At 69.5% G+C, this 55,986-nt stretch carries 51 protein-coding genes and 5 pseudogenes (1 of these 56 only partly in view); 18 read left to right on the top strand and 38 right to left on the bottom strand.

Translation table 11 applies throughout. The annotated features are described in order from the left end of the window. Positions 1-1,229, bottom strand: the 5' portion of a protein-coding gene (locus ACGFZQ_RS10095) for an LCP family protein (protein WP_351730158.1). Its footprint begins 475 nt before the window's first position; the window shows 1,229 of its 1,704 coding nt (coding positions 1-1,229); its start codon is at positions 1,227-1,229; its stop codon lies off the left edge, out of view. Between the two features lie 237 nt (positions 1,230-1,466). Further along, the gene (locus ACGFZQ_RS10090; RefSeq protein WP_393839927.1) at positions 1,467-1,829 is read right to left on the bottom strand and encodes an ArsR/SmtB family transcription factor; all 363 of its coding nucleotides are present in this window, start codon (positions 1,827-1,829) and stop codon (positions 1,467-1,469) included. A gap of 236 nt (positions 1,830-2,065) precedes the next feature. On the opposite strand from ACGFZQ_RS10090, the gene ACGFZQ_RS10085 reads away from it, so the two are divergent. Next, positions 2,066-2,344 carry a GlsB/YeaQ/YmgE family stress response membrane protein gene (locus tag ACGFZQ_RS10085; protein WP_351730154.1) on the top strand — a complete coding sequence of 93 codons (279 nt, stop codon included), beginning with the start codon at positions 2,066-2,068 and terminating at the stop codon, positions 2,342-2,344. 237 nt (positions 2,345-2,581) lie between these two features. Next, positions 2,582-3,262, top strand: coding sequence for a hypothetical protein (locus tag ACGFZQ_RS10080; RefSeq protein WP_393839926.1), 681 nt, complete (start codon positions 2,582-2,584; stop codon positions 3,260-3,262). Between the two features lie 22 nt (positions 3,263-3,284). On the opposite strand, the gene ACGFZQ_RS10075 is transcribed toward ACGFZQ_RS10080, so the two are convergent. The 9 genes from ACGFZQ_RS10075 to ACGFZQ_RS10035 form a co-directional block, all read right to left on the bottom strand. After that, positions 3,285-4,811 (bottom strand): NCS1 family nucleobase:cation symporter-1, encoded by a 1,527-nt coding sequence (locus tag ACGFZQ_RS10075; protein WP_393839925.1) that lies wholly within the window; start codon positions 4,809-4,811, stop codon positions 3,285-3,287. A gap of 133 nt (positions 4,812-4,944) precedes the next feature. After that, positions 4,945-5,964, bottom strand: coding sequence for a TIGR03842 family LLM class F420-dependent oxidoreductase (locus ACGFZQ_RS10070; protein WP_393839924.1), 1,020 nt, complete (start codon positions 5,962-5,964; stop codon positions 4,945-4,947). A gap of 10 nt (positions 5,965-5,974) precedes the next feature. After that, complete coding sequence (gene hydA, locus ACGFZQ_RS10065) at positions 5,975-7,378, bottom strand: dihydropyrimidinase (protein ID WP_393839923.1); 1,404 nt, start codon at positions 7,376-7,378, stop codon at positions 5,975-5,977. A gap of 106 nt (positions 7,379-7,484) precedes the next feature. Then, positions 7,485-8,327, bottom strand: a complete 843-nt coding sequence (locus ACGFZQ_RS10060; RefSeq protein ID WP_351730141.1) for a nitrilase-related carbon-nitrogen hydrolase — start codon at positions 8,325-8,327, stop codon at positions 7,485-7,487. A 170-nt stretch (positions 8,328-8,497) separates the two neighbouring features. After that, positions 8,498-10,081 (bottom strand): PucR family transcriptional regulator, encoded by a 1,584-nt coding sequence (locus ACGFZQ_RS10055; protein WP_393839922.1) that lies wholly within the window; start codon positions 10,079-10,081, stop codon positions 8,498-8,500. A 159-nt stretch (positions 10,082-10,240) separates the two neighbouring features. After that, on the bottom strand, positions 10,241-11,527 hold the full coding sequence (locus ACGFZQ_RS10050) for an aspartate aminotransferase family protein (protein WP_351730136.1): 1,287 nt from the start codon (positions 11,525-11,527) through the stop codon (positions 10,241-10,243). Next, positions 11,524-12,366 (bottom strand): nitrilase-related carbon-nitrogen hydrolase, encoded by an 843-nt coding sequence (locus ACGFZQ_RS10045; RefSeq protein ID WP_382545007.1) that lies wholly within the window; start codon positions 12,364-12,366, stop codon positions 11,524-11,526. The genes ACGFZQ_RS10050 and ACGFZQ_RS10045 overlap by 4 nt, the downstream gene beginning before the upstream one ends. A gap of 137 nt (positions 12,367-12,503) precedes the next feature. After that, entirely contained in the window at positions 12,504-13,919 is a 1,416-nt protein-coding gene (locus ACGFZQ_RS10040) for a hypothetical protein (protein WP_393839921.1), read from the bottom strand. 126 nt (positions 13,920-14,045) lie between these two features. Then, positions 14,046-14,297: a helix-turn-helix transcriptional regulator gene (locus ACGFZQ_RS10035; RefSeq protein WP_351730127.1), complete on the bottom strand. Its 252-nt coding sequence runs from the start codon at positions 14,295-14,297 to the stop codon at positions 14,046-14,048. Positions 14,298-14,354: 57 nt separating this feature from the next. Between ACGFZQ_RS10035 and map the strand changes: the two genes are divergently transcribed. Further along, positions 14,355-15,134: a type I methionyl aminopeptidase gene (map, locus tag ACGFZQ_RS10030; RefSeq protein ID WP_351730124.1), complete on the top strand. Its 780-nt coding sequence runs from the start codon at positions 14,355-14,357 to the stop codon at positions 15,132-15,134. A gap of 643 nt (positions 15,135-15,777) precedes the next feature. Continuing rightward, positions 15,778-18,324, top strand: coding sequence for an ATP-dependent Clp protease ATP-binding subunit (locus ACGFZQ_RS10025; protein WP_393839920.1), 2,547 nt, complete (start codon positions 15,778-15,780; stop codon positions 18,322-18,324). A gap of 75 nt (positions 18,325-18,399) precedes the next feature. Here the strand turns inward: ACGFZQ_RS10025 and ggt are convergent, their stop codons facing one another. Next, positions 18,400-20,193, bottom strand: a complete 1,794-nt coding sequence (gene ggt / locus ACGFZQ_RS10020; RefSeq protein WP_393839919.1) for a gamma-glutamyltransferase — start codon at positions 20,191-20,193, stop codon at positions 18,400-18,402. A 143-nt stretch (positions 20,194-20,336) separates the two neighbouring features. Between ggt and ACGFZQ_RS10015 the strand changes: the two genes are divergently transcribed. Then, positions 20,337-21,101: a hypothetical protein gene (locus ACGFZQ_RS10015; RefSeq protein WP_382546680.1), complete on the top strand. Its 765-nt coding sequence runs from the start codon at positions 20,337-20,339 to the stop codon at positions 21,099-21,101. A gap of 116 nt (positions 21,102-21,217) precedes the next feature. Beyond that, positions 21,218-22,822 (top strand): CocE/NonD family hydrolase, encoded by a 1,605-nt coding sequence (locus ACGFZQ_RS10010; protein ID WP_393839918.1) that lies wholly within the window; start codon positions 21,218-21,220, stop codon positions 22,820-22,822. 43 nt (positions 22,823-22,865) lie between these two features. Here ACGFZQ_RS10010 and ACGFZQ_RS10005 read toward each other — a convergent pair whose 3' ends face one another. The 9 genes from ACGFZQ_RS10005 to ACGFZQ_RS09965 form a co-directional block, all read right to left on the bottom strand. After that, positions 22,866-23,714 (bottom strand): amino acid ABC transporter permease, encoded by an 849-nt coding sequence (locus tag ACGFZQ_RS10005; RefSeq protein ID WP_351730109.1) that lies wholly within the window; start codon positions 23,712-23,714, stop codon positions 22,866-22,868. Continuing rightward, positions 23,711-24,355, bottom strand: a complete 645-nt coding sequence (locus tag ACGFZQ_RS10000; protein ID WP_393839917.1) for an amino acid ABC transporter permease — start codon at positions 24,353-24,355, stop codon at positions 23,711-23,713. The genes ACGFZQ_RS10005 and ACGFZQ_RS10000 overlap by 4 nt, the downstream gene beginning before the upstream one ends. Before the next feature lie 11 nt (positions 24,356-24,366). Beyond that, complete coding sequence (locus ACGFZQ_RS09995; protein WP_393839916.1) at positions 24,367-25,284, bottom strand: glutamate ABC transporter substrate-binding protein; 918 nt, start codon at positions 25,282-25,284, stop codon at positions 24,367-24,369. A 16-nt stretch (positions 25,285-25,300) separates the two neighbouring features. Next, positions 25,301-26,044 carry an amino acid ABC transporter ATP-binding protein gene (locus tag ACGFZQ_RS09990; RefSeq protein ID WP_393839915.1) on the bottom strand — a complete coding sequence of 248 codons (744 nt, stop codon included), beginning with the start codon at positions 26,042-26,044 and terminating at the stop codon, positions 25,301-25,303. Between the two features lie 173 nt (positions 26,045-26,217). Beyond that, positions 26,218-26,625: a DUF6278 family protein gene (locus tag ACGFZQ_RS09985; RefSeq protein WP_351730098.1), complete on the bottom strand. Its 408-nt coding sequence runs from the start codon at positions 26,623-26,625 to the stop codon at positions 26,218-26,220. A gap of 16 nt (positions 26,626-26,641) precedes the next feature. Then, the gene (locus ACGFZQ_RS09980) at positions 26,642-27,421 is read right to left on the bottom strand and encodes an exodeoxyribonuclease III (protein WP_393839914.1); all 780 of its coding nucleotides are present in this window, start codon (positions 27,419-27,421) and stop codon (positions 26,642-26,644) included. Between the two features lie 36 nt (positions 27,422-27,457). Next, positions 27,458-28,093, bottom strand: a complete 636-nt coding sequence (locus tag ACGFZQ_RS09975; protein ID WP_393839913.1) for an MBL fold metallo-hydrolase — start codon at positions 28,091-28,093, stop codon at positions 27,458-27,460. A 28-nt stretch (positions 28,094-28,121) separates the two neighbouring features. Next, positions 28,122-29,441 carry a 4-carboxymuconolactone decarboxylase gene (gene pcaC, locus ACGFZQ_RS09970; protein WP_393839912.1) on the bottom strand — a complete coding sequence of 440 codons (1,320 nt, stop codon included), beginning with the start codon at positions 29,439-29,441 and terminating at the stop codon, positions 28,122-28,124. Between the two features lie 32 nt (positions 29,442-29,473). Further along, entirely contained in the window at positions 29,474-29,635 is a 162-nt protein-coding gene (locus ACGFZQ_RS09965; protein ID WP_393839911.1) for a hypothetical protein, read from the bottom strand. A gap of 89 nt (positions 29,636-29,724) precedes the next feature. Between ACGFZQ_RS09965 and ACGFZQ_RS09960 the strand changes: the two genes are divergently transcribed. Next, entirely contained in the window at positions 29,725-30,048 is a 324-nt protein-coding gene (locus ACGFZQ_RS09960; RefSeq protein ID WP_393839910.1) for an STAS domain-containing protein, read from the top strand. A 491-nt stretch (positions 30,049-30,539) separates the two neighbouring features. Here ACGFZQ_RS09960 and ACGFZQ_RS09955 read toward each other — a convergent pair. Next, positions 30,540-31,617, bottom strand: a pseudogene (locus ACGFZQ_RS09955) (YihY/virulence factor BrkB family protein). A 1,149-nt stretch (positions 31,618-32,766) separates the two neighbouring features. Between ACGFZQ_RS09955 and ACGFZQ_RS09950 the strand changes: the two are divergent. Continuing rightward, entirely contained in the window at positions 32,767-33,243 is a 477-nt protein-coding gene (locus tag ACGFZQ_RS09950; protein WP_393839909.1) for a hypothetical protein, read from the top strand. A 208-nt stretch (positions 33,244-33,451) separates the two neighbouring features. Here the strand turns inward: ACGFZQ_RS09950 and ACGFZQ_RS09945 are convergent, their stop codons facing one another. Together ACGFZQ_RS09945 and ACGFZQ_RS09940 are read right to left on the bottom strand one after the other, a co-directional pair. After that, complete coding sequence (locus tag ACGFZQ_RS09945) at positions 33,452-33,529, bottom strand: DUF6131 family protein (RefSeq protein WP_393840367.1); 78 nt, start codon at positions 33,527-33,529, stop codon at positions 33,452-33,454. Positions 33,530-33,851: 322 nt separating this feature from the next. Next, positions 33,852-34,238, bottom strand: a complete 387-nt coding sequence (locus tag ACGFZQ_RS09940) for an actin-binding ADF family protein (RefSeq protein WP_393839908.1) — start codon at positions 34,236-34,238, stop codon at positions 33,852-33,854. 235 nt (positions 34,239-34,473) lie between these two features. Here ACGFZQ_RS09940 and ACGFZQ_RS09935 point away from each other — a divergent pair, with 235 nt between their 5' ends. Continuing rightward, positions 34,474-34,956: a hypothetical protein gene (locus ACGFZQ_RS09935; RefSeq protein ID WP_393839907.1), complete on the top strand. Its 483-nt coding sequence runs from the start codon at positions 34,474-34,476 to the stop codon at positions 34,954-34,956. Positions 34,957-35,178: 222 nt separating this feature from the next. Here the strand turns inward: ACGFZQ_RS09935 and ACGFZQ_RS09930 are convergent, their stop codons facing one another. Next, on the bottom strand, positions 35,179-35,613 hold the full coding sequence (locus ACGFZQ_RS09930) for an SPW repeat protein (RefSeq protein WP_393839906.1): 435 nt from the start codon (positions 35,611-35,613) through the stop codon (positions 35,179-35,181). Between the two features lie 156 nt (positions 35,614-35,769). Beyond that, positions 35,770-36,323 (bottom strand): annotated as a pseudogene (locus ACGFZQ_RS09925) (transposase family protein); the annotation flags it as partial. A gap of 709 nt (positions 36,324-37,032) precedes the next feature. Here ACGFZQ_RS09925 and ACGFZQ_RS09920 point away from each other — a divergent pair. Next, a complete protein-coding gene (locus ACGFZQ_RS09920; RefSeq protein ID WP_351730008.1) occupies positions 37,033-37,314 on the top strand; it encodes a hypothetical protein in 282 nt (93 codons plus the stop codon). A 1,388-nt stretch (positions 37,315-38,702) separates the two neighbouring features. On the opposite strand, the gene ACGFZQ_RS09915 is transcribed toward ACGFZQ_RS09920, so the two are convergent. Beyond that, complete coding sequence (locus ACGFZQ_RS09915) at positions 38,703-39,353, bottom strand: type III effector protein (RefSeq protein ID WP_393839905.1); 651 nt, start codon at positions 39,351-39,353, stop codon at positions 38,703-38,705. Between the two features lie 126 nt (positions 39,354-39,479). Between ACGFZQ_RS09915 and ACGFZQ_RS09910 the strand changes: the two genes are divergently transcribed. From ACGFZQ_RS09910 to ACGFZQ_RS09900, 3 genes are all read left to right on the top strand, one after another. Beyond that, on the top strand, positions 39,480-39,914 hold the full coding sequence (locus tag ACGFZQ_RS09910; protein ID WP_393839904.1) for an Hsp20/alpha crystallin family protein: 435 nt from the start codon (positions 39,480-39,482) through the stop codon (positions 39,912-39,914). 113 nt (positions 39,915-40,027) lie between these two features. After that, complete coding sequence (locus ACGFZQ_RS09905; protein WP_393839903.1) at positions 40,028-40,417, top strand: DUF2267 domain-containing protein; 390 nt, start codon at positions 40,028-40,030, stop codon at positions 40,415-40,417. Between the two features lie 115 nt (positions 40,418-40,532). Then, positions 40,533-40,967, top strand: coding sequence for a DUF2267 domain-containing protein (locus tag ACGFZQ_RS09900; protein ID WP_393839902.1), 435 nt, complete (start codon positions 40,533-40,535; stop codon positions 40,965-40,967). Positions 40,968-41,194: 227 nt separating this feature from the next. On the opposite strand, the pseudogene ACGFZQ_RS09895 reads toward ACGFZQ_RS09900, so the two are convergent. After that, a pseudogene (locus ACGFZQ_RS09895) lies at positions 41,195-41,424 on the bottom strand (hypothetical protein); the annotation flags it as partial. Positions 41,425-41,437: 13 nt separating this feature from the next. Here ACGFZQ_RS09895 and ACGFZQ_RS09890 point away from each other — a divergent pair. Beyond that, positions 41,438-42,193: pseudogene (locus ACGFZQ_RS09890) on the top strand (IS701 family transposase); the annotation flags it as partial. 170 nt (positions 42,194-42,363) lie between these two features. On the opposite strand, the gene ACGFZQ_RS09885 reads toward ACGFZQ_RS09890, so the two are convergent. The 4 genes from ACGFZQ_RS09885 to ACGFZQ_RS09870 all read right to left on the bottom strand — a co-directional run bounded on the left by ACGFZQ_RS09885 (position 42,364) and on the right by ACGFZQ_RS09870 (position 44,590). Beyond that, entirely contained in the window at positions 42,364-42,732 is a 369-nt protein-coding gene (locus ACGFZQ_RS09885) for an ANTAR domain-containing protein (RefSeq protein WP_393839901.1), read from the bottom strand. Positions 42,733-42,810: 78 nt separating this feature from the next. Beyond that, positions 42,811-43,278: a DUF5133 domain-containing protein gene (locus ACGFZQ_RS09880; protein ID WP_393840366.1), complete on the bottom strand. Its 468-nt coding sequence runs from the start codon at positions 43,276-43,278 to the stop codon at positions 42,811-42,813. Between the two features lie 133 nt (positions 43,279-43,411). Next, positions 43,412-44,095 (bottom strand): DUF6766 family protein, encoded by a 684-nt coding sequence (locus ACGFZQ_RS09875; protein ID WP_393839900.1) that lies wholly within the window; start codon positions 44,093-44,095, stop codon positions 43,412-43,414. Between the two features lie 87 nt (positions 44,096-44,182). After that, positions 44,183-44,590 (bottom strand): hypothetical protein, encoded by a 408-nt coding sequence (locus tag ACGFZQ_RS09870; RefSeq protein WP_393839899.1) that lies wholly within the window; start codon positions 44,588-44,590, stop codon positions 44,183-44,185. Positions 44,591-45,867: 1,277 nt separating this feature from the next. Here ACGFZQ_RS09870 and ACGFZQ_RS09865 point away from each other — a divergent pair. Beyond that, positions 45,868-47,397, top strand: coding sequence for an FAD-binding oxidoreductase (locus ACGFZQ_RS09865; RefSeq protein ID WP_393839898.1), 1,530 nt, complete (start codon positions 45,868-45,870; stop codon positions 47,395-47,397). Positions 47,398-47,526: 129 nt separating this feature from the next. On the opposite strand, the gene ACGFZQ_RS09860 is transcribed toward ACGFZQ_RS09865, so the two are convergent. Beyond that, positions 47,527-50,142, bottom strand: coding sequence for a hypothetical protein (locus tag ACGFZQ_RS09860; RefSeq protein WP_393839897.1), 2,616 nt, complete (start codon positions 50,140-50,142; stop codon positions 47,527-47,529). A gap of 648 nt (positions 50,143-50,790) precedes the next feature. On the opposite strand from ACGFZQ_RS09860, the gene ACGFZQ_RS09855 reads away from it, so the two are divergent. Further along, complete coding sequence (locus ACGFZQ_RS09855) at positions 50,791-51,612, top strand: Mbeg1-like protein (protein ID WP_393839896.1); 822 nt, start codon at positions 50,791-50,793, stop codon at positions 51,610-51,612. A 322-nt stretch (positions 51,613-51,934) separates the two neighbouring features. Then, positions 51,935-52,375: a hypothetical protein gene (locus tag ACGFZQ_RS09850; protein ID WP_393839895.1), complete on the top strand. Its 441-nt coding sequence runs from the start codon at positions 51,935-51,937 to the stop codon at positions 52,373-52,375. 165 nt (positions 52,376-52,540) lie between these two features. On the opposite strand, the gene ACGFZQ_RS09845 is transcribed toward ACGFZQ_RS09850, so the two are convergent. From ACGFZQ_RS09845 to ACGFZQ_RS09825, 5 genes and pseudogenes are all read right to left on the bottom strand, one after another. Beyond that, positions 52,541-52,855 (bottom strand): hypothetical protein, encoded by a 315-nt coding sequence (locus ACGFZQ_RS09845; protein ID WP_393839894.1) that lies wholly within the window; start codon positions 52,853-52,855, stop codon positions 52,541-52,543. A 451-nt stretch (positions 52,856-53,306) separates the two neighbouring features. Next, positions 53,307-53,702, bottom strand: a complete 396-nt coding sequence (locus tag ACGFZQ_RS09840) for a DUF5134 domain-containing protein (protein WP_393840365.1) — start codon at positions 53,700-53,702, stop codon at positions 53,307-53,309. A 121-nt stretch (positions 53,703-53,823) separates the two neighbouring features. Then, positions 53,824-54,025: pseudogene (locus tag ACGFZQ_RS09835) on the bottom strand (hypothetical protein); the annotation flags it as partial. 173 nt (positions 54,026-54,198) lie between these two features. Beyond that, a complete protein-coding gene (locus ACGFZQ_RS09830) occupies positions 54,199-54,600 on the bottom strand; it encodes a hypothetical protein (protein ID WP_393839893.1) in 402 nt (133 codons plus the stop codon). A gap of 244 nt (positions 54,601-54,844) precedes the next feature. Then, positions 54,845-55,333 carry a MarR family transcriptional regulator gene (locus tag ACGFZQ_RS09825; RefSeq protein WP_393839892.1) on the bottom strand — a complete coding sequence of 163 codons (489 nt, stop codon included), beginning with the start codon at positions 55,331-55,333 and terminating at the stop codon, positions 54,845-54,847. A 96-nt stretch (positions 55,334-55,429) separates the two neighbouring features. On the opposite strand from ACGFZQ_RS09825, the gene ACGFZQ_RS09820 reads away from it, so the two are divergent. Further along, entirely contained in the window at positions 55,430-55,813 is a 384-nt protein-coding gene (locus ACGFZQ_RS09820) for a hypothetical protein (protein WP_351729890.1), read from the top strand. Positions 55,814-55,986: the final 173 nt, after the last annotated feature.

Raw genomic sequence — 55,986 nt, 5'->3', positions numbered from 1 at the left:
GTGGTGGCCTTCGGCTTCGCGGTGGCCGCGGCGGCCGACGACTTCTTGCCGGAACCGGTGGTCAGCGACTGGTCGTTGGCCATGGTGGCGAACAGGTCCTTGGCGCCGTCGCCCACCACCACGCGGTTGCTGTTGCTCGGGTCCGGGGCGGTCTGCATGGTGGTGAAGGTCATCCGCTTGGTGGGGACCTTGTTCACGTCGGCGGCGAGCGATATCAGCTTCTTGACGGTGCCGAGGCCGTCGTCCACGGTGAGCGCCTTGGTGGCGGCGTCGGCGAGCTTGTAGACCGCGGTGGGGTCGGTGAGGGTGCCCGCGCTCTTGAACTTGCGGATCATCGCGCTGAGGAAGATGTGCTGGGAGACGGTACGGCCGAGGTCGCTGCCGTCGCCGAAGCCGTGCCGGGAGCGGACGAACTCCAGCGCGGCCTCGCCCTTGAGGGTGTGGGTGCCCTTGGACAACTTGAGGTGCGAGTAGGTGTCGTACACGTTGGAGTTGACGCAGACGGAGACACCGCCGACCGCGTCGGACATCTTGACCACGCCCGAGAAGTCCAGCTTGACGAAGTGGTCGATGGTGATGCCGGTGAGCTGGTGGATGGTGTCGACCTGGCAGGCGGGCCCGTACTCGAGGGCGCTGTTGACCTGGCCGTAGTAGCCGGCCGTGGACTGACCGCTCGCGCTGTCCTTGCAGGCCGGCACGTTGACCATGGTGTCGCGGGGGATGCTCATGACCGTGGCGTTGGAGCGGTCCGCGGATATGTGGACGACCATCTCCACGTCCGCGTTGCCGTTGCCGGTCTGTACCCCGGTCTCCTTGCAGCCGCCGCCGAGCTTGCAGTCCTCGGAGCTGGTACGGCCGTCCGAGCCGATCACCAGGATGTTGATCGGGGTCCGGCCGAACGCGTCGGCCTTCTCGGTGCCGCCCTTGCCGTCGAGGGAGACGCTGTTGATGTTGCCGTTCAGGTGCTGGTAGAACCACCAGCCCGCGCCTGCCGTGACCAGGACCAGAACGGCGGTGACCAGGCCGACGATCTTCAGCGCCCGCCTGCCGCGACCCGCCGACTTGGCCCGTCGGGCCCCTCTGCCGCCGCGGGATCTGGCCGCCTGGCGGGCCGCGGCCCGGCCACCGGTCGAGCGCGTACCGTCAGGCAGGGCACCACGCTGTCCGGGCACCCGGTCGGTGCGGCTCCGCGTGGCCTGGCCCCCCGGGCCGTCCCACGGGTCGGTCATCTTCCACTCCCATGAACGGGTCGGGCCCGGGGACAGTACGGTCGTCCCGTACGCGGCGGTGTACGGGCAGGCGTGAGATGGGCCCACTTGGGTTGCGTGATTGCGCAATCTAACAAACCCACAGCCCGAGCAGCACGGACCCCGCTCGATTTCACAGGTGAGTGATCTCATGGAAACGCCCGGGCACCCCCATGGAACCCCAGGACTGCCCGTGCCGTCAGGTCCGCCCCGGCGCCCTCAGACCCCGGCCTCGCGCAACCGGCGCACCGGCGCCGGAACTTGGTGCGAGCGGGCGGTGAGCTGGCCGACGGTCACCCGCACCACGGTCACGATGTCCGGATCGTCCACATAGTAGATCTGCCGGCGTCCCTCCCGGCGGGACCGCACCAGACCGGCGAGCTTGAGCTTGGCCAGGTGCTGGCTGACCGCGGGCAGGGCGCCGCCGACGCGGTCGGCGAGGCAGGTCACATCGCTCTCGCCCTGGGACAGCGCCCACATGAGGTGCAGCCGGGCCGGCGAGGCGAGCAGCCCGAACACCGCGGCCGCCTCCGTCAGCACCCCGCCGGAGGGGTCCGTGAAGCCACCGATGTCCTCCCCCACAGCCCGCCCCCTCCCTCACAGTCGTCGCACAGAAGTGCACTCAGTGTAGGCGGGCGGTCACCGGCCCCCCTACGGCCTCCCCGGAATGTCCTGCACGTGTTCTCCGCATTGTCATGAGCGGGTGACAGATCATCGACGGCTCGGCGTCAGGCGCCGCCGAAGGGCACCACCGTTCATAAGCTTGCGCAACAAGGCAACTGAGCAAGGCACCACCCCGTACCGGGAGGACAACGAACGTGGGCATCGTCAGCTGGATCATCCTCGGCCTCCTCGCCGGAGCCATCGCCAAGGTCCTGCTGCCCGGCCGTGATCCGGGCGGCCTGATCGGCACCACCCTCATCGGCATCGCGGGCGCCTTCCTCGGCGGCTGGCTCTCGGCCCGCTTCCTCGACCGCCCGGTGGAGAAGCAGTTCTTCGACCTCTACACCTGGGGCGCCGCGATCGCCGGCTCCCTGGTCCTCCTCATCGGCTACCGGCTGCTGTTCGGCAACTCGCGCGACCGCGCACGGCGGTGACTCCGGTCACCTTCCGGAGCCGGATGCAGTCACGACATTCCGGAAGTACGGGGACCGCGGTCACACGACATTCCGGATGTACGGGGACGGGCCCGCGAGCCTTGTCAACAGGACGTAAGTGCCTGCCGCCTAGGCAAGACGCCGATTCCACTTCCACCCCACAGTGACTCGTGTGACACTGGCGTCCCGTCCGCAGTGTGGACACCTCGGCACACCGTCCCCCACGAGAAGTGCGACTTGCGTTCTCTACCACTGCCACTCGCCCTCACCGCGCGCCTGACGCCGGTCGCCGTGCTCGCCTGTGCGGGCTGGGCGATGGCGTCGGGTCCGGACAAGACGTCCACCAGCGCCTCCGGCGACACCTCGACCCAGCAGACGGCCGGCCAGTCGGCGAGCGACGGCCCGTCGTCGTCCACGACGTCGACGGCGGCCACCAAGACGTATGCCGCGGCGCCCGCGCCCTGCGGCAGCATTCCCGTGGCCACCATCAAGTCGCTGGTGCCGGGCGCGAAGACGGCCGGCAAGGAGATCCCCTCCACGGACACCAAGCTGCGCCGCACCTGCTCCTGGAACGCGCTCAAGGGGTACGACTACCGCTGGCTCGACGTCTCCTTCGAGATCATGGACACGGACGCGGCGGCGGCGAAGGAGTACAAGCAGCGGGTCGCGGAGAAGAGCGGCGGCGGCGCCGTGCCGGGGCTCGGCGACAACGGCTACTCGGTGGTCAACCTCACCACCGAGGACAAGCAGCAGACCCGTGAGGGCGTGGTGATGGCCCAGGTCTCCAACGCGCTGGTGGTCGTCACCTACAACGGCAGCGACTTCGAGAGCAAGAAGGCGCCGGACACGGACGAGATCAACAAGGGCGCCATCAAGGCGGCGAAGAGCGCGGTGACCGCGCTGAAGGGCAGCCAGTAGCCGTCCTGGCCGCCCTTCGCGCTCACACCTCTTCGGTGGTGCGTCCGGTCAGCAGGGTCAGCCCCACGTACAGCACCAGGGACGTGCCCAGGCCGACCGCCCAGCCGTAGTCGGCGAGCGATGACAGCGCGGGGATCGGGCGGCCGTCGAACAGCGGTTTGAAGCTGGCGCCGCCGACGGCGAGGACACCGCCGACGAGGAAGGCCACGACCGCCCGCCAGTTCCAGCCGCCGTCGTACCAGTAGCGGCCGCCCGTGCGGTACAGGTCGGTCAGGTCGAGGCGGGTGCGGCGCAGCAGCCAGTAGTCGGCGATGAGGATGCCGGCGACCGTGCCGAGCAGACCGCCGACCAGGCCGAGCCAGGTGAAGATGTAGCCCTGCGGGTCGGAGTACAGCTTCCACGGGAAGATCACCACACCGAGCACGCAGGTGATCAGGGCGCCGGTGCGGAAAGTGATTTTCCGGGGCGCGATGTTGGAGAAGTCGAACGACGGTGACACCAGGTTGGCCGCGATGTTCACGGACAGGGTCGCGACGAGGACGGTGACCAGGGCGTAGAGCAGCCCGACCACGTTGTCCGTCTTGGCGGCCAGCTGGACCGGGTCCCAGATCGGCTCGCCGTACACGGCCTGGGAACCGGAGGTCACCAGGACCGACAGGAACGCGAACAGGGTCATCGTGGTCGGCAGGCCGAGGGCCTGGCCCCAGGTCTGCGCCTTCTGGCTCCTGCCGTACCGGGTGAAGTCGGGGATGTTCAGGCTCAGGGTGGACCAGAAGCCGATCATGCCCATCAGCGAGGGCCAGAACAGCTTCCAGAAGTCGCCGCCCCAGCCGAGCTTGGAGGGCTGGTCGAAGAGCGGGCCGAGACCGCCGGCCTTGTTGCTCATCCACACCAGCATCACGACCGCGCCGACGATCACGAAGGGCGCGGCCCAGTTCTCGAAGCGGCGGATGGTCTCCATGCCCCGGTAGATGATGGCGACCTGGAGCACCCAGAAGAGCGCGAACGACAGCCACATGGTCCAGGCGTAGCCGCCGATGTGCGAGGCGTTCGCCCAGCTGTCGCCGATCAGTTTGCCGGCGAGGAAGTAGATGGCCTCGCCGCCGATCCAGGTCTGGATGCCGAACCAGCCGCAGGCCACCAACGCCCGGACGACGGCGGGGAGGTTGGCGCCGCGCACGCCGAAGCTGGCGCGGGCGAAGACCGGGAAGGGGATGCCGTACTTCGGTCCGGCGTGCCCGGTGAGCAGCATCGGGACGAGGACGATCAGGTTGGCCAGGGCGATGGTGAACACGGCCTGCTTCCAGTCCATGCCGACCGCGATCAGCCCGGAGGCCAGGGTCCAGGAGGCCGTGTTGTGGGCCATGCCGACCCAGAGTGCGGAGAAGTTGTACGTGGTCCAGGTGCGCTTCTCGACGGGGACCGGGAGCAGGTCCTCGTTGGCGTAGGGACCGGTCGGCGGCTGGGAGCCCGGGGCGAGCTCGACGCGCCCGTCGGAGGTGGTGACTTGGCCGGACGGCGGTATGGCCGTGGGAGCGGTGTCGGTCATGGGCAGGCCAATCGGGAGGAGAGGGGACGGGAGAAAGGCCGTGCGGGTGGCGTCGAGGGGGGTGGTGAGACGGGGTGTGGGGGACCCCCTTCCCGGGACGGCGGGAAGGGGGAGATCAACGGGTGTGCGGGGATCAGCCGTTGACGGCCGGGATGACCTTGCTCCCGTACGCGTCGATGGTGGCTTCCTGCGCGTCGTGCATGTCGTAGACGGCGAACTGGTCGACGCCCAGCTCGCGCAGCGCGTTCAGCTTCTCGATGTGCTTCTCGGCCGGTCCGATGACGCAGAACCGGTCGACGATCTCGTCGGGTACGAACTCGGTGTCGGGGTTGCCGCTGCGCCCGTGGTGCGCGTAGTCGTAAGCCTGGCGGGACTTGATGTAGTCGGTGAGTTCGTCGGGTACGGCGGCGGAGTGCTCGCCGTACTTGGCCACGAGGTCGGCGACGTGGTTGCCGACCATGCCGCCGAACCAGCGGCACTGGTCGCGGGCGTGCGCCAGGGCCTCGGGCGAGTCGTCCTCGGTGACGTACGCCGGGGCGGCGACGCAGATCCTGACCTCGGACGGGTCACGTCCGGCGGCCACCGCCGCGTCCTTCACCGCCTTCACCATGTACTCGGTGAGGTAGAGGTCGGAGAGCTGGAGGATGAAGCCGTCGGCCTCCTCACCCGTCATCTTGAGCGCCTTCGGGCCGTACGCGGCCATCCAGACGGGGAGTTCGGCACCGGGCTTGATCCACGGGAACCGGATCACCGTGCCGCCCAGGTCGGCCTCCTCGCCCCGGCCCAGGGCCCGGATGACCTTCATGGCCTCGCTGATCCGGGCGAGGGTGTTGGGCTTGCGCCCGGCCACCCGCATCGCGGAGTCGCCGCGGCCGATGCCGCAGACCGTGCGGTTGCCGAACATGTCGTTGAGGGTGGCGAAGGTGGAGGCGGTGACCTCCCAGGTGCGGGTGCCCGGGTTGGTGACCATCGGCCCGACCGTGAGCTTCGTGGTGTTGGCGAGGATCTGACTGTAGATCACGAACGGTTCCTGCCAGAGCACGGCGGAGTCGAAGGTCCAGCCGTAGGAGAAGCCGTTGCGTTCGGCCCGCTTCATCAGGCTGACGACACGGGAGGCCGGCGGGTCGGTCTGCAGGACGAGTCCGAAGTCCATGGGGGCACTCCTAGTTGAGGTACTGACAGGTGGAGCGCGGGGTGTAGACACCGTGCCCGGCGTGTCCGGTGTACTCCCGCTCGGTGATGACGAGTTCGCCGCGCGAGAGGACCGTCTCGACCCGGCCGGTGAGCCGCTTGCCCTCGTACGCCGAGTAGTCGACGTTCATGTGGTGGGTCTCGGCGGAGACGACCTGCTCGGCGTGCGGGTCGTAGATGACGACGTCGGCGTCGGCTCCCGGGGTGATGGTGCCCTTCTTCGGATACATCCCGAACATCCGGGCCGGGGCGGCGCAGGCGATCTCGATCCAGCGGCGGCGCGAGATGTGCCCGTCGACGACGGCCTGGTGGAGCAGGTCCATACGGTTCTCGACGCCGGGCAGGCCGTTGGGGATCTTGGAGAAGTCGCCTCGCCCCAGCTCCTTCTGGCCCACGAAGCAGAAGGGGCAGTGGTCGGTGGAGACCACCTGGAGGTCGTTGGTGCGGAGGCCCTGCCAGAGCTTGGCCTGGTGCTCCTTGGGGCGAAGAGGCGTGCTGCACACGTACTTCGAGCCCGCGAAGTCGGGCTCGGCGAGGTTGTCGGTCGACAGGAACAGGTACTGCGGGCAGGTCTCGCCGAAGACGGGCAGCCCCTCGTCGCGCGCCCGCGCCAGCTCGGCCACCGCCTCCATCGCCGAGACGTGCACGACGTACAGGGGCGCGCCGGCCACCTGCGCGAGCTTGATGGCCCGGTGCGTGGCCTCGGCTTCGAGCAGGGCCTTGCGCACCTCGCCGTGGTAGCGGGGGTCGGTCTCGCCGCGGGCCAGCGCCTGCTCCACCAGCACGTCGATGGCGATGCCGTTCTCGGCGTGCATCATGATCAGGCCGCCGTTCTCGGCGGAGCGCTGCATGGCGCGCAGGATCTGGCCGTCGTCGGAGTAGAAGACGCCCGGGTAGGCCATGAACTGCTTGAAGGAGGTCACCCCCTCCTCGACCAGCAGGTCCATCTCCTTGAGCGTCTCCTGGTTCACATCGGAGACGATCATGTGGAAGCCGTAGTCGATGGCGCAGTTGCCCTCGGCCTTGGCGTGCCAGGCGTCGAGCCCCTCGCGCAGGCTGTGGCCTACGCTCTGCACGGCGAAGTCGACGATGGTGGTCGTACCGCCCCAGGCGGCGGCGCGGGTACCGGTCTCGAAGGTGTCGGAGGCGAAGGTGCCGCCGAACGGCAGTTCCATGTGGGTGTGGGCGTCGACGCCGCCCGGGATGACGTACTTGCCGGTGGCGTCGATGGTCCTCTCGGCGGTGAAGGCCTCGGCGGCGGGGGTTCCGGAGGCGGCGAGGGCGGCGATGCGGCCGTCCTCGATCAGGACGTCGGCGTGGATCTCGTCGGACGCCGTGATGACGAGTCCGCCGCGGATTACTGTCCGGCCGGTCATGGGGTCCTCTCCTTCGTGGTCATGTGCGGGTCCGACGGTGGCTGGTCGCGCCCACGCGACGGCAGCCGCATATTCAGCACTGCCCCGCGCCCCTTCGGGGGCGCGATCAGGGAGCCGTCAGGGGGCCGTACGCGTCCGGGCGGCGGTCGCGGAAGAACTGCCAGCGGTCGCGGACCTCGCGGAGCTTGGCCAGGTCCAGGTCGCGGACGACGAGTTCGGTCTCCTTGTCGGAGGCCACCTCGCCGGCGAACTGGCCCTCCGGGTCCACGAAGTACGAGGTCCCGTAGAAGTCGTTGTCGCCCAGGTCCTCCACGCCGACCCGGTTGATCGCGCCGACGAAGTACTCGTTGGCGACGGCCGCCGCCGGCTGCTCCAACTGCCAGAGGTAGCGGGAGAGTCCGCGCGAGGTGGCCGACGGGTTGAAGACGATCTCGGCACCGCCGAGGCCCAACGCCCGCCAGCCCTCCGGGAAGTGCCGGTCGTAGCAGATGTAGACGCCGATTTTCCCGACGGCCGTCTCGAAGACCGGCCAGCCCGCGTTCCCCGGACGGAAGTAGAACTTCTCCCAGAAGCCGGGGACCTGGGGGATGTGGTGCTTGCGGTACTTGCCGAGGTACGAGCCGTCCGCGTCGATCACGGCCGCGGTGTTGTAGAGGACGCCGGGCTGCTCCTCCTCGTACACCGGCAGGATCAGGACGATGCCCAGCTCCCGCGCGAGGGCCTGGAAACGCTGGACGACCGGGCCGTCCGGTACCTGCTCGGCGTACTCGTAGAACGCCTTGTCCTGGACCTGGCAGAAGTAGGGTCCGTAGAACAGTTCCTGGAAGCACAGGACCTGGGCGCCCTGCGCGGCCGCGTCGCGGGCCGCCTGCTCGTGGACCTGGATCATCGACTCCTTGTCGCCGGTCCAGGCGGTCTGGAACAGGGCGGCACGAATCACTCGGCTCATCGGGACCTCCGGTCGCTCGGGCATGTGTCGCTCGATGTGCGAGGAGCCTAGGAAGTCCGAAAGCGGGCTTTGAGTGCCACCGTGTCACGTCTGCGGGCGCTCCGCGTGTCACCGTGTCACGCGGTCGTCGGCTCATGTTTCACCGTCGTTTTCCCAGTTCGTCGCATGTTTCACCCCTGTTGCGCGTCATGTGCGAGGAGTGCGATGTGCACGGAGGCCGCCTGTTCGAAGTCGTCGAGGTCGACGCCGAGCCGGCCCTGTATCGCCTCCAGGCGGCGGTACAGCGCGGGCCGCGAGACGTGGTGCAGCTGGGCGGTGCGGGACTTGTTGCGGCCGGTGGCGAGATACGTCCGCAGGACGCCGAGGAGGTCCTGGTCGACGCCCTTTCCGCACAGCAGCCCGTCCAGCTCGCGCTCGGCGAAGGACTGGACGTGCGGGTCGTCGCGGAGCAGCCGGATCAGGCCCCGCAGGTGCACGTCCTTGAGCCGTACGACGGGTGGCAGGTCGAGGGCGTCCGAGGAGTCGGCGACGGCGTCGGCCACGTGCTGGGCCTCGCGCAGGCCGGCGGGTACGTCGTCCCAGGCGGTACGGGGGCCCGCGGCGGCGACCACCGCCTGCGGCTCCGCCGCCTCGCCGTGCAGCCGGACGGCGAAGTGCGTGGCGAGGGCGTCGGCGTCCTGGTCGCGGGCGAGGCTGAGCAGGACGGCGGTGACACGTTCGGTGAGTTCGGCGACGAGTCCGGGCAGCCCCAGCAGGCGGAGGGTTCTCTCCAGCTGGGCCGGTTCGGCGTCCCGTACGACGAGGGGGACGAAGGTCCGCCGGTTGACCGGCAGTCCGGCTGCCCGCGCCCTGGGCAGCAGTTGCCGGGCCGGTACGACCCCGGAGACCAGGTCGGTCAGCAGGCTCTGCGCGGACTGCTCCTCCCAGGTGTGGGCGGAGCCGCCGCCGAGCATGCGGTGCAGGACGAGGGCCTCGGCGCCGCGGTCGGCGAGCAGCCGCCCGGTGGCGGTGTCGCCGCGGTAGCCGCAGAGCATGATCTGGCCCCAGCGCTCCCCGCGGCCGCCGAGTTCGGCGCGGATCCAGCCGTCGCCCTCGCCGCCGCCGGCCTGCCGGGCGATGCGCTCCCAGTCGCGCAGCACGTCGTCCACGGCCGACCGCTCCCCCGCGGTGGCCAGCGCCCGGTGGGCGAGGTTGGTGACGACGACCGGGCAGGCGCTGTGCACGGCGACCTCGTCGAGGAGGCGTTGCAGGGGGGCGCCGGCGGTGATGAGGCCGGTGAGGGCGGTACGGACCGACTCGGAGAGGCTGACGGCGGCGAACTTGCGCCGTACCAGCCGGGATTGGACCTCCTCCGTCAGTTCGGCGAAGGGGAAGGGGCGGTGCAGGACCACCAGGGGGAGGCCGCAGCGGTCCGCTGCGCGGCGCATGGCGTCGGGTGGGGACGGGAAGGCGCGGCCGAGGCCGAGGACGACCGCGGCGGCCTCGGCGCGGTGCAGGGACTGGATGTACTCGGCCTGTTTGTGCGCGTCGCCTGCGAGCAGGACGCCGGTGGTGAGGACCATCTCGCCGCCGGTGAGCATGACGCCGACGTCGGGGGCCTCGGCGACGTGCACCCAGCGGACGGGGCGGTCGAGGTGGGTGGCGCCGGCGACCACCTCGGGGTCGCCGGCGAGGACCCGTTCCAGGGAGAGGATCTGACGGACCGACAGTATGGGGCTGTCTGTGGTGTTCGGGGGATCCCAAGTGGCGGTCATCTTGCGTGGTCCCTTGGTCGGGTGCGGTGCGTGTGAGGCCTGCGGGCCAGTGGGGGTTGATCGCGCCCACGCGGCGGAGCCGCACATCGATACAGTCCCGCGCCCCTGAAGGGGCGCTCCAGTGCGGGGCGTGCACAAGGGACCCCTTGTGCACACTCTCTAGTAAGCGCTCCTCAGCGCCTGCTCCAGGATTGCTGCCCCCTCTTCCGCCTCCGCCACCGTCAGCGACAACGGCGGAGCAATACGCAACGCGCTCGTGTTGTGGCCGCCGCCCTTGCCGATCAGGAGGCCGGCCTCGCGTGCCGCTTCCAGGACCGTCGACGCGGACTTGGGGTCGGCCTCGTCCGTGCCGGGCTTGACCAGTTCGACGCCGATCATCAGGCCGCGGCCCCGGACCTCCCGTACGCCGGGCAGCTGGGCGGCGACGGCGCGGAGGCGTTCGATGAGCAGGCCGCCCACCCGGCGGGCGTTGCCCTGGAGGTCGTGGTCCAGGAGGTACGACAGGTTGGCGAGGCCCGCCGCCATGGTGATCTGGGTGCCGCCGAACGTCGAGATGCTGTTGGAGTCCAGGCAGTTCATGATCTCGGAGCGGGCGATCACCCCGCCGATGGACATGCCGTTGCCGATGCCCTTGGCGAAGGTGACGATGTCCGGCGGGCCGCTCTGGCCGTGTGCCTGCCAGCCCCAGAAGTGCTCGCCGGTACGGCCCCAGCCGGTCTGCACCTCGTCGGCGATCCAGAGGATGCCCTGCTCCTGGAGGACCTTGCGGAAGGCCGCGTACAGCCCGTCGGGCGGGGAGGTGAAGCCGCCGACGCCCTGGATGGGCTCGGCGATCAGCGCGGCCGGCGGGCGGGTGTGGCCGAGGAGGTCGCGCAGGTCGTCGACGCAGGCCGCGATGAAGTCACGGTCGTTCAGCTCGGCGTACGGGCCGCGGGTGCGGACGCCACCGTGGACGTACAGCGTCTGGAGCGGCGAGAGGGAGGTCGGGGACCAGCCCTTGTTGCCGGTGATGCCGACGGCGCTGAAGGAGCGGCCGTGGTAGCTGTTGCGCATCGCCAGGATGGTGTTGGTCCGCCGGTAGGTGGTCGCGAGCAGCAGGGCGGTGTCGTTGGCCTCGGTGCCGGAGGTGGTGAAGAAGACCCGGGCGTCCGGGATGCCGCTCAAGTGGGCGACACGTTCGGCCAGTTCGACCATGGGGCGGTTGAGGTAGAGCGTGGAGGAGTGGACGATCCGCCCGGCCTGCTCGCTCACCGCCTTCGTCACCTCGGGGAGCGCGTGAGCGGTCATCGTGGTGAGGATGCCGCCGAAGAAGTCGAGGTAGCGGTTGCCGTCCGCGTCCCAGACGTGCCGCCCCTCGCCGTGCGTGATCTCCAGCGGCTCGTCGTAGTAGAGGGCCAGCCAGTCGGGCAGGACCTGGCGGTGGCGGGCGAAGAGGTCGTTGTTCACGGCTGTACCAGCCCTTCGTAGGCGTCGGGACGGCGGTCGCGGTAGAAGGCCCACTGCTGCCGTACTTCTTCGATCAGGTCGAAGTCGAGGTCACGGACGACGAGTTCCTCGCTCTTGTCGCTCGCCACCTCCCCCACGAACTGCCCACGTGGATCGACGAAATAGCTCGTGCCGTAGAAGTCGTTGTCGCCGTACTCCTCCTGGCCCACCCGGTTGATGGCGGCGATGAAGTACTCGTTGGCGACGGCCGCCGCGGGCTGCTCCAGCTGCCAGAGGTAGGCCGACAGGCCGCGTGAGGTCGCCGACGGGTTGTAGACCAACTGGGCGCCGTTGAGACCGAGTTGCCGCCAGCCCTCCGGGAAGTGGCGGTCGTAGCAGATGTACACGCCGATCTTGCCGACGGCGGTGTCGAAGACCGGCCAGCCGGCGTTCCCGGGCTTGAAGTAGTACTTCTCCCAGAAGCCCTTGACCTGCGGGATGTGGTGCTTGCGGTACTTGCCGAGGACGGTGCCGTCGGCGTCGATCACGACGGCGGTGTTGTAGTAGAACCCGGACTGCTCGACCTCGAAGACCGGGACGACGACGACCATGCCGGTCTCGCGGGCCAGCTCCTGCATACGGCGGACCGTGGGGCCGTCCGGGACCGGCTCGGCCCAGCGGTAGTGCTCGGGTTCCTGGACCTGGCAGAAGTAGGGGGCGTTGAAGACTTCCTGGAATCCGATGATCTTCGCACCCTGGCGGGCCGCCTCGCGGGCGAACACCTCGTGTTTCGCCACCATGGACTCGGTGTCGCCGGTCCAGGTGGCCTGGACCAGAGCGGCGCGTACGACGTTGGCCATGAGCTGCTCCTTCTACGCCCGTAGAGGGTCGAAAGTAGGCCTCCTCGGAGTCCTTGCCAAGACCATCGTCGTTAAGCCGCCGAGTCGATCTCGTTTCTAACCTGGCTGGCGGATGCACGGGCCGATGCGCACGTCCGTCAGGAAGTCAGGCCCGCCACCCTGAGCGCGTGCAGCAGGTCCCAGTGGCGTTGGTCCGAGATCGCCTGGGCCGAGCGGAGGAGCAGCGGAACCAGCCGGTGGGGGTCGGGTTCCGCGCTGTGCGCCGCCTCCTCCGGGGTGCGGACCTGGACGTAGGTGTCCAGCAGGGCCCGGACCTCGCGGTGGCGGCCCGCCGAGTCCAGGGCGAGAACGGCCGCGCCGATCTCGGTGGCGGGGCGGACGACGCCCTGCCGGAGGATCTGGCGGCCGTCGGCGGTCCGGCCCGCGGCGGTCAGGGCGTCGGCGGCCGCCACCAGCCGGGCGGGCGGCAGCGAGGCCGTCTCCCACAGCAGCGTGGCCCAGTCGGCGCCGAGCCCGGCCCGCTGAAGGGCGTCCGCGAGCAGGGGGAACCGGGCGGCGGGCCACTGCGCGGCCTCGGCCAGCAGCGCGTGCGCCTCGCCGGTACGGCCCTCGGCACGCAGCCGTTCGAGTCGCGCCACGGCCCCTGCCACGGCCTGTCCCGCCTCCTCGTCGGCCTGTTCCACCACCGGCTCGGGCCGCGCCGGCGCCTCGGCGGCCCCGGCGAACCGGGCCCCGCGCGGGGTGCGACGGCCACCGGGGGCCGCGGGTACGGCCGCCTCCGCTGCCTGCGGTACGACGGCGGGCGCGGCCTCGTCCTCCGCCATCCCGGCGAAACGGGCACTGCCCCGTCGCCGCTTGCGCTGCTTGGCGGGGGCGGGAGCGGACGCCGGGGCTTCGGACGCCTCCGGAGCGGGAGGCGGTGGGGCCGCGCCGCCGTCGGGTGTGACCCCGCCCGAGCGGCCGCGCGTCGTCGCACCGGTCGCGGACGCGTGCGCGGCCGCGGTCGGTTCGGCGGCCGGGCCGGGGGACGGCGGCCCCAGCTCGGCCTGCTGCTCCAGCCGCCCCATCCGGGAGCGGAGTTCGGCACACCGGGCGGAGGCCCGTTCATGGTCGTCGCGGGCCCAGGCGAGGTCGATGTCGAGGGACTCGGCCTCCTCTCGGGAGTGCGCGGAACTGTACGCGCGGCCGAGCTGGGCCAGCCGTTCGGCGGCGTAGCGCTGTTCGCGGAGCATGACGTCGAGCCGGTCGCTCAGGTCCTCCCGGGCGCCCGGCCGGGCGTCGTACGCGGCGAGGGCGCCGGCGTGCAGCTGCCGGGCCTGCCCGGCCGCACGGGCGGCGGCCTCGGGGCCGTAGACGGTCGCGAGGTCCTGGAGAAGCGCCGCCATGACGTCCCAGGGCGGGACCTCCTGCCCGCCGAGGCAGGCCTGCATACCGTCGGGGTCGCGCTGCCAGAACACCGCACACCAGCCGGCACCCTGGTCCAGGCGCGCCAGCAGGCCGTTGAGGTAGTTCGTGAACTCCCGTACCCGGCCCGGGAGCTGATCCACAGTCATCGCTCGACTCCCGCCCGACCGGAACACTCCGGCTCCGTAGGCAACACCAGTTGTGTTACGGGGCTGCTACGGGGAGTTTTCAGCGGGCGCGCAGAGCCCTCATTACAGGATCTTGACCGACGCGCGTCACACCGGGGCCAGGGCGCAGCGGGCCACCAGTTCGTCCATCGACAGGCCGAGCGCGCGGGCCAGCGCGGCGACGGTGAAGAAGGCCGGGGTCGGCGCCCGGCCGGTCTCGATCTTGCGGAGCGTCTCGGCCGAGATACCGGCCTCGGCCGCCACCTCGGTCATGCTCCGGCCGCCGCGCGCCTCGCGCAGCATCTGCCCGAGCCGCTCGCCGCGTTCACGCTCTTCCGGGGTGAGGGGGGTGCGTACCATGCCGTCATTCTAAGCCGTCATTCTTAGCCGGTCTAGAAAGCCGGTATAGTAATTGGCATGGTGGAACTGAAGACAGACGTATCGATCGACGCGATGTACGGGGCCGGCCAGGTCCTCGGACAGGCCCTGACGGCCGTACGGGAGGCCGCCGCCGTCGGCGTCTCCCTCCTTGAGCTGGACGAGGTGGCGCGGGAGGTGCTGAGGGCGGCCGGGGCCTCCTCCCCCTTCCTCGGCTACCGACCCTCCTTCGCGGCCACCCCGTTCCCCGCCGTCATCTGCGCCTCCGTCAACGACGCGATCGTGCACGGCATCCCGACCTCCTACCGGCTGCGCGACGGCGACCTGGTCTCCATCGACTGCGGCGCCGAACTCGACGGCTGGGTCGGCGACTCGGCGATCAGCTTCACGGTCGGCAGGCCGCGACCGGCGGACGTACGGCTCATCGAGACGGCCGAGCGGGCCCTGGCGGCGGGCATCGCGGCGGCGGTCGTCGGCAACCGCATCGGCGACATCGCGCACGCCGTCGGCAGCGTGTGCCGGGAGGCCGGCTACGGCATCCCGCAGGGCTTCGGCGGGCACGGCGTGGGCCGTCGCATGCACGAGGACCCGGAGGTGCCGAACGAGGGCCGCCCCGGCCGCGGTCTCCCGCTCCGGCACGGCATGGCCCTCGCGATCGAGCCCATGCTGATCGGCAGCGGCCGGGACGGCTACCACGAGGCTCCCGACGGCTGGACCCTGCGCACGAACGACGGCTCCCGCGCGGCGCACGTGGAGCACACGGTGGCGATCACGGAGGCGGGACCGCGGATCCTCACGGAAAGGAATTCAAAGAACTGACACAGGTCAGTCCTGTGAATTTCTTATCGCGATATGCGGTCCGGTGCCGCACGAATGAATTTCCCGAAGCGCTGAACAATGGCAGCCGTCCGCCCGTACACATATCCGTGACGGACGGATAAACAGCCGTCCACATCAGCGAAGGAGTTCTCATGGAAAACGTGCGCATGCGAGTTCCGGTCCCCCGGCCCCCGCGGCGGCGCCCGGTGCCTCCGCCGCAGCCCCCGCTTGGGAAGCGCCCACCCCGGCCGCGCCCCGTCGGACGCTGATCGCGTGACGTAAAACTCCCGTCGGCGCGGGCCGGGCGAAGGTGTTCCCGCCTTCACCCGGCCCGCTCCCGGCATTCCGAGAGAATTCACTCCCGGACCGCCGTGGCAGGTCGGACGATATCCGCGGGATGTAATACCGCGGAAATTCCGGTTTTCCTGGGGATCGGCCCGGACGGAGTGCGACCGGGTGCCTTCGCGGGGTGCCGCCCCGCGCGCAACGGCCACCCGGGCCCGAAGTGCTGGACATGCCCCCCTCGGGCGGGCGTGCGAAGGTGGTGTGACCGGGCCCTGCAGGGGGCACCCGCGTGGACCGGCACGTCGACCAGCGAGCGCGTCCCGCCAGGCGCTGGGACGCCGGAACGGAACGAACGCTCATGAGCAGCGGTTACCCCGGACCGAGCGACTTCGGACAGGATCCCTTCGGAGAGTTCCTCGCCCGCTTCTTCAGCGGCGGCGGGGATCGCCAGGGCCCCCGTCAGATCGACATCGGCAGACTGCTCAGCCAGCCCGCCCGCGAGCTGGTCAAGGGCGCCGCCCAGTACGCCGCCGAACACGGCAGCCGGGACCTCGACACCGAGCATCTGCTGCGCGCGGCCCTGACGGCGGAGCCGACCCGCTCCCTGCTCAGCAGGTTCGGCGCGAATCCCGACTCGCTGGCGACGGAGATCGACGGCCGCGCCGGCCCGATCCAGCACCCGCCGGGCGAGGCGCCCCCGCCGGCCTCGCTGTCCCTGACCCCGGCCGTCAAGCGGGCCCTGCTGGACGCACACGACCTGGCCAGGGCCGGCGGCGCCGGATACATCGGCCCCGAGCACGTGCTGGGCGCGCTCGCCGCGAACCCGGACTCGGCCGCCGGTCACATCCTGAACGCGGCCCGGTTCGCCGCCGGCCTGCCGCCGGAGGCCCCGGAGACCGAACGCCCCCTCACCGGCACGGACAGCCGGCGGCGTAGCAGCACGACGCCGACGCTGGACAAGTACGGCCGCGATCTGACCGGGCTGGCCGGGGAGGGCCGGATCGACCCGGTCATCGGCCGCGACGACGAGATCGAGCAGACCATCGAGGTGCTCTCCCGGCGCGGCAAGAACAATCCCGTGCTGATCGGCGACGCCGGTGTCGGCAAGACCGCGATCGTCGAGGGCCTGGCCCAGCGGATCGCCGACGGCGACGTGCCGGACATCCTCTCCGGGCGCCGGGTGATCGCCCTGGACCTGCCCGGCGTGGTCGCGGGCACCCGCTTCCGGGGCGATTTCGAGGAGCGCCTGACCAACATCGTGAACGAGATCCGCGCCCACTCCGACCAGCTGGTCGTCTTCATCGACGAACTGCACACCGTGGTCGGCGCCGGAGGCGGCGGCGAGGGCGGCTCGATGGACGCGGGCAACATCCTCAAGCCCGCACTGGCCCGGGGCGAATTGCATGTTGTGGGCGCGACCACCCTTGAGGAGTTCCGCAAGATCGAGAAGGACGCGGCGCTGGCCCGCCGCTTCCAGCCGATCCTGGTGCCCGAGCCGACGGTCCCGGACACCATCGAGATCCTGCGCGGCCTGCGCGACCGCTACGAGGCCCACCACCAGGTCCGCTACACCGACGAGGCCCTGGTCGCCGCCGTGGAGCTCTCCGACCGCTATCTCACCGACCGCAGGCTCCCGGACAAGGCGATCGACCTGATCGACCAGGCCGGCGCCCGCGTCCGCCTCGGCGCCCGCACCAAGGGCACCGACGTACGCGCGATGGAACGCGAGATCGAGCAGCTCACGTGCGACAAGGACCAGGCGGTCGCCGACGAACAGTACGAACGCGCGACCCAGCTCCGCGACCGCATCAGCGAGTTGAAGACGCGCTCCACCGAACTCTCCGGTGAGGACCAGGTGGACGAGGGGCTGAACCTGGAGGTGACGGCCGAGGCGATCGCCGAGGTGGTGTCCCGCCAGACCGGTATCCCGGTCAGCAGCCTCACCCAGGAGGAGAAGGAACGGCTGCTCGGCCTGGAGGCGCATCTGCACCAGCGGGTCATCGGCCAGAACGAGGCGGTCGCGGCCGTCTCCGAGGCGGTGCTCCGCTCCCGCGCCGGGCTCGCCAGCCCGGACCGCCCGATCGGCAGCTTCCTCTTCCTCGGCCCGACCGGCGTCGGCAAGACCGAACTGGCCCGCGCGCTCGCCGAGGTCCTGTTCGGCAGCGAGGACCGGATGGTGCGCCTGGACATGAGCGAGTACCAGGAGCGCCACACCGTCTCCCGCCTGGTCGGCGCCCCGCCCGGCTATGTCGGCCACGAGGAGGCGGGGCAGCTCACCGAGGTCGTCCGCCGCCACCCCTACTCGCTCCTCCTCCTAGACGAGGTGGAGAAGGCCCACCCGGACGTCTTCAACATCCTGCTCCAGGTCCTGGACGACGGCCGCCTGACCGACTCCCAGGGCCGCACGGTGGACTTCACCAACACGGTCATCGTGATGACGAGCAACCTGGGCTCGGACGTGATCACCAGGCGCGGCGCCGGCATCGGCTTCGGCCCCGGCGGGGAGGAGGCGACGGAGGAGGCCCGCCGTGAACAGGTCCTCCGCCCGCTCCGGGACCACTTCCGCCCGGAGTTCCTGAACCGCATCGACGAGATCGTGGTCTTCCGTCAGCTCACCGGCGACCAGCTGCACCAGATCACCGAGCTGCTCCTGGAACACACCCGCCGCATGCTGCACGCCCAGGGCATCACGGCCCACTTCACGGACGCGGCGGTCGAGTGGCTGGCAGAACGCGGCTACCGGCCGGAGTACGGCGCACGGCCGCTACGGCGGACCATCCAGCGGGAAGTGGACAACCAGCTGTCACGCCGACTCCTGGACGGCACAGTCGCGGAAGGCAGCGAGGTGACGGTGGACGTGAGAGACGGCAACTTGGAGTTCAGGACCGACAAGGCGCCCCGATAGGGGCGCGGGGCTGTGTCGATTTGCGGCTGCCGCCGCGTGGGCGCGACCAGCCCCCACGCCGCCGCACCCGCGCGACTACGGAGCCGGATCCACCACCTGCGCGGACCCTCCACCCCGCCGCACCGTCTCCGCCGCCGCCAGCCACTTCCCACCCGGCAACCGCTGCACACCCGTAGCCGCCCCGATCTCGGGATTCAACGAGAACGACTGCCCGATGGCCTCCAACTTCCCCCTCACCGCAGGGTCGTTGTACAGCGCCGGCTCCAACTCGGTCTTCGCCGCGTTCCGCTGCGACGCCCGGGGCGCGGCGATCGCGTCCACCAACGGCAGATGCCGGTCCAGGAACTCGGTCAGCACCTGGAGGACGGTGGTGATGATGGTCGCCCCACCGGGCGAACCGACCGCCACCACAGGCTTGTCGGACTTGTCGAGCACGATCGTCGGCGAGATGGAGGACCGCGGCCGCTTCCCCGGCCCCGGCAGGTTCGGGTCGTGCACCGCGGGGTTCGCCGGCGTGAACGAGAAGTCGGTCAGCTCGTTGTTGAGCAGGAACCCCCGCCCGGGAACGGTGATCGCGCTGCCACCGGTCTGCTCGATGGTCAGCGTGTAGGAGACGACGTTCCCCCACTTGTCGGCGACCGTGAGGTGCGTCGTGTTCTCGCCCTCGTACGTGGTCGGCGCCGCCGTCCCGGTCGACCCGGGGTTGTTGGGGTCGCCGGGCGCGACCGGGCTGGTCAGCACCGCGTCGTCGCTGATCAGCTTCGCCCGCTCGTCGGCGTACCGCTGCGACAGCAGCCCGTTCGTCGGCACGTCCTCGAACGCGGGGTCGCCGACCCACCTCCCCCGGTCCGCGAACGAGATCCGGCTCGCCTCGATGAAGTGGTGCAGGTACTGCACCTCACTGGCCTTCGTGAGGTCGGTGTTCTCAAGGATGTTGAGGGCTTCCCCGACGGTGGTCCCACCGGACGAGGACGGCGCGATCGAGTACACCTTCAGCCCGCGGTACGCCGTCTCGGTCGGCGCCTGCACCTTGGCCCGGTAGGCCGCCAGGTCCTTCGCCGACAGCTTGCCCGCCCGGGCCTTCCACCCCGAACCGGCGTCCACCGGCGGATTGTTGACCGTCGACACGATGTCCTTGCCGAGGTCCCCCTGGTAGATCGCCCCGATCCCCTTCCGCCCCAGCTCCTGGTAGGTCCGGGCCAGTTCGGGGTTCTTGAAGGTCGACCCCACCACCGGCAGCTGCCCGCCCGGCAGGAACAGCTTCGCGGTGTCCGGGAAGTACCGGAACCGGGTCTCGTTGGACGCGGTCTGCGACCGGAAGGTGTCGTCGACGACGAACCCGTTGCGGGCGATCCGCTCGGCCGGTTTCAGCACCGTGCCCAGCCGTTCGCTGCCCCACCGGTCCAGCGCCGTCTGCCAGGTGGCCGGCGTCCCGGGCGTGCCGACGCCGAGCCCGCTGCTGACGGCGTCCGCGAAGGCGAGCGGCTTGCCGTTCTCCACGAAGAGGTTGGAGTCGGCGGTCAGCGGTGCCGTCTCGCGGCCGTCGATCGTCTGCACCGTACGGGACTTGGCGTTGTAGTAGACGAAGTAGCCGCCTCCGCCGACGCCGGAGGAGTAGGGCTCGGTGACCCCGAGCGCGGCGGCGGTCGCCACGGCCGCGTCGACCGCGTTGCCGCCCTTGCGGAGCACCTCGATACCGGCGGCGGTGGCGTCCGCGTCGACGCTGGAGACCGCACCGCCGTAGCCGACGGCCACCGGGGATTTCGCCACGGTCGCACCACCGGGGGCGGGAGGCGCCGCCGCCCCTACCGACACCACGGCGGCCGAGACCGCCAGAACGGTCAGTTTCCGCGCGACAGGGCGACGCATCCGCACCTCCAGTTCCGGAACGTCCGCGCAGCGTATCGGCGGGGCCCCGGCCCCGACAGCCACATTCAGGGCACTGTCATACGACCGCCACACTTCGAACACGGGTACGTTCCGGCCACCTGTGCCCGCTACCATGCGCGCCCATGAATGACGACCTGCGCAACATTATCCTTGGCGTCGTGGCCGCCGGCATCAGCGCGGCGCTCGGCTGGCTGGCCCGCACCTCGCTGTGGCGCCGCGGCCTGCGCCGCAAGCAGGCCTTTTTCGGCCTTCCGGAGAACTCGGAGTCTCTGCTGGTCGTCAACCGCGATCCGGCCACCTCCGAACCGGCGGTGCACCGCCTCGACGTGTTCGCGCTCCTGGAGCTGGCCGCGCTGATCAAGGACTGCGGCGCCAACCTCCAGATGGTGACCCAGGACAACGTCCAGCAGGGCTTCGGCGAGCGCACCGAGTTCTGCGTGGGCGGGCCCGGGTCGAACCGGCGCATGCTGGCCCACATGTCGGCGATGCTGCCGGGCGTGCGGGTCAACATCGACCCGGAACCGGGCCCGGACCGCGGCGCCTTCCAGATCGGCACCGAGCGCTACCGCCTGGATCCGGGCATCACGGAGTACGTCCTGCTCGCCCGCCTCACGGCCGGCCAACGCCCCGACGCGCGCCCGGTGTTCCTCTTCTGCGGACAGCGCGCGATCACCAACCAGGCGGCCACCCGCTACCTCGCCCGCAACCACGAGCGGCTCGCCCGCAAGCACGGCAACAGCACCTTCGTGCTGCTCCTCAAGGTGGTCAACTCGCAGGCGTACGGCCCGGACGTGGTCGAACTCGTCTCGGACGTCACCCGCGCCGCCCAGGCGCCGCTGCCGCCCGCCACGACCGAGACCGCACGCTCCTCGCACCGCTCCTCCTGAATAGCTGCACCATTCAACAATCGTTACCCGCACGTAACTTACCGACGGGTTACTTACAGTAAGGGGTCGCGGTTACCGTCTGGTCACTTTGCACTTACACGAGTGAGGAGTGACCCATGGGACGAGGTCGCACCACAACGGGCCGCCGCACCAGCGCCGGCCGGCACACCGCCGCTCTGCGCACGACCGCCGCGGGGGCGGTCTCGGCGGCCCTGATCGCCGCCGGCGTGGTCGGCCTGGCGCCGGCCGCACAGGCCGCCGCCTCCGTCCGCTTCGTCGACATCACCGGCGACGGCGGCACCGTCCTGAAGGCGAACGTCGTCACGCCCGCGGGCGCCGACGCCACGCACCGCCACCCCCTCATCGTGCTGCCCACGAGCTGGTCGCTGCCCCAGGTCGAGTATCTGGCCCAGGCCCAGAAGCTCGCCGACTCCGGCTACATCGTGCTCAGTTACAACGTGCGCGGGTTCTGGCAGTCCGGCGGGCGGATAGAAGTGGCCGGTCCGCCGGACGTGGCGGACGCGTCCAAGGTCATCGACTGGGCACTCGCCAACACCACCGCCGATCCCCGGCACATCGGCATCGCGGGGGCCTCCTACGGCGCCGGGATCAGTCTGCTGGCCGCCGCGCACGACAAGCGGATCAAGGCGGTCGGCGCGCTCAGCGGCTGGGCGGATCTGATCGACTCGATCTACTCGGGCCGTACCCAGCATGTCGAGGCGGCCGCCCTCCTGGACGGCTCGGCCACCCTCACCGGGCGCGAGAGCCCCGAAGTCCGGCAGATCTTCAAGGACTTCTACGCCTCGAACCTGGACCGGGAACAGGACATGATCGCCTGGGGGGCGAAACGTTCCGTCGCGACCTATGTCGACCAGCTCAACAAGAACGGCGCGGCCGTCTTCATGGCCAACGCCTGGAGCGATTCCATCTTCCCGGCCAACCAGTACGCCGACTTCTACGGGAAGCTGACCGGCCCGAAGCGCCTGGAGCTGCGCCCCGGCGACCACGCCACCGCCGAGCTGACCGGCCTGCTGGGGCTGCCCAACGACGTGTGGACCGACACCGAGCGCTGGTTCGACCGCTACCTCAAGGGCGCGGACAACGGCATCGACCGCGAGCAGCCGGTCCAGCTCAAGTCCCGTACCGACGGCGGCTACGAGGGTTACCCGGACTGGAAGTCGGTGGGCGCCACCCGCGAGAAGTTCGCCCTCGCCGGCTCGACCACGATCCACGCGAACGTCGACTCGGGCGCGGACGGCGGGGTGGTCCTCCTCTCCGGCCTCCTCGACCAGATCGCCCAGCTGCCGCCGGTCGCCTCGATCCCGCTGCTGCCCCGCCGCTGGGCCGCCGTCTGGCAGTCCGAGCGGTACGGCGGCACCCAGCGGGTACGCGGCACGGCACGGCTGCACACGACCCTCACCCCGACCAAGGAGAGCGGCACCCTCGTCGCCTACCTGTACGACGTGGGCCCGCTCGGCCTCGGCAAGCTGGTCACCAACGCGCCGTACACCTGGTACGACCGCACCCCCGGCAAGGCGTTCGACGTGGACCTGGACCTGTTCTCCACGGCTTACGACGTGCCGGCCGGGCACCGGCTCGCGCTGGTGGTCGACACGGTGGACCCGCTCTACATCGAGCACAACCCGTCCGGCGCGCAGCTGACCTTCTCCTCGCCGGTGGACGACCCGTCGTACGTGTCCGTTCCGCTGCGCGAGCAGTGATCTCCGGCTGCCGCCGGCCGGGCCTGGCCCTGGCTGCCGCCCCCTACGGCAGCAGCGTCCCTGGTTCGGCCGGGGCCACCTCGACGGCCTCGGTCTTGGGACTGCGCCGCTCCCGTCTGGCCACCCAGCCGGCGAACCACGAGAGCAACATGCACATCCCGATGTAGATCGGCGAGATCACCATCACCACAGGGATGAAGGGCAAATCGTAGTCGAGGTTGGATGCGATCAGTTTCCCGGCATGGAGGAACTCCTCGTAGGTGATGAGATAGCCCAGCGAGGTGTCCTTGAGGGCCACCACGAGCTGGCTGATGATGGCGGGCAGCATGGCCCGTACGGCCTGTGGCACCAGGACGTACGACATGACCTGGGTCTTGCGCATGCCGAGCGCGAACGCGGCCTCCCGCTGACCGCGTTCGACGCTGTTCACCCCGGAGCGGAACACCTCGGCGAGCACCGAGCCGTTGTACAGGGTGAGTCCGGCGACCAGGGCGGGCAGCGGCTGGACCTTCAGCGCCACGAAGATGAAGAAGATCATCACCAGTACGGGCATGGCGCGGAAGAACTCCACGACGACGGTGGCCAGCCAGCGCACCGGACGGTGGTCGGAGAGCCGTCCGGTGGCCAGCAGACCGCCCAGCGCGAGGGAGAGGACGGCGGCCGTCGCGAAGGCCGCGAGCGTGTTGCCGAGGCCTCGCAGCAGGAGCTCCTGGATGCCCTTGTACGCGAAGGGCATCCACTTCGTATGCGTGAACTGTCCGGTGTCGAAGAGGAGATAGAGGATCCAGGCGACCAGGCCGAGGATGACGAGGGTCGACAGGATGCCGTACACCGTGTGCCGTCGTCTGGTGACGGGACCCGGAACGTCGTAGAGCGCGGTGGCCTCGGTCATCGGGCGACTCCCCATGTCCGCTCCAGCAGGTTGAACAGGGCGCTGATGGCCAGGGTGATGACGAGGTAGCCGACGGCGATCCAGACGAACGTCCAGACGATGTTGTAGCCGAGTTCGCTCAAGGTCTTGTAGGTGCCGAGGAGTTCGGTGACGCTGAACGCGCCCGCGATCGCGGAGTTCTTGGCGAGCGCGATGAGGGTGGAGCCGACCGGCGGGATGACCGACCGGAACGCCTGGGGCAGGATCACCAGGCCGAGGGTCTGCCCGAAGGTCATGCCGAGGCTGCGGGCCGCCTCGCCCTGCCCCTTGGGCACGGTGTTGATGCCGGCGCGCAGTGCCTCGCAGATGAACGCCGAGGTGTAGCAGCCGAGCGCGAGGACCGCGAACACCTGGAAGGGCAGTACGAGTCCGAACCGGGGCAGGCCCAGCAGCACCGCGAAGAAGAGCAGGGTGAGCGGGGTGTTGCGGAGCACGGTGACCCAGGCCGTGCCGAGGATCCGCAGCGAGCCGACGGGGGCGACCCGGAAGGACGCCATGAGGAAGCCCAGGACCAGGGCGAGGACCGAGGCGTAGACGGTCAGTTCGAGGGTGCCGAGGAAGCCCTGGGCGTACGTGCGGAAGTTGTCTGTCAGTACGTTCATGCCGTCCTCGCTCAGCTCGCGGGATAGCGGTCGATCGGGGGCGGTTTCGGGGCGGGGACGCCGGACAGGCCGAGCGTCGCGTCGTACGCCTTCTTCCAGTCGCCGTTCTTCTCACGGGCCTCCAATGCGTCGTCCATCGCGAAGCGCAGGGCGGTGTCGCCACGTGGGACGCCGATGCCGTACGGCTCCTCGGAGAAGGGCTTGCCGACGACCTTGAGTTCGCCGGGGGCCTTCGCCGCGTAGCCGATGAGGATGGCGTCGTCGGTGGTGACGGCGTCGACCTGGTAGGTGAGCAGGTTGTCGACGCACACGGAGTAGGTGTCGTAGGCGACCAGGACCGCCTTCGGGAACTCGGCCTTGATCCGCTGGTACGGCGTCGAACCGGCGGCCGAGCAGACGCGCTTGCCGGCCAGGTCCTGCGGGCCGTGGATGTCGTTCTCGTCGTGGCGCACCAGCAGGGACTGGCCGGCCAGGTAGTAGGGCCCCGCGAAGCCGACCAGCTTCCTGCGATTGTCGTTGATGGTGTAGGTGCCGACGTAGAAGTCGATCTGGCCGTTCTGCAGGGCGGTCTCGCGGTTGGCGGAGGCGATGGTCCGGAAGCGGATGGTCTCCGGGGCGAGGCCGAGGGAGGCGGACATCATCCTGGCGATCTCGATGTCGAAGCCCGAGTAGACGCCGGCGGCCGGGTCCCTCTCGCCGAGGTAGGGCTGGTCCTCCTTGACGCCGACGGTGAAGTGGCCGCGCTTCTTCGCCCGGGTCCAGGTCGGGGAATCGGGCAGCCGGAAGTCCTGCGCCACCTGGTAGTCGGGCAGTGCCTCGGCCGCCGGCCCCTTCTTCGGCGGGCTGCCCTCCTTGCCGCAGCCACCGGCGGTGGCGAGCAGGACGGTGAGCAGGGCCACGGCGGTGGGCACACGGGCGGTACGGGCCATGGGTGGTGCTCCCCGCTCAGTGCTTGAGGATCTTGGACAGGAAGTCCTTGGCGCGCTCGCTGCGCGGGGCGGTGAAGAACTCCTCCGGGGCGCGGTCCTCGACGATCCGGCCGTCGGCCATGAACGCCACGCGGTGGGCGGCGGAGCGGGCGAAGCCCATCTCGTGGGTGACGACGACCATGGTCATGCCGTCCCGGGCGAGCTGCCGTATGACTTCGAGGACCTCGTTGATCATCTCGGGGTCGAGGGCCGAGGTGGGCTCGTCGAAGAGGAGGGCCTTGGGTTCCATGGCGAGGGCGCGGGCGATGGCCACCCTCTGCTGCTGGCCGCCGGAGAGCTGTGCGGGGAGTTTGCCGGCCTGCGCCGACAGGCCCACGCGGTCGAGGAGTTCGTGCGAGCGCCGGTCGGCCTGCGCCCTCCTGCGCCCGCGGACCTTGACCTGGGCGAGGGAGACGTTCTGCAGGACCGTCTTGTGGGCGAACAGGTTGAAGGACTGGAAGACCATGCCGACCTCGGCACGGAGCCTCGCGAGGGCCCTGCCCTCCTCGGGGAGCGGCTGCCCGTCGAGCGTGATCGTCCCGGACTGGATGGTCTCCAGGCGGTTGATCGTGCGGCACAACGTCGACTTGCCCGACCCCGAGGGGCCGATGACGACGACCACCTCCCCCTTGCCGACGGTGAGATCGACGTCCCGCAGGACATGGAGCTCGCCGTAGTACTTGTTGACGTCCCGCAGCTCGATCAGAGGATCGACGGCCATCCGCAGCCCTACCCACTCTCAGCTGTGTCGTGGTTGCCGCAAACTATCCAGCCGCGAGTGGACTTGAGGCACGACACGCACTTTTCGGGTATTAGCCGTATTTAAGCCGTCTTTGTCGCTGTAACGATCGTTGTAGTGATCGCTGTAGCCATCGCCGTTCGCATGGCCGCCGGTCAGGCCTCGGCGACCTCCGCGTAGAGCTGGGAGAGCTCGGGGACCCCGCTCTCGGCCCAGTCGTGGCCGGACTCGACCACCTCGAACTCCCGCCCGGACTCCAGCCGTACGACCGGCTCCCCGTCCGCACGGATCTCCCATTCCGCGCCGGGCACGGTCCGGGTCAGGACGGTGCCCAGATACAGGCCGGCGTCGGTGCCCAGCCACGTCAGGGTCTCCTCGTCGTCCCGCCAGCGCGGGACCAGCTGGTCGAGGGCCTCCAGTGAGGCCGGGGTGTCGTCGAGCGTGACACCCTCCTCGGCCGCCTGGGCACGCAGCAGCTCGCACTCGGCGAGCAGATCGGGGTCGGCGGTCAGGGGCACGTCACCGGTCTTGGCGTGCCTGTTGCCCAGAAAGGGGATGTTCATGGACCCAGGTTGACACTTACACCTCCAGGTCCACCACCACCGGAGCGTGATCGGAAGCGCCCTTTCCCTTGCGCTCCTCGCGGTCGACGTAGGAGTCCTGCACAGCCTTGGCAAAGGGTTCGTTGCCGTACACCAGGTCGATGCGCATGCCGCGGTTCTTGGGGAAGGCCAGCTGGCGGTAGTCCCAGTAGGTGTACGGGTGGTCGTACTTCAGGGGGCGCGGGACCACGTCGGACAGACCGGTCTCGCGCAGCGAGGTCAGAGCGGCGCGTTCGGCCGGGGTGACATGGGTGAGGCCCTCGAAGGCGGCCGTGTCGAAGACGTCGTCGTCCGTCGGCGCCACGTTGTAGTCGCCGAGGACCGCGAAGGGGCGGCTGCCGCCCGCGTCCCCGGCCACGGCCGCCTTGAGGGCCTCGAACCACTGGAGCTTGTAGGCGTAGTGCGGGTGGTCCACCTCGCGGCCGTTGGGCACGTACACCGACCACACCCGGACCGGGCCGCAGGTCGCCGAGATCGCGCGCGGCTCCACGCTCCCGTCGTAGCCGGGGTCGCCGGGCAGGCCCTTGACGACGTCCGCCAGGCCGACCTTGGACAGCACCGCCACGCCGTTCCACCGGCCGGTGGCGTGGACCGCCGCCTCGTAGCCCAGCTCGCGCAGTTGCCCGGTCGGGAACTGCGCCTCGCCGACCTTGGCCTCCTGGAGGCAGAGCACGTCGGTGCCGCTGCTCTCCAGCCAGGCGAGGAGCCTCGGCAGGCGGGCGGTGATCGAGTTCACGTTCCAGGTCGCGATGCGCATGCCTGACAACCTACCGGGCCCCTCTGACAACGCGCCTCAGACGTCCGCCGAGGCCCCCGGGGCCAGCCGCTGGTGGTCCGCGCCGCCCAGGGCGCCGATCTGACGGTCGTAGATCGGCCGGGCCAGATCGGTGAGCAGGGCGTCGTGGATGTCGTAGGCGCGCCGCGGCTTCACCTCGCGGACGTAGTCGATGACCTCGGAGATCTTGTTCCAGGGGGCCATCACCGGGAGCATCAGCGTCTCGACGGGGTGGTCGGGGACGGTGAGGGCGTCGCCGGGGTGGAAGACCTTGCCGCCGTCGACGAGGAAGCCGACGTTGGTGATGCGCGGGATGTCGGGGTGGATCACCGCGTGCAGTTCGCCGTGCACCTGGACGTCGAAGCCGGCGGCGGTGAAGGTGTCGCCGTGGCCGACGGTGTGCACCCGGCCCGGGAAGGCCGCCGCGAGCTGGTCGGCGACGGACTTCAGGGTCCAGATCTCGGCGGCCGGGTCGGCGTCCAGCGCGGCCCGCAGCCGGCCCTCGTCGAAGTGGTCGGGGTGCTCGTGCGTGACCAGGATCGCGTCCGCGCCGACGGCCGCGTCCTCCTCGCTGAAACCTCCGGGGTCGAGGACGAGCGTGCGCCCATCCTTCTCCAGGCGCACGCACGCGTGGGACTTCTTGGTGAGCTTCATGGTCACCATCCTGCCCCCGGGCGGTCCGTCAGTCCTCGGGAGTGGTCTCCTCGCGGATGATCTGCTGGGCGACCCGGAACGCGCTGTTCGCCGCCGGTACCCCGCAGTACACCGCCGCCTGGAGCAGGACTTCCTTGATCTCGTCCGGGGTGAGGCCGTTGCGCAGGGCCGCGCGGACGTGGAAGCCCAGCTCCTCCAGGTGGCCGCCCGCGACCAGCGCGGTGAGCGTGACACAGCTGCGCGAGCGCCGGTCGAGTCCGGGCCGGTCCCAGATCTCGCCCCACGCGTAGCGGGTGATGAACTCCTGGAAGTCCCCGGAGAACTCGTCGGCCTGCGCCAGCGCCCGGTCCACATGCGCGTCCCCGAGCACCTCCCGGCGGACCTTCAGGCCCGCGTCGTAGGGATCGGGCCGCCCGAGCGGCTGGGGCACCGCGGCGGCCGGGGCGATCTCGGCGATGGGCGTGACCTGCGGAGCGACCTGGGGCACCACCTGCGGTGCGGCGGGCAGGACCGGTTTCGGCGGGGCCGCCGGGATGGCCATCTGGCCGGTGGTCGAGTCGTAGGCGGGCTGCCAGGCGGTGGAGAAGTGCCGCACCAGCAGGTCGGTGACGGCGGCGGGCTGCTCGACCGGGACCAGATGGGAGGCGCCGGGTACCACGGCGAGCCGGGCGTCCGGGATCCCGGCGACCAGGGTGCGGGCCTCGGCGGGCCCGGTGACCTGGTCGTCCGAGCCGACCAGGACGAGCGTGGGCACGCCGATCCGGGCGAGTTCGTGCCGTACGTCGAAGCCCGCCAGGGCCTCGCAGGCGGCGATGTAGCAGCCGGGGTCGGTGGTGCGCACCATCTGGACGGCCCACTCGGTGATCGCGGGCTGCGCGGCGGCGAACCCGCCGGTGAACCAGCGCTCCGGCGAGGTCCGGGCGATCGGGTCGAGGCCGTTCGTCCGCACGATCACCCCGCGCTGCCGGAACTCGTCCGCCGTCCCGAACCGGGGTGAGGCGGCGACCAGCGCGAGCGAGGCGATCCGCTCCGGGTGCCGCAGGGCCAGCTCGATGCCGACGGCACCACCGAGCGCGCAGCCGGCGTAGCCGAAGCGCTGGACGCCGAAGGAGTCGAGCGTGGCCAGCAGCCGGGCGGTCAGTTCGGTGACGGAACCGGCCGGGTGCGCCGGGGAGCCGCCGTGCCCGGGCAGGTCGTAGCGGAAGACCCGCCACTGCTGGGTCAGCTCCGGGACCTGCCGGTCCCACATGTGCCAGGTGGTACCCAGTGAGGGACCGAGGATCAGGACCGGGGCGTCTTCTGGGCCGTCAAAGCGGTATTGCAGGGTGTTCGTCGGTGTCTCACTCACCCGCCTGACCCTCTCATCTGTCACGACACCCCCTATGAGCGGGGTGCTGGCTGTAGCTGTCGGACCAGGTGGAAGACCTCCCGGGCCGCGTAGCGTTGGAGGCAACGCACGATTTCGCGCCGGGTCTTGCCCTCCTTGATCCGGCGCTCGTGGTAGTCCTGGGTGCGCGGGTCGACCCGCAGGCGGGTGAACACGATGCGGTGGAGCGCGGCGTTGGCCTGCCGGTCGCCGCCGCGGTTGAGGCGACGGAACTGCCGGCGTCCTGAGGAGCGCTCGACAGGTCGTGTCCACCGCCACCGAAGGCATCACCGTGGTGACCGTGACCGGCGAGATCGACCACGCCAGTGCCGGCCCTCTCGTCCAGGCTCTGGACCTTGGCAAAGCCGGCGACCGGCCCCGCGTGGTCGTCGACGTGCGGCAGGTGACTTTCACGGACTCCAGCGGCATAAACGTCCTGCTCACCGCCCACCGAGACCTCACCGCCGCCGCGGACGGCTGGCTGCATCTGGCCGGCGTACCGGACTCCGTGCTGCGCACCCTGCAGATCGTCGGCGTCGATGCTGTCATTCCCTGCCGCACCAGCCTCCGCGAAGCCCTCACGGCCTGAAGGACGGAGCCGGGCGGCAGTGGCCGCAAACCCCACGCACACGCGGCGACAGGCTCGTCGCTGCCGCATCGCCGCGCCCCACTCACGCGCGCCACCAGGTATATATGCTCCGGAATCTCCATGTTCATGTGACCGAGTGCGTGACCTGCGCAGTCCGTGGTCGCTGAAATTGAGGTACGGCCGCGGCTGCCCGCCCTGCTCTCGTGCCTCGGCGAACGAGCCGCGCCTGGACCCCGATTGGCTGCAACGGTTGCTGGAGAGGGGCGGAACAGCAGCTGAAGATGTTGGATTCCCTGCACACCAGGACCTCGACGGTGCTTAGCTCATCGGAGGAACCCGGACGCAGATGCCGACGAAGCCAGGGCCCCGTCGGCCTGGGCATCCGTGACCGGGCGCCCGCCCGTGGTGGCCTGACTGCCCGGTTGACCATGATCGCCACACGCGGATCATGCCTGCCACCGGAAGGAATCCTCACCGGCTGTCACGCACCGTCAGGGTCCGAAGCGGCGGCGATCTTCGTCGTTCCACTTCCGGGTGTCGCGCGGCTGCACATACGGCTCCTCCTCAACCGGGTGACCGCCTGCGACGGCGCGCTGGCGGCTCATTTCCGCGTCGAACTCCAGGCCCAGGAGGATCGCCAGGTTCGTGATCCACAGCCACACCAAGAAGATGATCACTCCCGCGAGGGCTCCGTAGATCTTGTTGTACGACGCGAAGTTGGCTACGTACAGCGCGAACCCGGCAGAGGCGATCATCCAGATCAGCAGAGCCAGAAAGCTGCCCGGCGAGATCCAGCGGAAGCCCCGGACCTTCGCGTTCGGCGTCGCCCAGTACAGGATCGCGATCATGACCGTGACCAGGAGCACCAGCACCGGCCACTTGGCGATCGACCACACGGTCAGGAACGTATCCCCGACGCCCAGAGCGGTGCCGACCTGACGGGCCAGGCCGCCGGTGAAGACGACGATCAACGCGCTGATCACAGCGATGACCATCAGCACCACCGTCACACCGAGCCGCACCCGCATCACCTTCCACACCGGACGGCCCTCGGGGACGTCGTAGACCGCGTTCGCGCTGCGGATGAACGCGGCGACGTAGCCGGAAGCCGACCAGATCGCGAGTGCCAGACCGACGATCGCCACGATCGAGCCGATGCCCCCGTTGCCCTGCATCTGCTTCACCGCGTTGCTCAGGACATCTCGGGCAGCGCCGGGAGCAAGTTTCTGGATGTTGTCCAGAACCTGCCGCGTCGCGGTCTGACCGACGATCCCGAGCAGCGAGACGAGCACCAGGAGCGCCGGGAACAGCGCCAGGATCCCGTAGTAGGGTCAGCGCCGCAGCCCGGTCGGCCAGCTCGTCCTTCCTGAACTCCTTGAGGGTGCCCTTCAGCACCGCTCGCCAGGAGCACTTCGGCAGGTCCTTCGGGCTGTCCGGCGCCCGCTTCTCCACCTGCTCGTCCGGCCCGGCACTCGTCGCCCGCCCGGTCTCGACCTCGTGGTCGGTCTCGACCTCGTGGTCGGCCACGGCGTGCCCGCCATGCCTTCGATGTCCCAATATCGGTGCCATCTCATCCGGGTATCCGGGCGCACACAGCCCATACCGGCATTCATAAACCATTTGGGACTCTCGGTGCGTTCTATCGTATTCCGGGTGGTCGACTGGGTGGACGCCGCCGGTGAGAGGACGGCAGGTCGACCAGCCCTGAACCGGCGACGGTGCTCATACCAGATACGGCGATGCCTCGATTCCCGACGCCAGGCGGGCTTGGTTTGAACGCACGCGGCGCCGCGCCGGCTCCTGACGGGATGCGGTCACAAGTGTTGAAGCGGCAGGGCAATGCGGCGCCGCCATGCCCCCAGCGACTGGAGGCGCCATTCCACACCGCGCAGGCTCGGCCGATGGTGTGATGCCGTGGCCGGCTCCGTTGTTATGGGCCGTGACCGCACGTTGTGCTCGATGGTCGTCTCGGCGGTGGCGGGATACGACGGCAGGAGCATGCGGAAAAGTGGTCAGGGCGGCGCGGTCGGTCGCCTGGTAGGGGTGAGTATGAGCGGTGGGGACAACACGGTCTGGACTCCGGTGGCGGGATACGACGGCTGCCGGATGCTGTGTGACCAGCTGACTGAGGCAATTGATGCCATCTGCTGGCAGGCGGGGCTGGTGAGGCTGGCCCAAGCACTCAATCCGGTGGGTGAGAGGCCCGATGGAACGGTCCTTGAACCCACTGAATCATCAGGGAAGCACAGGTGCGGATCATCCGGCAGTCCTGTCACCCTGTACACGATGTGACCGCCGGCAGCGGCCCGTTCGCAGGGCGGTGGTCGACCCGGTCACCGCGAGATCTCCTTCGACACTACGTGCCGGTGCGCATCGGGACGTCAGAGCTTGGCGGGTGGCGGGCGAAAGGCGCGGACGGCCTCGCCCCCCTCAGCCGGCCGGAGGCGTGCAGGAGTCGCTCCCGGGTCGCCTCAGACAGCACCCGGCGCAGGACCGGTGCCAGCACACCGAAGGCGGCCACGAGATGATGAGGCGCGCTGGGCCGAGGGACACCGCCCGCAGACACGGCGCGCCGACCGCGGGCCCGGCCCGTGCCTGCCATCCGGCCGGGCCCGCCTCGTCGGCCTGGCACGCCGCGCGGTAACGACGGATCCGATGGACGATCGTGGTGGGCGGGGACCATGGGTGACTCGGCGGGAGAGCGGCGAAGGGCTGACGGTGCAACACGACGTACTTGGTATCTATTTGAACGACCATGTGGCCGGAGCCACGCTCGGCGTTGGTCTCGCGCGGCACGTGGCCCATCGTCATCGGCGTAGTGTCCGCGGCCCTCTTCTGGCACGAATTGCCGATGAGATCACTCAGGACCGGCAGGCTCTCTTTATGATCATGGACGGGCTCGGCGTACCCGCCCACCGCTACAAAGTGTGCGCAGGGTGGGCCGCGGAAAGGGTGCGCCGGCTGAAACCCAACGGCTTCCTGCAGCGGCATTCCGGTCTCGACACAGTCATGGAACTCGAGACTCTGCGTTTGGGAGTCGAAGGGAAGTCCCTGCTCTGGCACACATTGCTCGCGCTGGCTCCGAAACGGACCAGCCTGGACACGGCCCAACTGAACGATCTACTCAACCGCGCACGCACTCAGCTTGACGCAGTAGAAGATCTGCGCCGCACTGCGGCAGCTGCCGTCCTCTAGACATGCCGACATCCGCCGGGCAGTAGCCGTCGACGGCCCCCACACCTCCCGAGTCGGTGAGCCGTCGCACCGGCTCCGCCAGCTTCACCGGCGTCTACCGGCAGGCTCACACAACTCGGCATCCGCCGGTCAGGCCGTCTCTGTGGTGACCCACTGGCACGCGAACCGCATCGAACGCAGCTGACGAGCGGCAACCTGTTCGCGGCCGTCACCAGTAGTGTCGACGGCCACCCACGGCATGACCAACCGAGCCAAGGATCCAGAGGATGATCCCAATGATGATCATGTTGTCCTCCAGGAGAAATAGCTCCTGAAGGGCCGAGTACCCCGCACCGGCGCTGCCTGCCGGCCAAGACCTGCCCCCGCTGGGTGTTGGAGTGATGTGGGTGCCGTTCGGCCACGCCAACCCCTGTCGAAGCGGCCGGCGATGTCGCCCCGTTCCTCGTGATCTTCGAGCGCACCCACCGGGGCGGCGGGGGCCGGGGAAGGAACTCAGCGCTCGCGCATCCCCGGCTACCGCTCCATGATCACACTCTGCTCACCAGCGGCAATAGGACCTGGCTTCCACCTGGCACGATCACCTGCCACCGCCGGGGACGAAGGGTGGGTCAAGAAGCCCGGGATACGAGTGCCTCGTACTCCACGTCGGACAGGTCTGTGGCCTGTGCGCAGACCTGGACAGTGTCGAGCAGGTTCCGGAGTGTGCTGTAGCCGGAGGAGTGCGCGATCGTCTCCTCGGCCTTGGTCCCGGCCGGGCACCAGGAGATCAGTACGACCTTCTCCTGCCGGGCCCCGTCCGCCGTTGCGAAGAGCAGATCGTAGACGACGTACCGGGACTCGTCGGCCGGCAGGGCCTCCAGTAGTTCGTCGTGTGTCAGGTTCCCCTCGAAGTCGGGGATGACGGTCTCCAGGTTGTCGCTGAGCCGGTAGATCACTGTATTGATGTCCCGCCTGCTTTTCAGCTCCAGGAAGGCGCTGATACAGCTTTCGTCCACAGGGATACCACCGCTCACGACGAGTCCTTGATCATTGGGAGAGCAGGCCGAGCGGCTCAACGAACTGACACCCCGTGAGGTTCTGGGCCGCTTGCCCCGAGCACCTTTTGCACTCCCCGGTCCGGGTGCCGGCGGAGTAACGGTCCGTCGTCCGTGGGCGGCCTGCGTCCAGGCGTAGCGGGCCACAACGCCCCGAGCAGCCCGCAAGGAAGTGGCACAGCACACCGTCGGGCGAATGAGCTCAGGGTCGAGCCAGCGCTTCTTCGCTATTGCAATCGAACGCGTCAAGGGACGTCCTCTGCCAACGATCTTGCTCACCCTCGCCGGCCTGGCGTACGACGTCGCCATCCGGCTGGACCACCGCAGTACCCCGCTTTGCGCCGATGGGACCATCGTGTTAGTTCCCACCAATTCACTCGCCCTGGCCTCAACCACCGCGGGCATTGCCGCCGAGTCGGCCTCCAAAAAGCGGCTTCCGCCCGACCGCGCGGACGGCGCGGTCGGTCCGAGAACACAGCGCTGGCCGCGCAGCGACACCGATTCCTCGATGATCAGGGCCAGTGGATGGAAGGCGGTAGCGACGGTGGTGACGGCGCGGCCGGTGCCGGGGGCAGCGCTGCTGGGCCTGGACGCGGTGGGGGCGGACGGCCGCCCCGGTCCTGGAGCAGCGCCTCGGCTGCGGCTCCACCTCGGCGAATCACCCGTCCTCGGCAAATAGACGCATGATCAAAACTGATGCAGCTGTCCAGTGACATCTATTCGTCGCAGGAACTTGATCATCAACAGGGCTGGCGAGCCCTGTTGATGATCATGAGTGAACTCGGCGTCGCTCCAGAGTTATTCGTAGGGCGAGCCGCGGCAGGTCGCCGGCTGACGGCGTCCTGCATCGGGATCTGGCCCCGATACCGGCATGGAACTCGTGTTGTTGCGATCTTGCCGCTTACATGCGGCGCCGGGTCGCTTGATTGGCCGGACGGCCGGCGGCTGCGGCCGTGAGCGCCAGCGCGAGAGCGACGATGCCGACGATGACGTTGTTCACGATGGTCTTGGTGATGCTGACATCACCGGCCACAGCCCACGGCGAAATGACCGTCCACGCGCCGAGGAGGCACGCGGCCCACGCCATGCTGTGCGAACGGTCATAGGCCCGGCCGAAGCCACCGCTCATGAGCACGGCGTAGGCGATGCCGGTGATCAGGTTGTTGACCGCCAGGGTCGAGAATCCGTTGAAGCCCGTTATCCACGGGGAGGCCGCGAGGTAGAGGCCGGTGACGAGAGCCATCGTCTCGACGGCCTGAGCCCTCGTGGTGGTCGCGGCGCGTTCGGCCATGTCGTGACGCGCACGCATGGCGATGATGTCCGGGTGAGTCTCCATGTCCGGCCTGGATGAGGTCCCCATGCTGCTCGCCTCCTATTTCGCTTATCCGGCGTTCAGGCCCGAGTACCCAAACTGCCCAAGTCAATCGAAACCCACCGTTTTCGAGCGCCCGAACTGCTGCGGCAGACGCCCCGCGTGCTCCTGGACGTCCGGTGAGCAGGTCAGGTGGAGAGTGGGGACGGCTTGAAACAAGGCTGGCCATGCGGGTGGTGCTACACCGCAGCATGCGCAGCAGCCGCCAGGTGTTGACCGAGGCCATGGCATGCTCACCCAGTGGATTTTGCATGGCGCGGTTGACCGTCTGCTGCCTGCAGAGAGCCTCTCCCAGCGGCCCCGGTAGGGCACGCGGACGGTTCCGGCGGCTCCTCGGCATCCCTTGTCGGCCCAGCAGCGGATGCCGGCCTCGGCCAGAGAGTCGAGAATGCCGTGTTCGCGGGCCACGCGAACGTCGTGCAGGGCTCCGGGCAGCGCAGGTGAGGCCGGGTGCCGTCCAGGATCACGAAGGCTTTGCGGGCGGCGGCACGTACCGGTAAACGGTGCTGGGGCTGATGCCGAACCCGGTGGCCAGCTGGACGTGGGTGTGTCCGCATCACAGGTGGGCCAGGACCAGCAGGGGCCGCCGGTCCGTTCCGAAGCCGGCACCACCGTGTTCCGCGTTCACGGCGCGGGGCAGTCAGCTTCCCTGCTATCACGATCAGGGCGTCGATCGGCTATCTCGAACCGGACAGCGCTCACCAGCGCTGGTGTCCAGGCGCCCACTGCCACGTGTCCGTCCACCGTGGAATCTCACCCGGGATCGGCGGCTTGTAGCACGGCGCGATGCCCCCCGTGCTCGACCCCCCAGTGCGGCAGACCGTCGTCCGCGGTGGCCGCATCGCGGCTACAACGGTCCGCTGGCCAACGACGAACCTCGGCGTGGCCACTGGCGCGCTCAGTCACATGTCGGCGAGACCGCGTGCCGCCTTCGTGAGGCTGAGCGGCCGCGCCAGCGACCCTGGGACTGCGGAAGAAGCGCTGACCGACGAGCACCGCCTGCGCTACGAGCAGTCAGACGCTACGAGAGCAGTGTGGGATCTGAAGTTCGGCTGCACCTTCTCACCGCCCGCCTCGTATCGACTGCACTTACGAATATGAAGCGGACCGCGCGACACCGCGGGTCAGCAGCCTGCCGGTCCTGAGCAGCCTCAGTGAACCTGGCGGGGATACCCCAGGAGCTGAGACAACCGCGATGAAGCAGCGTGAGGTGCCGCAAGAAGCCGCAGAGCACAGCATCGGCGTATGGCGCGAATCGCGAGACCGTACAGCCACCCTACGAGCTGACACGAAAATGGTCATATATCTCTCAAATGGCTCGAATAGGGCGCGCGGGTCTGGGAACTCCGTCCAGGGAAAGCCATCCAACGAACGGAGCGCGCCGTGATCATCAAATCAATGCACGACATGGGCATCCGCAGCGAACACGCCTACCTCGCAGGCATGGCATCCATCGGCCTCAGCGTCGCCGCCTGGGCAACCTCACTCACAGTCGAACCCGGCGTCGGCCTCGACCGCGCCGACCGGTGGGGGCTCTTCGTCGGCGAATGGGCGCCCACCTTCTTCGGCCTCGGCCTCGCCCTCTCCCACTACGAACAGCAGGACGGCACCCTCAACGCCACCGTCCACGAAATCCGCGAACAGCAGAAGCAGAAGGTCGGCTGACGACACGCGGCCGCTCTTCCTCGCCAGGAGTGAGCAGTCGCGCCTCCTGGGGTGCAGCAAACACGGGGCGCGGCACAGCCCCGGAGCCTCCCGCGGGGAGGAGCCGCAGGCCCTGCCGCTCGCAGCGAACGGCAGGGCCCGAAAGAGTTCCCACCTGGGGGTGGAGGACGGACCCAAGACCAACAAGGCACCCGGGCCGGCCACACGATTAGGTGTGACCGGAAATACCTCCCACCCCGCCGCGACCCGCTGTCAGTGCCAACAGCGGTGATGCCCGGCCGCGACGCCACACCCCGCGCAGTCGCCGTCACCTACGACAAGGCCGGCGCCGAACGGCGGCAGGCCGACACGATGGCGGAAGCTTCGGGCGAGCCGTGCGGCCATCGACATCCAGGCGCACCTCACCTCCTGCCTCAGGCGCGGGTGTCCGGCGCGCCGTCGTAGCGGCGCGCGCTTCACAAGCCCTGCGTGCGCACGTCCGGCATCGACGTGTTCACATCGGCGGCGTCACTCCCGTGGGAGCCGCCAGACCGCAGCACGCAGGGGCACAGTTGCTCCCGCGGGCGTGCCTCTGGTCCGAGGCACCTCGGGACAGCCGCGGTTGCGTGGCCGTCACGTCTGAAACCGCATGGCCAGCACGCAACGCGGCGGACACCGACCAGTTCATGTGGCTCGTTGGGCGGACAGGTTTGCTGCGATCGAGGTGCCGAACTGCTGGGCGGACTCGAGTGTGTCTCGTGGCGTTGAGGCGGCTGGGGCGTCCTCAGGGACAAGACTGAGCACGGGCTGGTCGCCCAGGGCTTCTGCAGTCCGGCAAGCCCATCGGTCAGTGCGGTGTGCTGGTGGCTGGGCATGCTCTCGAGGGCCTCGTCGAGAAGTTGGTCGTGGATGCCAGGTACTGACGGCGGACGCGGGTCAAGCAGAGCGTGACTTCGCGGCGGCTGTCGGGCAAGGCCGAACGGCGTGCAACGAACCCGAGGGCCCCTGGAGGCGGTCGACCGGACGCCAGACCGAGGGCGGGGCTGCGCCCAGGAGCCGGGTGAGGGCACGCCTACTGATGTCGAGGAGTTCGGCGTTTCTGGCCTGGCGGGCCGTGGCGCGGCCAGGAGAGGGGCGGAGCGGGTGCACTCGCTCACGCGGCGCGTTCGCCTGACCGCCGGTTCCGGTTGCGTGCGCCTGCCTCGCGCGCAACTCCAGTCCGGCATGGCTCGCACGCACAGGCACCCGAGCAGTCCACCCATACGCCAGGAAGATGTTGCTCAATCCTTGGGGATTCATCGGGCGCGGGGGTGCCTCAGTAGAGACGCCACCCAAGCCCTGACCGCCGCCGATACTGGTCCCGGGGCCACAGACTTCTGGCGGCAGTTCGCGAGATCACCGTCCGTTGTTCACTGGTGGTCGCCGCCGGTCTGGCGGAGTTGGTCGGCGTGGTGGGTGATGGTGGCGATGCGGGCAGCGAGGTCGGGGTGGTTGGGCTGGAGGTGTGCGTGGGTGTCGCCCAGTGGGGCGATGAGGTTGGCGGCGTCATTGTCGGCGAGGGCCTCGGCGAGTCGGGCCAGAGGTGTGCGGGCCTGGGCGGGCAGGTCGGCGAGGGCGGCGATCTGGCCGGCGAGTTGGCGTAGTTCGGCGGCGTTGGTCCTGGCCCAGGCGGTGATGGTTCGGTCGGCCGCACGGCGGTTGCGGGTGGCCTGTACGCGCTGTTCGCCGGTGGTGCCGGGGGCTCCGGGGCGTACACGCAGGTAGCGGCGTTCGGCGGCCTGACGGCTGGCGACGCCCAGGGGGTGGGCGAGGTCCGCCCAGCTCGAGCCGGCCGCCCGGGCTGCCTCGATCAGTCCAGGTTCCCATCCCGCGAGTTGGTCGCGCAGTTCACGCAGCAAAAGGAGTGCGGCCAGGACCTGGTCCGCACTGGCTTGTCCGTCCTGCGCGTGCGCTTCGACCTGAGGGGTCTGGGCGGTGCGGACGGCTTCGTCGATCGTGTTCAGCGCTGCAGCGGCGGCGAAGAACGAGGTGGGGTCACGGGGCTCGGGGGAAGCGTTCATGGAGATCCTCTCGGGCTGTCACCCTTTGGACGACGGCTCACTTGTCATCGTTTGGATGACATGTTACAACGGTGTCAGACGAAGCGCATTGGCAGTTCCTGCCAGACCTGTGGAGGTGTATTCGCGATGTTGATGCGCACCGACCCGTTCCGCGAACTCGACCGGCTCGCCCAGCAGCTGACGGGTGTGACCGGTACCTGGTCCAGGCCCTCGGCGATGCCGATGGATGCCTACCGTGAGGGTGAGGAGTACGTGATCGCCCTTGACCTGCCCGGTGTCGCGAAGGACGCGATCGACATCGATGTCGAGCGGAACATGCTCACCGTCAAGGCCGAGCGCCGCCCGGTCGTGAAGGCCGACGACGCACAGATGGAGCTCTCCGAGCGGCCCCTGGGTGTCTTCTCCCGCCAGCTGGTGCTGGCCGACACCCTGGACACCGAGCGCATCACGGCCGACTACGAAGCGGGGGTGCTGACCCTGCGGATCCCGATCGCCGAGCGCGCCAAGCCCCGCAAGATCGCGATCGGCGGGGAGTCCCAGCACCAGCAGATCGGCGGCTGAGGAGCCAGTTCCCCGGCCGCGCCGACGGCGGAGGACGGGCATCGATCTCCCCCTCTGGTCCCGTCCTCCGCTCTACGTCCATCGCACAACGACGTGAAGGGGCAGTGGTGTCCATGCGATGGGAAGCATTCCTCGACCACGTGCAGGATCGCGGCGAGTACGCCACACCCCAGGAAGCCGAACGGGCCGCGCGTACCGTTCTGGCGCTGCTGGGCGCGCATCTGGTGGGTGAGGTCCGGGCCGAGCTGGCCGCCCGGCTTCCGGAGACCTTCGCCCTGGTTCTTCTCAACCCGTTGCAGGCCACCGAGCCGCTCCCACCGGAGCGGTTCCTGCGGGCGACCGCGGCGTGGATCGAGGGAGCCACCGAACAGACCGCGGCCTGGGACGTCAGTGCCGTACTGAGTGTGACCGCCGATGCGGCGGGCGATAACCTCACCCGCCGCATCCTGCTCCAGCTCCCCCCGGGCTACGACCTCCTCTTCGGCCGGCCCGAGCGCGCCTGAGCCCTGGAACGCGTGACCCCCTCATCAATTCAGCACGGCCGGCACCGGCGCTCGCCCCCACCGGCCCTTCCCCACCGGCGCAAACACCCTTGCCCGAGAAAGGCGACCACTCCCGATGCTTTCGCTGCGTGAACCGGCGACTGCCCGACCTGGCATGAGCTTTCAGCAGATGCTGGAAAGAATCCGGTATGAAGGCGCGTATCCGACCCGGGAGCGGGCGGAGGACGTCACGCGTGCCGTGCTGGGGGCCCTGGGCCGTCAGCTCTCCGGCGACGAACGCGTCGACCTCGCCGCTTGTCTCCCCTCCGAGGCCGCCCTCGTGTTCACCAGCCAGATCCCCGACCTTCAACCGCTCACCGGCTGGGGCTTCGTCAAGGACCTGGCCACCCGCACGGGTGCCACCCCCGCGGTCGCGCGCTGGGACACCGGAGCCGTCCTCGCCGTCATCGGCCGCCTGGCGGGACCCGGCCTCCTGGACCGCATCCTCACCCAGCTCCCGTCCGGATACGCGCTCCTGTTCGGCCGCGCCGAACTCACCCAGGCCCCGTGACCGCTTGCGGGCTGGAAACAGGCGGGACGGCAACCGCGGCTGAGGACGCGGCTGAAACGTGAAAGGGCTCTGGCGATGACATCGTCGGAGCCCTGCCTTCGGGCTGCTGTTGCCCACCCGGGCAGGTCATTGTGCTGGCGGCCGTATGAAGCGAACTGGAAATCCTGTTGCCGGCTTCCACACCCTGCGGGTAAGGCGACCGCCGTGCGGCGCGGTTCGACACCGACCCGGTGTTCTCCGTTGATGCGCCGGGCCTCTTCGAGCTGGTCTTCGAGGATGAAATGCGGCAGACAGCCTCGACCGGAGTGCCCTGGTCGACGAATTCGCGGGCGCGAGCGACGATCTTCACCTGGTAGCGGAGATAACGGCGGTGGCCGCCCTCCGAGCGCAGGGGGGTCGAGGGCTGTCCCGAACCAGGCCGCGAATCGCCACACGCTGGCCGATTTGATCGCCTCACCCTCGAAGAGCCGGGCGGCCGGACGTTGATCGACCGCCGCCTGTACTTGCCCACGTCGCGGACGGACGACCGCAAACGGTGCCGGCGGGCCGGCACCAGCGAGGTCGCCTTCGAGACCAAGGCCACCATGGCCAAGGAGATGGTCCGGCGGGCGATCGCCGACAAGATCCCCTTCGGGTGGATGTCCGCGGACGCCGCCTACGGCTACAGCAAGGGCTGGCGCTTCGAGCTGGAACAGGCCGATGTCTTCCACGTCATGGCCACCACCAGGCACGACACCGTCGCCACCCGCTGGGCACTCGACCATCCCGTCCATGACCTGCTCCCCGGCCTGCCACGGCAGAAATGGAAACGCCGCTCGGGTGAGGGAGCTCACGGCCTGCGGATCTATGACTGGGCCCGCGTCGAGGTCCGTCCCTGGCACCGGGAGGCCCGCCGGCACTGGGTCCTCGCCCGCCGCAGCGTCCGCCGGCCCGAGGAAATCTCCCACTACATCGCCTACTACCCGGCCGAAACCGCCCTGGACGATCTGATCCGCATCGCGGGCAGCCGGTGGGCTGTCGAGGAATGCTTCCAGACCGCGAAGCAGGAGTGCGGCCTGGACGACTGCCAGGTCCGCCGCCACCCCGGCTGGCACCGCCACATGACCTTTGCGATGGCCGCCCACACCTGCCTCACCGTCCTGCGAGTGCGCGAACTCGGCACTGACAAAGCAGAAACAGATCCTCCCAGCTCATCCACTACAGCCTCGCCGAGATCCGACGCCTGATCACCCGCCTCACCCACCGACAGCCCCCTCCCATCGACCACATCCTGCATTGGTCGACCTGGCGCCGCAGACGGCAGCATCAAGCCCGCGTCAGTCACTACAAACGACGCGGACACAGCCCCTGAAAACCGCCCATCACTCAGAACAAACACCGTTGCAGTATTAGGCCGTCACCCCGGCCGTGCTGCCTGAACTGATTCGTCCGGCGGCGACGAACCCTGCTTCCACCGTTGGACCGCAGGCGCCAGCTCCCGAGTGACCTCCTGTGGTATCGGTTGTCCCAAGGCCCAGTCGACGACTGCCTCGGCTACGGCATGAAGCTTGATGTTGCGGCGTTGGGAGATCTCGCGCAATACGGCCCAGCCAGCGGCAGGCGGCAGTTGGTGTACTGCGATGAGTACGCCGATCGCCTGATCGACCACCGCGTGGGAAGCCACTGCCTGACGCAGTTGTGCGTTCTCCTCACCCAGACGCGTGATTTTCTCATCAAAGGCGTGGATGGAAGGGGAAGCGGACCGCTGCTCACGGCGTGAGGCCATAGAGGATCCTTTTCGGGGGGCTACCGGGATACTTTCACCGTTTGCCCGCTCTCTGCCTCGACACGCGTCCTGTATCAATCACGTGGCGCGACCTTGCGTTTCAGAGGGCGGCTGAAGGAGGCGTGGCGACGTGCAGTGGCCGGCAGTCAACCGTCGTTCCGTTCGCGCCCGCTGTTGTGTCGTCGTGCCGTTCCATGTCGGGCCGCCAGCCCCGGTCTCCAGGCCGCGGAGGCGAGCACCACCCCGTCGGCGGCCTGCGGCGGCTGACCGACCCGGCCGGTGGGACACCGAAGCCGCCGCTCTGCTCCGCCATCCCGACCTGCTCGAGACCATCACCGCCCTGCACCGGCCCCAGCTCATGGAATGGGCCACGGAGAGTGCCTGGTCCAGCTGGCGGATGCCCGTGAGCACACACATTGAGTAGGTCGCGTCCTCAAACAGCCGCGCCGTTTCCACGCAGCCCCTCGCGCGCCGAGCGCCGCCGGAGCCTCTCCTCTCACACCGTTCGACCAGCTCCCGCAAGAGTGAAGGATGCGCCCCCAGCATGGTGGTGGCCTCCACCGTCCCGTTCACTCGTACCACCCCCGCCACTCATACAGTCGCAAGGACCCGCCACTGCCGCATCCCGGGGACGTCGGCGGCTCAGATGGCCGCGATGTCTGTGGGGTGCTGGTGCACTTCAGCCCTCGACTCCGGTCGAGGTGTGTGCGGCGCCCACAGGCTTGGACTCGGGAGATCCGCGCTGGCGCAGGTAGACCGAGAGGATGGCCATCGAGGCGACGGCAAGGAGTTCGGACTGCCAGTTCTGCAGGGTGCGGTTCCAGAAGTCGGCGGAGCCGAGATACTGCGGCCAGGAGACGGGCGCCTGGAGCTGGCGCAGGTGTTCCTCGTTGTAGGCGGCCGTACCGGTGATGGACTGGGCCAGCCACGACCACAGGAAAATGGCGCCCATGACGATGCCCAGGGAGCGTGAGTACACCGTCTGCCGCCATCCCGTGTCGGCAGCCCAGCGGGGTGAGGAGGGGTCGGCGTGGTCGCCGACCTTCTGCTCACGGTCGCTTTCCACACCGGCCTTGTGCAATTCCTTCGACTCGGGCGAGCCGCGTTGGAGCAGCCAGACGGTGCCGAAGATGTAGAGGGAGAACTGCAGGTATTCCGACTGCCAGTTCTCGGTGACGTCCACAGCGAAGTCCGAGGTCGTGAGGTAGTAAAGGAAGCCGATGGGATGGAGCCCGTCGGTGATCAGCTGGTTGTTGACATCGGCGTGGCCTGACACGGCCTGGCCGACGAGGGTGAGCAGGAAGCCGGTACCGAAGGCCAGGGTCAGGCTGTTGTCCTTCAGGAACCGTGTCAGGCGGCTCATCGCTGCATCAGCCCGATGGCGGTGAAGTAGCTGAGACCGGCGCCGACGGTGAGCAGCAGCAGGGTGAAAAGGGTGCGCATCCTCCGGTCATCCCCCTTTGATCTGGCACTGGTAGGGCCGGCGGGGGCGCGGCACGCAGCCTGCCGCGGTGATCTTCCAGCCGACCGGGAAGGCTGACAAGAACAGGGTGTCGCCGTTGAGGACCACTCGTGCCTGCTGCCCGTAGACGTCCGCCCCGTGCACTGACACCGCCTGTGGCAGTTGTTCTTCGAACAGGGCTTGGGCGCAGGGCTTCTTCGCGGACTGTTCGACTTCCTGCCTGGTCTCGGGTGCCAGCGCCGCGCAGGCGCGTGCCCCGTCCTTCTGCTGGACGCTCTCCTCGAAGCGCAGGGCTGTACGGGACGCGGCCGCTTCCCGTTCGCCGAGCGTGCTGCAGCCGGTCAGGCAGACAGCACAGATGGCCGCCAGCAGGCCCGTACTCCTCCAGCGCGACAAGAAAGACCTCCATCCACACGGCAGGGGGCTGCCGGACCATGCTGATGCGGTGGCGATCGCCGTCGGCGGATGCCGCGCCGTATGCCAGACGAACGCAGAACGTTCGGGCTACGCCATCGGGGTTACGCTCCCGGCTCGCTGGGCTCCGTATGTCCCGAAACCCCCAGGCGGCGCGTGCGGTGACCTCTTCCCTGCCGGTAATCCGAGACAGGCCCGCGTGCCGCCATCGCGCGCGATCTCAATCCGCCAGGGCCTGTCCGGTGCAACCCCTGGCCGAGCGGACCAGCTCCGGTACTAGCAGCGGCCGTGTGAACCGCCCCCGGCCCCGTCAGCCGCTTGTACTCGGGAAGTCGCCACCGAGGCGACCGGACTGGTCGCCCCCGGCACCGGCCACTTCGTGACCGAAGAAGCACCCGACGCCCTCACCCAGGCGCTACTCGACTTCTTCCGCTGACCGACGCCGACCCCGCCCCGGTGTGCCGGGCGGGGGTAGGAGCGGCGGTCGAGCTCGGAGTCGTGGACGACACAATCGTGACGAGTGAGGACCCTCCGGGAGTGAGTGTGGAGCCGCCTGACGGCCTCCGACCGACCTCCAGCAGGCCCTCATGTCCACACTGACGCGCCTTCGAACCCGCGCGCCCGTCTACGGCAGGCGCATCTGGTCGTCGACGAGGTCGGTCGCGCCCGCCGTGGACCGGCACCCGGGACGTCAAGGCCCTCGCCCTCCTCGCCAGCTGGAGCGCCCTCACCACCCGTGCCAGCCCTGCCCCGCGCGGAGGAGTACCGCTGAGAAGGCTGCACCCCAGATCCGCCGAGTCAGCGGCGCTCGGCGACGAGCGATCGGTCGGTTCCACGACACGGTCGCCGAGTACAAGTCTCCAGTCGCTTGGCGCCGATCCGGCGAAGAGCGACCAGAGACTGGTAGGGCCCGTCACCCCTGCGTCGAGATCGGCGAGAGCGGCCGTTGCCGTGAGAGTGCGGTCAGGCGGCGAAGGAGGCGAGCAGTTCGTCGTACTGCTTGCCAGCGGTGGTCAGATCTGGTCGGAGAGACCGAAAGCGGTGCCGCTGACGTGGGTGAACCGCACGCAGGCACGGAAGAGCTCTCGCGCATACGGTTTCTCGCCCCGTTCGCGTGAATTGCCGTCATTCTTCGGTGTCACAGTGGGTGACTGGCCCGGTGTGCCCTCATCTTGGGTCCGGCCCGCCAACCAGGGCCTCTGTTGCTCGTGCCCGGGTCTGCTGCCCGGTGCCCGAGCTCACCACGAAGGGGTTCGCCCGTGGAGACCGGCCGACGAGACGTACTGCGAACCGGAGCGGCCGTCGTGGCCGCCGGGAGCCTGACCGGGCTGGGCGCCCGGAGTGCGGGCGCCGCCGCCCCCGCCGATGCGGCCGCCGCCCGTTCCCTCTTCGCGGGCGAGGGTGTCGAGCCGGCCGCGTGGCGTGAACTGAGGCGGAGCCTCAGTCCGGCCGCCCGTCTCTACCGCCCGGGGGGCGCGGAGTACGCGGCACGGGCGACGCCCGACAACCAGCGTTACGCATCCATCCGCCCGGCCGGTGTCCTCGCCTGCGCGACCGAGGGCGACGTGGCAGCCGCGATCCGGTGGTGCGCCAAGCACGGCATGCCCTTCGCGCCTCGCTCCGGAGGGCACAACTACGCGGGCTACTCCACCACTCCCGGTCTGGTGATCAGTCTGCGCGCGCTGAAGGAGGTGGTCCCCCAGGGGCAGCGGCTGCGTCTGGGTGGGGGCGCCACGAACTCGGACGTGTACGCGGCCCGTGCGGCCAACCTGTACTTCCCCGGCGGGCGCTGCCCGGAAGTGGGCGTCGCCGGCCTGACCCTCGGCGGCGGGCTCGGGTTCAACGACCGCAAGTGGGGTCTGACCTGCGACCGGCTCACCGAGACCCGGGTCGTACTTGCCGACGGGACGCTGGTACGCGCGGCCGACGACGAGAACGCCGACCTGTTCTGGGCCTGCCGGGGCGGGGCCGGCGGCAACTTCGGCATCAACACCGGCTTCGTCTTCGACGCCGTGTCCGTCGTCCGGCTGCGCGCGACCGTCTTCGACCTGACGTTCAGACTGGACGCGGGAGTTCAGGTGATGGAAGAACTGCGGCACATCCTCGAAGCGGACCGCGACAACGACTTCGACGTCCGGGTCGGCTTCAAGCACGCCGGCGACGGCACCACCACGCTCTGGCTCCTCGGGCAGCGGCTCGGCGACGAGGACGCCCTGCGACGCCTGTTCATGCCCCTTCTGCGGCTGCGACCGACGCGGACCTTCGTCGAGGAACGCGGGTTCTGGTCGGCGCAGGACTACCTGATGGAACCCCTCGGAGCGAAGGAAGCCTACGCCTCCAAGTCCCTCGTCCCCGACCAGTGGCCCACTCCCGACACGGTGGCCGCCGTCGCCGACTGGACACGCGGCTGGCAGCCGGGACCCGCCCGGGCCACCGGCTACGTGACCCTGTTCGCCATGGGCGGCGACAGCGCCGCGCCCCGTCCGGACGAGACGGCCTACCCGCACCGCGGCGCGACCTTCGTGATCGACATCGGCACCCGCTGGAAGCCCGGTACCCCGCCCACCCAGGTACGCGCCCTCCTGGAACAGACCCGCACCGCCCACCACATGCTCCGCCGCCGCCTGTCCACCCGCGCGGCCTACGTCAACTTCCCCGACCCGGGCCTGTACGACTGGCAGCATGCCTACTACGGCTCCAACTACGACGGCCTGGTCGCCGTCAAGCGACGCTACGACCCCGCCGGCCTGTTCCGCTACCAGCAAGCCGTCGGCCGTCCCGGAGTCTGAGGCCGGCAGTCCCCGGATTACAGTGACGGCCCGTCGGAGAAACCGACGGGCCGTCAAGTGGGAGGTCAGACCGGAGCGGTGACGGAGCAGCCTCGCTCCGTCAGGTCACCGTTCGGATCGCCGTGTCGCTCACCGCTGGAAGGTGCGGTTCATCTCTGCGATCCGCCCGGCGTGGTAGCGGATGCTGGGGTGGATGGAGCGGGCGTCCGGTGGCAGGACGTCCGCTTGCTGCTTGATCTTGTCGGTCAGTACGGCCTGGTCCGCTCCGGTCAAGCGCAGAACGCCGGGGGTGACGCCGGCCGCGCCCAGGACCCGCAGCGTGCGCTGGGCGTCCCCGAGGCCGTTGACCTCCACACCGTCCGGTCCGAGCATCGCGATCAGCCGGGTGCCGGGGCCCAGGAGCGCGGCTGCGCCGCCGGGATAGTCGGTCTCCTGTCCGATGGTGTAAACGATGCGGCTGAAGGTGGAGAGGCGGCCCTGGAGATCGGTCGTGCCGAACCGGCCGGTGGTGGTGTACCGGACGGTGACGGGCAGGTCGGTCGTGCGGAGGGTCGGCTTCCAGATGGGCAGTGAGAAGGCCCCGATCGATGGCAGGGTATTGCGGCGGTTGAAGCCGCCGCTGACGAAGCTGAGGTCCCGCTGGATCTCCGCCTTCCGGGCCGGTGCGGCCGAGTCCCATTCGGCGCGCAGCCCCTTCGGGTCCAGCGCGCCTTCCGGCCCTCTGGGGTAGTCGGCCGCGAGTCTCCCCGGACGTGCGCCCCAGGTGACCTGACGGGTGACGGGGTGGGCCTGTTCGACCTCGGAGGCGCCGCCCGCACCGCCGCCGACCACCAGCAGGTCGTCGTCCGGACGGTAGCTGGCGCTGGTGTTCTGACCGCCGTACTGGACCCGGTGCGCCCGCACGAGGCCGTCGAGGCGGACCAGTGTCTGAGGCGGGACGGTGGTGCGGTCCACGGGCTCGCCGCTCTCGGTCAAAGCGACGGCCCCGGTCATCGGGTGGACCGAGTAGGGGGAGTCGGGGTCCGCGACGAACCTGGGGTCGCGGTAGCCCTCGGCCCGGAAGCCGAGCCGGGCTCGCAGGGCCGGATCCAGGCCCACGGGGTCGATGGGGGTGCCGTCCGGGGCGTACGTCACACGGGTGTCCGGATCCACCGAGTAACGGGATTCGGGATCGATCACGCGGCGTTCGGTGGGGCGGCCTTGGGGGTCGAGCAGGAAGGGCTCGGACAACTTCCTGGGCTCGCCGTCGACGTTCTGGGCACCGAGGAGCCAGCTTGCGCTCGCGGGCAGCTGGCCGGTGTAGGGCTCGCCCTGCGGGTCGAGGATCCGTACGTCACCGGCCGGACCGAAGGTCACCTGGTAGCCGGTATCGGGATCGACGAAGGTCCGGCCGGCCAGCTGGTCGCCCGCTGCCTGCTGGATCCTGGGCGGGCCGAGGCCGGTGGCCAGGTCCAGCGAGCGCGCGTACAGCGTCCGCTTGTCACTGGTCGTCAGGCGGTACCGGGCATCGGCGGGCCACTCCGCTGCGGCCTTCGTGTCCGCTCTGGCCTCAATCCCGGAGACGTTCGCCTGGTATGTGGGCATGCCGGCGAAAGCCCGGGCGACACCGACGGCCCGTCCGAAGGCGGTGGACATCACGAAGTCGTTGCGGTCCTCGGCAAAGTCGACGGGCTGGAACGGTGCGCCCGGCAGCTCGTTGTCCATCGCGGGCTGGGTCAGGCGGAAGTCCCCGAGATCGTTGACCACCCCGTAGCCCGCGGCCACGGTCAGGACGGGCGGCACATCGGCGCCGGCGCCTGCGACTGGAGGCAGGGTGAGGTAGTCGACCGTGGCTGCCCATCCGCTGCCGACGATCACGTGCGGGATGACCGGCAGCTGCTGCGGATAGCGGGCGTTCAGGGATTTCGTCAGTTCCGCGTCCGCGGTCGTCCGCCCGGTGATCAGGCCGTCGGCCTGCTCCCGCAGCACGCGGCGCTCGCAGTCCCGTTCAGCACGGATGTTCTTCAGGGTCGCCTGTGAGCCGGCCTTGCGGGCCAGGTCGAGTACCTTGTCGAGGCCGATGGCGGAGTCGGGCAGAGTTGCGCGTACGGACGCGGCTCGGGCCGCCGCGGCTGCCGGGCCGACCAGGGGCGCGTTGCCTTCCATCCGGTGCACAGGGCGGGCGGGCTCCTCGTCGAGCAGGCCCATCGCGATCGCGGAACCCAGCGCGGCGTTCTTCACCCGCGCCGAAGTGGTGGGCAGTTGGTCGCCGAGGATCTTCAGGGCTGTGACCCGGCCGATGTCCCTGGGGCTGAGCGGGATGCGTCCGGCGGTGTCGGCTGTGGTGAGTACGCCCTCGTTCAGTCCGCTGGTGACATCGGGTCGCTGCTTGTCCGACCGGTCGGCGACGATCACCGCCACCTCGGTGAGCCGGGCCGCGACCGCCTGCCGGATCAGGTCGGCCGTCGCCCGGTCGGAGACCCGCACCACAGCCGCGTCCGGCCCGAGGAAGTGCGCGGTCGCCACCGGCGCGTAGGGAAGCGTGCTCGGCATCCGTCTCGGCTCCACGCTGACCGTGAAGGAGCCCTGGCCGTCGGGGAGGAGCACCTGGCCACCCACGACCCGGGCCCCGGCCGGGAGAGGTCCGTCGGTCAGCGCGGCCTTGATGGCGTCGGCCGTACGGCCGACGCCGGCTGTACCGAGCTCCCTGCCACCGAAGTCGAGACCGGCGGACGCATGCGCGATCGGCCCCGGAGCCGCGCACACCGCGGCGGGTTCCAGGAGAGCCGGAGTGAGCGCATGTGCACTTTGAGCGGCTGGGCCGAGAGAACCGCCGAGCACGGCGCCGATGCCGCACCACAGCGGAAGTGTCCGCCTGAGCCATGGGGAATCACCGGGCATGGATGCAAGGCCCTCCTATCGCCGGGGCAGCCTCGACCACCCCGCGTCATCACTAAAAGAAGATGATCGCTATACGGAGAGTGACAACCTAAAGCGTCGGAGGAATCACCTGAGTGATCGTTTCGCTTTGGCCCGAACGGCTGGCAGCGGCGCGACGACCGCACGACGACGACCTACATCACGAGGGCCCCTGCCTGGTATTCGGTGGCCTCGGTGACGTGTACCTCTTCGAGTGCCTCACTTGCCCCGGACGCCCTTTCACGCACCGCTACGGCCCGGAAACGCCACCGTCCGGGTGACCATCCCACAGAGCGGGCTCCAGCGGCGGTACATCTACGACTGCCCCCCCAACCGACGGATGCCGGCGGGCCGAAGAGCGGCGGCTTCCGGGCAGTCTCGTCGCCCTCGCAACGGCACGGTCCAGGCGCGGGCCCTCCGAGCGCCGCCCATCGACCCGCGCCTTGCTCCTGCCATCCCCGGGCCGGAACCGAGCAGTTGTGAAAGGAACCCGAAGTGCCCGTACCTTCCACGATCGACCACCACGCCACCGGCTACAGCCTCGCGCACGCCTACTGCCTGGCCAGGCTGGCGGATCTGGCCTACAAGACCGAGCCCGTCATCGAGGAGATGGCTCAGCAGTGGGGTTTCGACCGGTTGCGTCATCACCGCACCCGGTTCACGCCGCCGTTCCCGTTGCAGGACACGCAGGCGTTCACCATGGCCAGCGACCGCATGATCGTCATCGCGTTCCGGGGGACCGAACCGGCTCAGATCCGCGACTGGCTCTCCGATGCCACGACCCCGCCGTGGCCGGGGCCGGCGAAGACCGGCTATGTCCACTACGGCTTCGGCGAGGCGCTTCAATCCGTCTACCCAGCCGTGCAGGACACTCTCGCCGAGTTCCGTACCAACGGGCAGAGTGTGTGGCTGACCGGCCACAGCCTCGGCGGCGCCCTGGCCATGCTCGCCGGAGCCCGCCTCCACCTCGAAGAGCCGAAGCTGACCGCCGACGGCATCTACACGTACGGCCAGCCCCGCACCTGCGACCGTCTTCTCGCCGCGGCCTGCAACAAGGGCCTGACCAAACGCATCCACCGCTTCGTCAACAACAACGACATCGTCCCCCAGCTCCCACCCGAGTCCGCCTACACCCACGTCGACACGTTGCGCTACATCGACGCCTCCGGGAAGGTACGGGAGCCGATGACGCTCCTGACGGGACTGACGGACCGGGCCAAGGGGCTGACGGCCGACCCGTTCGCCCCAGCCAGCGACGGCGTCCGCGACCACTCGATCCTCAAATACATCGCGGCGTTGAAGGACAACCTCAGCTGAGTTCACCCCGGTTGCGCCGAGGCCCTGCTCGCGGCCGAGGGCCACGTCGTCGAGTATCTTCTGCCGGGCCGGACTCCGGGTCCGGCTCCGCTCGCCGATGTCTACCTCCTCAAAGCCGATACCCCGGCCGCGCTCGCGGTCGCCCGCAGACTGGAGGGGCTCGGCGCGCGGGTGGTCAACTCGGCTGCCTCGACAGGGTTCTGCCGGGACCGGGCGCGCGTGGCCCGCCTCGCACGGCGCGCCGGGCTTCCCTTCCCCGCCACCACCGAGCTGCCCGGGCTCGAACGCCCTGCTGGCGCACGGGCCGGTGCGGCGACCGCTCGTGGTGACGAGCCGTCGCAGCCGCCGAGGCAACCTGGTCGCTCTCGTCGCCGACGACGAGCGGCTGCGTGAACTCGTCGGCCAGTGGCCCGGTGAGCCTGTGGTCGTCCAGGATCTGGCACCAAGCACCGGCTGGGACCACAAGGTCTGGGTGGTCGCCGGCCGGATCTTCGCAGGACTGCGCCACTCCGAACTGGCCGTGGGGGAACAGTTCCCCTCCCAGGTCGTCGGTGAGCTGCCGTGCGGCTGGTCCGAGCTCGCCCTGAGAGTGGTCGAAGTGTTCGACCTGGACGTGTACGGGGTGGACATCCTGGATGTCGGGGGCGCTCCGCTGATCGTGGACGTGAACGCCTTCCCCGGTTACGAGGACAGCCGGCCGCTCCAGCAGCCGTGGCCCACCTCGCAACCGAGGTCGCCGCCGGCGAGATCTCCCCGCGCGTGATCGCGGGAATGCCCGGGACCCGGGTGAGCCGACCGGTGCGGTGAAGCGCACCAGCCGTATCCCGCCCCCGGCAGACCGGCCGCGTAAGGGGCATTGCCCGGCGGCCCGTGGACCTGCGGCAGCCGTGGGCGTTCACGGCTGCCGCGGGTCGCGGTGGGTCTGTTCTCAGCCGTCGTCGCGGACGCACACCGCGTAGGCCGTGAACGGGTAGTGCGTGTCGATGTGCACCGTCCAGCCTGCACCGTCCGGATGAGGACAGTTCCTCTTGACGCTGTCCGTTTCGTTCATCGAAGGGGCGTTCCAGCCCCCGCCGGTGACGATGAAACCCTCCGGGGCCTTCACCTCGACCCTCTGCGTGCCTTCGACTTCGACGATCCTGTATTCCAGGCCGGATCCGTTCTTGCCGCCGAGAGCGACGTGCGCGGTGTCGCGAACCTTTCCGGCGGTCTTGGCCGCACCGTCAACGAAACCTTGAGCCACCCCCCTCCCCCCGCGCCTGCGCGGCGGCCTCGCACACGCGCGCCTCGTCCGCGTCGACAACTACGTGCCGCGCCACCTGGGCCGGCTGTCCGACGTCAATGGTCCAGCCCCACGGCCGCGCCACGGGATCTGACGCACCCCGCGAGACCACCCAGCCGGAGACCCAGTCCTCCACAACAGACGCACATGTAAGCGATGAACCAACCATAGATCTATTACATCAGTGGGCTGAGGGAATCGCCAGGCCCGGCCGAACCGACCCCTTGGGCACTCTCGGCACCTGGCCGACGGGGGGGCACATCCCGTGCGCATCAGCCGGGAACCCCCGTTGTCCCGCAAGGACCAAGGAGAGAAGTTTCCGCAGGCCAAAAAGGCTTCCGCCGCGAAATCCCAAGAAGGCAGGGGCTCAGCCGTACTGCCCGGTGTGACCGTGCGCTGACGCTTCGCTGGATTAGGACGGAGCCGTCGGGCTCCGCCCTTGTCCAACCCGGCTGCGGTTCAGAGGAGCAGGACGAACATCACCGCCATGCCGAGAGCCATCGCCGCATGGCAGGCTGGAGACAAAGCATCGGCTCGGATGCCCGCCACTGGTTCCGGGCCTGCCCGCGGGCATGGCACGGGCCGCGTCGAAGGCGCGGGCCAGCCAGCACAGCGCGAAGGCCGGCAAGACCAAGGCCAGCAGGCCCGTCGCCAGCCTCCGTCCGGTACCGACGAGCCTCATGGCGGTCATGCCCGAGCCTCCCGACATGTCCATTCCTGCCATGGAGTGCCCAGCTCCGCCGCCGCCATGACCCGAGGTCATGCCGCCGGAGTCCATGACGGCGACCATCCACGCCATGGCCGCCATCATCACTGCGTGGAACAGCGTGCCAGCCTCGTGGCCCGCTTCACCGGCAGCCCTGCGTCGATTGACCGAACTCAGCCAAGGAAGCATGGTGGGCCGAAGTCCCCGGCAACTGCGGCGCCGCGCCGGGCCCGAAGGCGTACTGCCAACTGCGGCGCCGCGACACACCCAGCACGATCTGGATGGCGTTGACTCGGCGCGCGAAGTCCAGCAGGGCCCCAGGGATGTCGTCGCCGACCACCTGGTGGAAGGTGCCGCCTAGGTCCTCACCAGGGTGGGCTGGACGGCCAGTTCCTTCGACGGGCGGCGATGAGGCCGTCGCTGCAGGACATGTCCAGGGCCAGGACATCACCGCATGCGCCTTCAGGGAAGGCGAGGAGCTGGACGCCGTTGCCGGCGGCTTCGCCGATCGCGTCGATCGTCTTGCGGACGGTGTCCCGCTTGTTGTGGAGGACGGGTTCGCGGTGTGCCGCGGCGACGGTGACGGTACTGCCCATGGCTACTCCTGGGTCACGAAGACGACCCGCTGGTGGATGCGGTTGCGGCGTGGGGTCGAGGGCTGTGTCGCGCCCGAGCGTGTCGTGGCGCGGCAGGCGAGGATGTGTTCGCCGACCGAAGAGGGCGTCCAGGCAAGGGTGAACCTCTGCCAGGCGTGTCCCGAGCGGGAGGTGGTGCCGGCCGGCGGCTTGGGCTTGTCCTGCGGCTGGAGACCGCCGGGCTCGCCGAGCCGGTCGCGCACGGCGTCCCGGTTCTCGCCTTCGTGAACGCCCTTGAACTGGGCCGTGGTGATCATGTGCGAGCTGATGTCGCTCGCGACATGCCTGATCCCGGACCAGATACCGACTCCGGCGAGTACGGCGACTCCCAGGATTCCGAGCAGGACCTTTCCGACAACGCTCATGCCAGAACTCCTTGGCCATGGGGGGTGCTGACGTCGATTGACGTCGCCCAAGCAGTCTGTTGCGGCGCTCCGCGCTGATCGTCGCCCTGGACGAGGAACCCGACCCCCGACTTTCGTATCCCCCCACGTCCTCCTGTACGGAAGAACCGCCGGCCGGCCCCGGCTCGAACCACCCGAACCACACCGCGCAGACCGCCTGACACCGGCTGGGCGTGGGGGCCACGCCTCCGCTGGGGGGCTCGGTTCAGGTTTGCTCCTCGCCGCTGACCGCGGCTTCGTACGCGAGCAGGGTGTCGATGAACATCTGCCGCTGATCCGGCGTCAGGGGAGCCAGTGCCTTGCGCCACGCAGATGCGCCCGGGGCGAGCCAGGCAGTGATCGCTCGTTGCTGGTGGGCCGCGATACCGATGATCCGACGACGCCGGTCCGCCTCGTCCTCACGCCGCTCGAGAATCCCCTTCCGGCTCAGGTCACCGACCAGCAGGCTCACCGTCGTCGGTGCGACCTGCAACCGGGCGGCCAGCTCGTTCACGGTCATCGGCCCGTCGAAGAGCAGGTAGGAAAGGAGCGAGAGATGACGGGGAGCCAGCGAAAGGGACTGCAGCGCCTCGGGCACGGGGATCTTCTTCGCCCTGCCCACCATCCGAGGCATGAGCAGCAGCAGGGCCCTGACCGCGTCATCGACTCCGCCCGCCCCGTCCTCTCCGGCATCACGCGCCTTGGGTGTTGACATCGCGCACCTCTCACCATTTAACTTTGGAACCAAAGATGTTTTCTCTGCAAAGTGAACTTGGCCCATGGTAAGCACCGACCCCAACGGAGATTCACCATGCCGCACTTCAGCCTGCATATCCGCGAGGAAACCCTCGACGGGACGGTCGAAGCGAAGCTGATCAGCGCTCTGACCGACGCGGTCGGTGCCGTCTACGGCACGGAGTTCCGCCGCCTGGTCGGGGTCGAGTTGGTCGGCATTCCCCAGCACCGGCGAGGCATCGGCGGCGTCCCGACAGAGGATGACGTCCCACTCGTCACCCTCGGCATGCGCGAGAGCGCCCTTCACCTTCCGCAAGTCCCGGACGCTCCCGCCCGACTGGTCGCCGCCACCACCGACGCACTGGTCGACGTGCTCGGCGAGGACGTCCGCGAGCAGATCGTCGTGACGATCGTCGGCGTCCCCGGCGGCCGCTCAGGAGTCGCCGGCGCGATGGCCTGACGCGCTTGCGCGGGTCGGCCCTGCCCACCCGGCCCGCGCGGGCACCGAACCGGTGAACGTTGCCGGTCGGAGCACTAGTAGTGCTTCGTTAGGTTCTGGTTCTGCTGGTCGGTAGGGGTCGGCCGCAGGTGGTGCAGGTGCCGGCCCAGCACCTGAGCAGGTCCTGAAGGGCG

Origin of the sequence: Streptomyces sp. NPDC048254, assembly GCF_043201895.1 — a bacterium.
In the GTDB taxonomy this organism is placed as follows: Bacteria; Actinomycetota; Actinomycetes; order Streptomycetales; family Streptomycetaceae; genus Streptomyces.
The sequence above is the reverse complement of the archived record's forward strand: the minus strand, read 5'-3'. Positions and strand labels throughout refer to the sequence as shown.

Coding starts and splice junctions, on each gene's coding strand:
- ACGFZQ_RS09830 (WP_393839893.1), bottom strand. CDS start 54,600: ATGAGCGTTGTCGGAAAGGTCCTGCTCGGAATCCTGGGAGTCGCCGTA.
- ACGFZQ_RS09900 (WP_393839902.1), top strand. CDS start 40,533: ATGCTTTCGCTGCGTGAACCGGCGACTGCCCGACCTGGCATGAGCTTT.
- ACGFZQ_RS10025 (WP_393839920.1), top strand. CDS start 15,778: ATGAGCAGCGGTTACCCCGGACCGAGCGACTTCGGACAGGATCCCTTC.
- ACGFZQ_RS09885 (WP_393839901.1), bottom strand. CDS start 42,732: ATGGCCTCACGCCGTGAGCAGCGGTCCGCTTCCCCTTCCATCCACGCC.
- ACGFZQ_RS10060 (WP_351730141.1), bottom strand. CDS start 8,327: ATGAGCCGAGTGATTCGTGCCGCCCTGTTCCAGACCGCCTGGACCGGC.
- hydA (WP_393839923.1), bottom strand. CDS start 7,378: ATGACCGGCCGGACAGTAATCCGCGGCGGACTCGTCATCACGGCGTCC.
- ACGFZQ_RS09880 (WP_393840366.1), bottom strand. CDS start 43,278: ATGCTGGGGGCGCATCCTTCACTCTTGCGGGAGCTGGTCGAACGGTGT.
- ACGFZQ_RS09995 (WP_393839916.1), bottom strand. CDS start 25,284: ATGGCCCGTACCGCCCGTGTGCCCACCGCCGTGGCCCTGCTCACCGTC.
- ACGFZQ_RS09840 (WP_393840365.1), bottom strand. CDS start 53,702: ATGGCGGCCATGGCGTGGATGGTCGCCGTCATGGACTCCGGCGGCATG.
- ACGFZQ_RS09990 (WP_393839915.1), bottom strand. CDS start 26,044: ATGGCCGTCGATCCTCTGATCGAGCTGCGGGACGTCAACAAGTACTAC.
- ACGFZQ_RS10035 (WP_351730127.1), bottom strand. CDS start 14,297: ATGGTACGCACCCCCCTCACCCCGGAAGAGCGTGAACGCGGCGAGCGG.
- ACGFZQ_RS09945 (WP_393840367.1), bottom strand. CDS start 33,529: ATGATCATCATTGGGATCATCCTCTGGATCCTTGGCTCGGTTGGTCAT.
- ACGFZQ_RS09915 (WP_393839905.1), bottom strand. CDS start 39,353: ATGAACGCTTCCCCCGAGCCCCGTGACCCCACCTCGTTCTTCGCCGCC.
- ACGFZQ_RS10070 (WP_393839924.1), bottom strand. CDS start 5,964: ATGGACTTCGGACTCGTCCTGCAGACCGACCCGCCGGCCTCCCGTGTC.
- ACGFZQ_RS09930 (WP_393839906.1), bottom strand. CDS start 35,613: ATGGAGACTCACCCGGACATCATCGCCATGCGTGCGCGTCACGACATG.
- ACGFZQ_RS10075 (WP_393839925.1), bottom strand. CDS start 4,811: ATGACCGACACCGCTCCCACGGCCATACCGCCGTCCGGCCAAGTCACC.
- ACGFZQ_RS10005 (WP_351730109.1), bottom strand. CDS start 23,714: ATGACCGAGGCCACCGCGCTCTACGACGTTCCGGGTCCCGTCACCAGA.
- ACGFZQ_RS09825 (WP_393839892.1), bottom strand. CDS start 55,333: ATGTCAACACCCAAGGCGCGTGATGCCGGAGAGGACGGGGCGGGCGGA.
- ACGFZQ_RS10055 (WP_393839922.1), bottom strand. CDS start 10,081: ATGACCGCCACTTGGGATCCCCCGAACACCACAGACAGCCCCATACTG.
- ACGFZQ_RS10040 (WP_393839921.1), bottom strand. CDS start 13,919: ATGACTGTGGATCAGCTCCCGGGCCGGGTACGGGAGTTCACGAACTAC.
- ACGFZQ_RS09985 (WP_351730098.1), bottom strand. CDS start 26,625: ATGAACATCCCCTTTCTGGGCAACAGGCACGCCAAGACCGGTGACGTG.
- ACGFZQ_RS09935 (WP_393839907.1), top strand. CDS start 34,474: ATGAGCTCAGGGTCGAGCCAGCGCTTCTTCGCTATTGCAATCGAACGC.
- ACGFZQ_RS10045 (WP_382545007.1), bottom strand. CDS start 12,366: ATGGCCAACGTCGTACGCGCCGCTCTGGTCCAGGCCACCTGGACCGGC.
- ACGFZQ_RS09980 (WP_393839914.1), bottom strand. CDS start 27,421: ATGCGCATCGCGACCTGGAACGTGAACTCGATCACCGCCCGCCTGCCG.
- map (WP_351730124.1), top strand. CDS start 14,355: ATGGTGGAACTGAAGACAGACGTATCGATCGACGCGATGTACGGGGCC.
- ACGFZQ_RS09910 (WP_393839904.1), top strand. CDS start 39,480: ATGTTGATGCGCACCGACCCGTTCCGCGAACTCGACCGGCTCGCCCAG.
- ACGFZQ_RS09875 (WP_393839900.1), bottom strand. CDS start 44,095: ATGAGCCGCCTGACACGGTTCCTGAAGGACAACAGCCTGACCCTGGCC.
- ACGFZQ_RS10000 (WP_393839917.1), bottom strand. CDS start 24,355: ATGAACGTACTGACAGACAACTTCCGCACGTACGCCCAGGGCTTCCTC.
- ggt (WP_393839919.1), bottom strand. CDS start 20,193: ATGCGTCGCCCTGTCGCGCGGAAACTGACCGTTCTGGCGGTCTCGGCC.
- ACGFZQ_RS10010 (WP_393839918.1), top strand. CDS start 21,218: ATGGGACGAGGTCGCACCACAACGGGCCGCCGCACCAGCGCCGGCCGG.
- ACGFZQ_RS09820 (WP_351729890.1), top strand. CDS start 55,430: ATGCCGCACTTCAGCCTGCATATCCGCGAGGAAACCCTCGACGGGACG.
- ACGFZQ_RS09975 (WP_393839913.1), bottom strand. CDS start 28,093: ATGAAGCTCACCAAGAAGTCCCACGCGTGCGTGCGCCTGGAGAAGGAT.
- ACGFZQ_RS10015 (WP_382546680.1), top strand. CDS start 20,337: ATGAATGACGACCTGCGCAACATTATCCTTGGCGTCGTGGCCGCCGGC.
- ACGFZQ_RS09905 (WP_393839903.1), top strand. CDS start 40,028: ATGCGATGGGAAGCATTCCTCGACCACGTGCAGGATCGCGGCGAGTAC.